The sequence below is a fragment of the Pseudomonas sp. 05N433 genome (genome assembly GCF_056396925.1).
This window is the reverse complement of the sequence record NZ_JBFTML010000009.1, coordinates 97,104-151,958: the sequence shown is the minus strand read 5'-3', so window position 1 is coordinate 151,958 and position 54,855 is coordinate 97,104. Positions and strand designations below refer to the sequence as shown.

General features: G+C 59.2%; 55 protein-coding genes, 1 tRNA gene and 2 pseudogenes (2 of these 58 running past the window's edge). 34 read left to right on the top strand and 24 right to left on the bottom strand.

What is annotated here, in order from left to right; translation table 11 throughout:
• Together AC1DIS_RS06370 and ygfZ are read right to left on the bottom strand one after the other, a co-directional pair.
• Positions 1–693, bottom strand: the 5' portion of a protein-coding gene (locus tag AC1DIS_RS06370; RefSeq protein WP_086944831.1) for an HDOD domain-containing protein. 129 nt of this gene lie to the left of the window's left edge; 693 of the gene's 822 nt are visible here — the first part of the coding sequence; the start codon lies at positions 691–693; its stop codon lies off the left edge, out of view.
• A 35-nt stretch (positions 694–728) separates the two neighbouring features.
• The gene (gene ygfZ, locus AC1DIS_RS06365) at positions 729–1,670 is read right to left on the bottom strand and encodes a CAF17-like 4Fe-4S cluster assembly/insertion protein YgfZ (protein WP_064619736.1); all 942 of its coding nucleotides are present in this window, start codon (positions 1,668–1,670) and stop codon (positions 729–731) included.
• A gap of 148 nt (positions 1,671–1,818) precedes the next feature.
• Between ygfZ and AC1DIS_RS06360 the strand changes: the two genes are divergently transcribed.
• A complete protein-coding gene (locus AC1DIS_RS06360) occupies positions 1,819–2,073 on the top strand; it encodes an FAD assembly factor SdhE (RefSeq protein ID WP_477743389.1) in 255 nt (84 codons plus the stop codon).
• Positions 2,057–2,509 (top strand): protein YgfX, encoded by a 453-nt coding sequence (locus tag AC1DIS_RS06355; RefSeq protein ID WP_018926785.1) that lies wholly within the window; start codon positions 2,057–2,059, stop codon positions 2,507–2,509. The genes AC1DIS_RS06360 and AC1DIS_RS06355 overlap by 17 nt, the downstream gene beginning before the upstream one ends.
• Here the strand turns inward: AC1DIS_RS06355 and nadB are convergent.
• Positions 2,478–4,094 carry an L-aspartate oxidase gene (gene nadB / locus AC1DIS_RS06350; RefSeq protein ID WP_018926784.1) on the bottom strand — a complete coding sequence of 539 codons (1,617 nt, stop codon included), beginning with the start codon at positions 4,092–4,094 and terminating at the stop codon, positions 2,478–2,480. The two genes, AC1DIS_RS06355 and nadB, sit on opposite strands and share 32 nt — an antisense overlap.
• A gap of 557 nt (positions 4,095–4,651) precedes the next feature.
• On the opposite strand from nadB, the gene rpoE reads away from it, so the two are divergent.
• From rpoE to AC1DIS_RS06330, 4 genes are all read left to right on the top strand, one after another.
• A complete protein-coding gene (gene rpoE / locus AC1DIS_RS06345) occupies positions 4,652–5,233 on the top strand; it encodes an RNA polymerase sigma factor RpoE/AlgU (protein WP_003172477.1) in 582 nt (193 codons plus the stop codon).
• Between the two features lie 30 nt (positions 5,234–5,263).
• On the top strand, positions 5,264–5,851 hold the full coding sequence (locus AC1DIS_RS06340) for a sigma-E factor negative regulatory protein (RefSeq protein WP_064619730.1): 588 nt from the start codon (positions 5,264–5,266) through the stop codon (positions 5,849–5,851).
• Positions 5,852–5,859: 8 nt separating this feature from the next.
• Positions 5,860–6,822, top strand: coding sequence for a MucB/RseB C-terminal domain-containing protein (locus AC1DIS_RS06335; protein WP_064619726.1), 963 nt, complete (start codon positions 5,860–5,862; stop codon positions 6,820–6,822).
• 246 nt (positions 6,823–7,068) lie between these two features.
• Positions 7,069–8,499: a DegQ family serine endoprotease gene (locus AC1DIS_RS06330; RefSeq protein ID WP_019647985.1), complete on the top strand. Its 1,431-nt coding sequence runs from the start codon at positions 7,069–7,071 to the stop codon at positions 8,497–8,499.
• A 75-nt stretch (positions 8,500–8,574) separates the two neighbouring features.
• Here the strand turns inward: AC1DIS_RS06330 and AC1DIS_RS06325 are convergent, their stop codons facing one another.
• A complete protein-coding gene (locus AC1DIS_RS06325) occupies positions 8,575–10,008 on the bottom strand; it encodes a M48 family metalloprotease (RefSeq protein ID WP_018926780.1) in 1,434 nt (477 codons plus the stop codon).
• A gap of 97 nt (positions 10,009–10,105) precedes the next feature.
• On the opposite strand from AC1DIS_RS06325, the gene AC1DIS_RS06320 reads away from it, so the two are divergent.
• Entirely contained in the window at positions 10,106–10,345 is a 240-nt protein-coding gene (locus AC1DIS_RS06320) for a sulfurtransferase TusA family protein (RefSeq protein ID WP_007941445.1), read from the top strand.
• 31 nt (positions 10,346–10,376) lie between these two features.
• Positions 10,377–11,318: pseudogene (locus tag AC1DIS_RS06315) on the top strand (AI-2E family transporter); the annotation flags it as partial.
• 65 nt (positions 11,319–11,383) lie between these two features.
• Here AC1DIS_RS06315 and AC1DIS_RS06310 read toward each other — a convergent pair.
• Both AC1DIS_RS06310 and AC1DIS_RS06305 read right to left on the bottom strand, forming a co-directional pair.
• Complete coding sequence (locus AC1DIS_RS06310; protein ID WP_018926778.1) at positions 11,384–11,857, bottom strand: peroxiredoxin; 474 nt, start codon at positions 11,855–11,857, stop codon at positions 11,384–11,386.
• A gap of 10 nt (positions 11,858–11,867) precedes the next feature.
• Positions 11,868–12,428, bottom strand: coding sequence for a glycine cleavage system transcriptional repressor (locus tag AC1DIS_RS06305; RefSeq protein ID WP_007898662.1), 561 nt, complete (start codon positions 12,426–12,428; stop codon positions 11,868–11,870).
• A gap of 326 nt (positions 12,429–12,754) precedes the next feature.
• On the opposite strand from AC1DIS_RS06305, the gene dapA reads away from it, so the two are divergent.
• From dapA to AC1DIS_RS06275, 6 genes are all read left to right on the top strand, one after another.
• Positions 12,755–13,633, top strand: coding sequence for a 4-hydroxy-tetrahydrodipicolinate synthase (gene dapA / locus AC1DIS_RS06300; RefSeq protein WP_007941448.1), 879 nt, complete (start codon positions 12,755–12,757; stop codon positions 13,631–13,633).
• 17 nt (positions 13,634–13,650) lie between these two features.
• A complete protein-coding gene (bamC, locus tag AC1DIS_RS06295) occupies positions 13,651–14,766 on the top strand; it encodes an outer membrane protein assembly factor BamC (protein WP_018926776.1) in 1,116 nt (371 codons plus the stop codon).
• Between the two features lie 4 nt (positions 14,767–14,770).
• Positions 14,771–15,529 carry an MBL fold metallo-hydrolase gene (locus AC1DIS_RS06290; protein ID WP_477743391.1) on the top strand — a complete coding sequence of 253 codons (759 nt, stop codon included), beginning with the start codon at positions 14,771–14,773 and terminating at the stop codon, positions 15,527–15,529.
• 28 nt (positions 15,530–15,557) lie between these two features.
• Entirely contained in the window at positions 15,558–16,271 is a 714-nt protein-coding gene (gene purC, locus AC1DIS_RS06285; protein ID WP_018926775.1) for a phosphoribosylaminoimidazolesuccinocarboxamide synthase, read from the top strand.
• 85 nt (positions 16,272–16,356) lie between these two features.
• A tRNA-Ser gene (locus AC1DIS_RS06280) sits at positions 16,357–16,446 on the top strand.
• A 504-nt stretch (positions 16,447–16,950) separates the two neighbouring features.
• Entirely contained in the window at positions 16,951–17,232 is a 282-nt protein-coding gene (locus tag AC1DIS_RS06275) for a hypothetical protein (protein ID WP_237229566.1), read from the top strand.
• Between the two features lie 510 nt (positions 17,233–17,742).
• Here AC1DIS_RS06275 and AC1DIS_RS06270 read toward each other — a convergent pair.
• Positions 17,743–18,166, bottom strand: a pseudogene (locus AC1DIS_RS06270) (NUDIX hydrolase).
• Between the two features lie 205 nt (positions 18,167–18,371).
• Between AC1DIS_RS06270 and AC1DIS_RS06265 the strand changes: the two are divergent.
• The 4 genes from AC1DIS_RS06265 (at position 18,372) to AC1DIS_RS06250 (ending at position 21,286) form a co-directional block, all read left to right on the top strand.
• Positions 18,372–18,869, top strand: coding sequence for a hypothetical protein (locus AC1DIS_RS06265; RefSeq protein WP_064619715.1), 498 nt, complete (start codon positions 18,372–18,374; stop codon positions 18,867–18,869).
• Positions 18,870–19,583: 714 nt separating this feature from the next.
• A complete protein-coding gene (locus tag AC1DIS_RS06260) occupies positions 19,584–19,775 on the top strand; it encodes a YegP family protein (RefSeq protein ID WP_018926774.1) in 192 nt (63 codons plus the stop codon).
• A 169-nt stretch (positions 19,776–19,944) separates the two neighbouring features.
• Positions 19,945–20,871: a LysR substrate-binding domain-containing protein gene (locus AC1DIS_RS06255; RefSeq protein WP_033064228.1), complete on the top strand. Its 927-nt coding sequence runs from the start codon at positions 19,945–19,947 to the stop codon at positions 20,869–20,871.
• Between the two features lie 52 nt (positions 20,872–20,923).
• On the top strand, positions 20,924–21,286 hold the full coding sequence (locus AC1DIS_RS06250) for a 5-carboxymethyl-2-hydroxymuconate Delta-isomerase (RefSeq protein ID WP_258612575.1): 363 nt from the start codon (positions 20,924–20,926) through the stop codon (positions 21,284–21,286).
• Between the two features lie 3 nt (positions 21,287–21,289).
• On the opposite strand, the gene AC1DIS_RS06245 is transcribed toward AC1DIS_RS06250, so the two are convergent.
• The 3 genes from AC1DIS_RS06245 to AC1DIS_RS06235 all read right to left on the bottom strand — a co-directional run bounded on the left by AC1DIS_RS06245 (position 21,290) and on the right by AC1DIS_RS06235 (position 24,520).
• The gene (locus AC1DIS_RS06245; protein WP_019020897.1) at positions 21,290–22,225 is read right to left on the bottom strand and encodes a LysR family transcriptional regulator; all 936 of its coding nucleotides are present in this window, start codon (positions 22,223–22,225) and stop codon (positions 21,290–21,292) included.
• A 147-nt stretch (positions 22,226–22,372) separates the two neighbouring features.
• Positions 22,373–23,320, bottom strand: coding sequence for a DMT family transporter (locus AC1DIS_RS06240; protein ID WP_477743392.1), 948 nt, complete (start codon positions 23,318–23,320; stop codon positions 22,373–22,375).
• Between the two features lie 15 nt (positions 23,321–23,335).
• Positions 23,336–24,520 (bottom strand): cyanate transporter, encoded by a 1,185-nt coding sequence (locus AC1DIS_RS06235; protein ID WP_477743393.1) that lies wholly within the window; start codon positions 24,518–24,520, stop codon positions 23,336–23,338.
• 414 nt (positions 24,521–24,934) lie between these two features.
• Between AC1DIS_RS06235 and AC1DIS_RS06230 the strand changes: the two genes are divergently transcribed.
• The 6 genes from AC1DIS_RS06230 to AC1DIS_RS06205 all read left to right on the top strand — a co-directional run bounded on the left by AC1DIS_RS06230 (position 24,935) and on the right by AC1DIS_RS06205 (position 31,462).
• On the top strand, positions 24,935–26,317 hold the full coding sequence (locus tag AC1DIS_RS06230) for a glutamine synthetase family protein (protein WP_477743394.1): 1,383 nt from the start codon (positions 24,935–24,937) through the stop codon (positions 26,315–26,317).
• A 166-nt stretch (positions 26,318–26,483) separates the two neighbouring features.
• Positions 26,484–28,133, top strand: coding sequence for a phosphoethanolamine transferase (locus AC1DIS_RS06225; RefSeq protein WP_258612572.1), 1,650 nt, complete (start codon positions 26,484–26,486; stop codon positions 28,131–28,133).
• 73 nt (positions 28,134–28,206) lie between these two features.
• Positions 28,207–28,869, top strand: a complete 663-nt coding sequence (locus tag AC1DIS_RS06220; RefSeq protein ID WP_477743395.1) for a class I SAM-dependent methyltransferase — start codon at positions 28,207–28,209, stop codon at positions 28,867–28,869.
• Between the two features lie 117 nt (positions 28,870–28,986).
• The gene (gene rnd / locus AC1DIS_RS06215; protein WP_477743396.1) at positions 28,987–30,120 is read left to right on the top strand and encodes a ribonuclease D; all 1,134 of its coding nucleotides are present in this window, start codon (positions 28,987–28,989) and stop codon (positions 30,118–30,120) included.
• Positions 30,117–30,410 carry a YcgL domain-containing protein gene (locus AC1DIS_RS06210; RefSeq protein WP_064619695.1) on the top strand — a complete coding sequence of 98 codons (294 nt, stop codon included), beginning with the start codon at positions 30,117–30,119 and terminating at the stop codon, positions 30,408–30,410. The genes rnd and AC1DIS_RS06210 overlap by 4 nt, the downstream gene beginning before the upstream one ends.
• Before the next feature lie 119 nt (positions 30,411–30,529).
• The gene (locus tag AC1DIS_RS06205) at positions 30,530–31,462 is read left to right on the top strand and encodes a D-2-hydroxyacid dehydrogenase (RefSeq protein ID WP_018926763.1); all 933 of its coding nucleotides are present in this window, start codon (positions 30,530–30,532) and stop codon (positions 31,460–31,462) included.
• 91 nt (positions 31,463–31,553) lie between these two features.
• Here AC1DIS_RS06205 and AC1DIS_RS06200 read toward each other — a convergent pair whose 3' ends face one another.
• Entirely contained in the window at positions 31,554–32,147 is a 594-nt protein-coding gene (locus AC1DIS_RS06200) for a nitroreductase family protein (RefSeq protein ID WP_007942200.1), read from the bottom strand.
• A gap of 274 nt (positions 32,148–32,421) precedes the next feature.
• On the opposite strand from AC1DIS_RS06200, the gene AC1DIS_RS06195 reads away from it, so the two are divergent.
• Both AC1DIS_RS06195 and AC1DIS_RS06190 read left to right on the top strand, forming a co-directional pair.
• Positions 32,422–32,871 (top strand): YcgN family cysteine cluster protein, encoded by a 450-nt coding sequence (locus AC1DIS_RS06195; RefSeq protein WP_007942199.1) that lies wholly within the window; start codon positions 32,422–32,424, stop codon positions 32,869–32,871.
• A gap of 159 nt (positions 32,872–33,030) precedes the next feature.
• Complete coding sequence (locus tag AC1DIS_RS06190) at positions 33,031–34,260, top strand: hypothetical protein (RefSeq protein WP_086944844.1); 1,230 nt, start codon at positions 33,031–33,033, stop codon at positions 34,258–34,260.
• Positions 34,261–34,321: 61 nt separating this feature from the next.
• On the opposite strand, the gene AC1DIS_RS06185 is transcribed toward AC1DIS_RS06190, so the two are convergent.
• The 4 genes from AC1DIS_RS06185 to AC1DIS_RS06170 all read right to left on the bottom strand — a co-directional run bounded on the left by AC1DIS_RS06185 (position 34,322) and on the right by AC1DIS_RS06170 (position 36,550).
• Positions 34,322–34,699, bottom strand: a complete 378-nt coding sequence (locus AC1DIS_RS06185; RefSeq protein ID WP_018926761.1) for a YgaP family membrane protein — start codon at positions 34,697–34,699, stop codon at positions 34,322–34,324.
• A gap of 80 nt (positions 34,700–34,779) precedes the next feature.
• On the bottom strand, positions 34,780–35,250 hold the full coding sequence (locus AC1DIS_RS06180) for an RNA methyltransferase (protein WP_007942196.1): 471 nt from the start codon (positions 35,248–35,250) through the stop codon (positions 34,780–34,782).
• Between the two features lie 190 nt (positions 35,251–35,440).
• Complete coding sequence (locus tag AC1DIS_RS06175) at positions 35,441–35,815, bottom strand: YajD family HNH nuclease (protein WP_007942195.1); 375 nt, start codon at positions 35,813–35,815, stop codon at positions 35,441–35,443.
• Positions 35,816–35,863: 48 nt separating this feature from the next.
• Positions 35,864–36,550 carry a spermidine synthase gene (locus AC1DIS_RS06170; RefSeq protein WP_018926760.1) on the bottom strand — a complete coding sequence of 229 codons (687 nt, stop codon included), beginning with the start codon at positions 36,548–36,550 and terminating at the stop codon, positions 35,864–35,866.
• A gap of 95 nt (positions 36,551–36,645) precedes the next feature.
• Here AC1DIS_RS06170 and AC1DIS_RS06165 point away from each other — a divergent pair, with 95 nt between their 5' ends.
• Positions 36,646–36,930 (top strand): hypothetical protein, encoded by a 285-nt coding sequence (locus AC1DIS_RS06165; protein ID WP_477743397.1) that lies wholly within the window; start codon positions 36,646–36,648, stop codon positions 36,928–36,930.
• A gap of 3 nt (positions 36,931–36,933) precedes the next feature.
• On the opposite strand, the gene AC1DIS_RS06160 is transcribed toward AC1DIS_RS06165, so the two are convergent.
• Both AC1DIS_RS06160 and AC1DIS_RS06155 read right to left on the bottom strand, forming a co-directional pair.
• A complete protein-coding gene (locus tag AC1DIS_RS06160; RefSeq protein WP_018926758.1) occupies positions 36,934–37,407 on the bottom strand; it encodes a cyclic nucleotide-binding domain-containing protein in 474 nt (157 codons plus the stop codon).
• A gap of 86 nt (positions 37,408–37,493) precedes the next feature.
• Positions 37,494–39,548 carry a S9 family peptidase gene (locus tag AC1DIS_RS06155; protein WP_064619681.1) on the bottom strand — a complete coding sequence of 685 codons (2,055 nt, stop codon included), beginning with the start codon at positions 39,546–39,548 and terminating at the stop codon, positions 37,494–37,496.
• A 102-nt stretch (positions 39,549–39,650) separates the two neighbouring features.
• On the opposite strand from AC1DIS_RS06155, the gene AC1DIS_RS06150 reads away from it, so the two are divergent.
• Genes AC1DIS_RS06150 through AC1DIS_RS06140 form a run of 3 tightly spaced genes read left to right on the top strand, consistent with a single transcriptional unit; the run spans position 39,651 to position 41,514 of the window.
• Positions 39,651–40,148, top strand: coding sequence for an MFS transporter (locus AC1DIS_RS06150; protein ID WP_477743398.1), 498 nt, complete (start codon positions 39,651–39,653; stop codon positions 40,146–40,148).
• A 32-nt stretch (positions 40,149–40,180) separates the two neighbouring features.
• Complete coding sequence (locus tag AC1DIS_RS06145) at positions 40,181–40,957, top strand: class II glutamine amidotransferase (protein WP_018926755.1); 777 nt, start codon at positions 40,181–40,183, stop codon at positions 40,955–40,957.
• A 14-nt stretch (positions 40,958–40,971) separates the two neighbouring features.
• Positions 40,972–41,514 (top strand): DUF2937 family protein, encoded by a 543-nt coding sequence (locus AC1DIS_RS06140; protein WP_138866160.1) that lies wholly within the window; start codon positions 40,972–40,974, stop codon positions 41,512–41,514.
• Between the two features lie 63 nt (positions 41,515–41,577).
• Here AC1DIS_RS06140 and AC1DIS_RS06135 read toward each other — a convergent pair whose 3' ends face one another.
• The 4 genes from AC1DIS_RS06135 to AC1DIS_RS06120 all read right to left on the bottom strand — a co-directional run bounded on the left by AC1DIS_RS06135 (position 41,578) and on the right by AC1DIS_RS06120 (position 47,865).
• Positions 41,578–43,689, bottom strand: coding sequence for a TonB-dependent receptor (locus AC1DIS_RS06135; protein ID WP_258612571.1), 2,112 nt, complete (start codon positions 43,687–43,689; stop codon positions 41,578–41,580).
• A gap of 13 nt (positions 43,690–43,702) precedes the next feature.
• Complete coding sequence (locus AC1DIS_RS06130; protein WP_064619677.1) at positions 43,703–44,914, bottom strand: MFS transporter; 1,212 nt, start codon at positions 44,912–44,914, stop codon at positions 43,703–43,705.
• A complete protein-coding gene (locus AC1DIS_RS06125; protein WP_111454866.1) occupies positions 44,904–46,826 on the bottom strand; it encodes an IucA/IucC family protein in 1,923 nt (640 codons plus the stop codon). Before AC1DIS_RS06125 ends, AC1DIS_RS06130 begins: the two co-directional genes overlap by 11 nt.
• Before the next feature lie 109 nt (positions 46,827–46,935).
• On the bottom strand, positions 46,936–47,865 hold the full coding sequence (locus AC1DIS_RS06120) for a LysR family transcriptional regulator (protein WP_086944846.1): 930 nt from the start codon (positions 47,863–47,865) through the stop codon (positions 46,936–46,938).
• Positions 47,866–48,025: 160 nt separating this feature from the next.
• Here AC1DIS_RS06120 and AC1DIS_RS06115 point away from each other — a divergent pair, with 160 nt between their 5' ends.
• The 4 genes from AC1DIS_RS06115 to AC1DIS_RS06100 all read left to right on the top strand — a co-directional run bounded on the left by AC1DIS_RS06115 (position 48,026) and on the right by AC1DIS_RS06100 (position 51,758).
• Positions 48,026–49,312, top strand: a complete 1,287-nt coding sequence (locus AC1DIS_RS06115) for an MFS transporter (protein ID WP_086944847.1) — start codon at positions 48,026–48,028, stop codon at positions 49,310–49,312.
• Between the two features lie 78 nt (positions 49,313–49,390).
• Positions 49,391–50,143, top strand: a complete 753-nt coding sequence (locus tag AC1DIS_RS06110) for a 5-oxoprolinase subunit PxpA (protein ID WP_064619663.1) — start codon at positions 49,391–49,393, stop codon at positions 50,141–50,143.
• Positions 50,140–50,844 (top strand): 5-oxoprolinase subunit PxpB, encoded by a 705-nt coding sequence (pxpB, locus tag AC1DIS_RS06105; RefSeq protein WP_028939352.1) that lies wholly within the window; start codon positions 50,140–50,142, stop codon positions 50,842–50,844. Before AC1DIS_RS06110 ends, pxpB begins: the two co-directional genes overlap by 4 nt.
• Positions 50,841–51,758 (top strand): 5-oxoprolinase subunit C family protein, encoded by a 918-nt coding sequence (locus AC1DIS_RS06100; protein WP_138866155.1) that lies wholly within the window; start codon positions 50,841–50,843, stop codon positions 51,756–51,758. The genes pxpB and AC1DIS_RS06100 overlap by 4 nt, the downstream gene beginning before the upstream one ends.
• 51 nt (positions 51,759–51,809) lie before the next feature.
• On the opposite strand, the gene AC1DIS_RS06095 is transcribed toward AC1DIS_RS06100, so the two are convergent.
• From AC1DIS_RS06095 to AC1DIS_RS06085, 3 genes are all read right to left on the bottom strand, one after another.
• The gene (locus AC1DIS_RS06095; protein ID WP_007934103.1) at positions 51,810–52,988 is read right to left on the bottom strand and encodes a vWA domain-containing protein; all 1,179 of its coding nucleotides are present in this window, start codon (positions 52,986–52,988) and stop codon (positions 51,810–51,812) included.
• Between the two features lie 21 nt (positions 52,989–53,009).
• Positions 53,010–53,855, bottom strand: coding sequence for an AAA family ATPase (locus AC1DIS_RS06090; protein ID WP_018926745.1), 846 nt, complete (start codon positions 53,853–53,855; stop codon positions 53,010–53,012).
• Between the two features lie 144 nt (positions 53,856–53,999).
• Positions 54,000–54,855 carry the 3' portion of a DUF748 domain-containing protein gene (locus AC1DIS_RS06085; protein ID WP_111454871.1) on the bottom strand. Its footprint extends 221 nt past the window's final position, so only the last 856 of its 1,077 coding nucleotides appear in the window; its start codon lies off the right edge, out of view; the stop codon is at positions 54,000–54,002.

The window sequence follows — 54,855 nt, the reverse complement described above, 5'->3', positions numbered from 1 at the left end:
GTGGCAATACAGGCTGGCCACTTGCACCAGATCGACATAGTCGACCCGCGCCGATTGCCGCTTGAAATCCAGATACAGCCCCGGCAATTGCACCAGCATTTCCGGAAAATCCCAGACCCTGAGCAATTTATCGCCGAGCAGCGGATGGATGCGTTCGATCACATGGTTGAGGCTGACCGGGTCTGACAGCAATTCATAGTGATCTTCGGCGTAGGTCAGGATCGGCAGCACGCCAATCTGATGCACCAGCCCGCCGAGCGCCGCTTGATCAGGCTTGAGTTGTGTGTAGCTGCGGCACAACGCATAGCTGACGCCGGCGATTTCCAGGCTTTTGCGCCAGACCTCGCGCATTTTCTGTTCCACCACTTCGGAACGGGCATTGAAAATCTGTTCCATCACCAGGCCGATGGCCAGGTTGCTGCTGTAATTGACGCCCAGCCGGGTGATGGCCGTGTGCAAGTCAGTCACTTCCTGGGTCGCGCGCAGCAACGGGCTATTGACCACTTTGATCAGGCGCGCCGACAGCGCGGTGTCACGGCCGATCACTTTGCTCAGGGTGCTGACACTGATTTCCGGGTCTTCGGCGGCCTTGCGAATCTGCAGGGCCACTTCCGGTAATGTTGGCAGAACCAGGTCATCATTATCGATGGCCTCAACCAAATCCTGTTGGACCTTATCCGCCAGCTCACTCATTTCTTTTCTCTAGGGTATTGCGACAAGTGCTGCTGTTAACGCTGGATTTCGCGATCACGATCCAGTTGGTAAGGCAGGTCGAGCAAATGCAGGCCCGGACCTTCGAGTGCGCCAAGGTGCAGGTTGCCATCTTCTGCAGCTTCGGCTTGCAGCACGGCCAGGAGTTCAATGTTTTGCTCGGTGCGAGCAGCGATCACCACTTCACCGATCGAACTGCCGTGAGTCGGGGAGAACAGTGGCGTGCCGGGTTCAGGCAGTTCACTACCTTCCAGTTGCAAGCGATACAGACGACGCTTGAGTTTGCCCAGGTATTGCATGCGCGCAACGATTTCCTGGCCAGTGTAGCAACCCTTCTTGAAGCTCACGCCGCCGACGGCTTGCAGATTGAGCATCTGCGGTATGAACAGCTCGCGGGTGCTTGGCATGACCTGGCCGATCCCAGCGCGGATCTGGCCCAGCAGCCATTGATTCAGTTCGCCTTCGGCCAGCAGGGCGGACAGCTTGCCCTTGATGGTGTCGGCTTGATCGGCGTTCACCCAGAGTTCAGCGCGCTCAGGCGAGACGCGAAGGGCGATCAGGCCGTCATTGCGCACGACGCTGTCGGTGTCGACCGGTAGCGCCAGGCCCAGGCTGGCCAGTGCCGCATCGCCATGCTCAAGGCCAAAACGAACCCAGCCGGCACTTTCGTCGGTCAGTTTCGATTTGGAGAACACCGCGTACTTTTTCAGGTCCGCCAATTGCGGCTCCAGCAGCTCGCTGGCCATCGCCATGAGCACACCGTCGCCTTCCAGCAGAATGCGGAAACTCGACTGCATCCGGCCTTTCTGCGTGCAACGCGCGCCAAGGCTGGCCTGGGTTTCGCTCAGGTAATTGAGGTTGCAAGTCAATTGGCCTTGCAGGAATTTGCTGGCATCCGAGCCGCGTACCGCGAGAACGCCTTCGTGAGACAGGGTGCAGAAAAAAGCAGAATCGGCCATGGGTCATCGCAGGGTAAAGAGTCTGAGGGACATCATAAGGGGGCGCCCTTGAAATGGGTAGTTCACAAAGGATCGTCAGTGCCGACCAAAGCCGACTGTTCGGCTCGCCTCGGGGCTGTATACTTGCGGCCTATTTGAGGAGCGCTCCATGGTCGATAACGTTGAACTGAACCGCCTCTTTTGGCACAGCCGTCGCGGCATGCTGGAGCTTGACGTGCTTCTGGTGCCGTTCGTGAAAGAGGTTTACGCGAATCTGAACGAGTTAGATCGCGCGCTGTATGTCCGCCTGCTGGAGTGCGAGGATCAGGACATGTTCGGCTGGTTCATGGAACGCGCCGAATCGGAAGATCCGGAGCTGCAGCGCATGGTTCGCATGATCCTGGATCGTGTCCAGCCCAAGTAACGCGTTCGAATGCCGCTGGCATGCCTCACGGCAGTTGCTGGCGGCCTATCTTCTCGCCCAGCTGTTCGCGTTGGGTTCGCTGTTTCTTCTCTCGATACCGCTCTGGGCCAACCTGCTCGGCGTAGCGTTGTGCGTGGCTCACAGCATGCGGGTATTGCCGCGACAGATTCTGCTGACACACCCACAGGCTTTTCGCGGCTTGCGTCGCGATGCCGATGGCTGGCAGTTGTGGAGTCAGGCAGAGGGCTGGCAACCGGTGCAGCTAAAACCGGATAGCTTGGCGCTGCCGTTGGTTGTGGTGCTGCGCTTTCGCCTGCGGGGCGAGCGAGGTGTCAGGGCGATATGCGTGCCGCGGGATTCGCAGGCGGCGGATGTGCACCGACGCCTGCGGGTTCGGCTCAAGTTCAGTCGGCGTAGGTGGGCGGCACCAGAATAGTGTCCAGGGCGACCGGCAGCAGGTTCGGGTAGTCGAGGGTGTAATGCAGGCCGCGACTTTCCTTGCGTTCCATGGCCGACCGGATCATCAGGTCTGCTACCTGAGCCAGGTTCCTCAGCTCGATCAGGTCTCGGCTCACTTTATAGTTGCTGTAGAACTCGTCGATTTCGTCCAGCAATAACTGCACTCGGTGCTGGGCTCGTTGCAGGCGCTTGTTGGTGCGCACGATGCCCACATAGTCCCACATGAATCGCCGCAGTTCGTCCCAGTTGTGCGCGATGATCACGTCTTCGTCGGAGTCGGTGACCTGGCTGGCATCCCAGACGGGCAGGGCGGTCGGAATCGACACCTCTGGCAACTGCTCAAGAATGTCCGTCGCCGCCGAACGGGCATAAACGAAACATTCCAGCAGCGAGTTGCTGGCCATGCGGTTGGCGCCATGCAGGCCGGTGAAGCTGGTTTCACCAATCGCATACAGGCCCGGCACGTCGGTGCGGCCCCGCTGATCGACCATCACGCCGCCGCAGGTGTAGTGCGCCGCCGGCACCACCGGAATCGGTTGTTTGGTGATGTCGATCGAGAATTCCAGGCAGCGTTCATAGACCGTCGGGAAGTGCGTCTTGATGAAGTCTTCAGGCTTGTGGCTGATGTCCAGGTAAACGCAGTCGATGCCCAGGCGCTTCATCTCATGGTCGATGGCGCGGGCGACGATGTCCCGTGGTGCCAGTTCGGCCCGTGGATCGAAGCGCTGCATGAAGCGTTCGCCGTTAGGCAGCTTCAAGTGTCCGCCTTCGCCGCGCAGGGCTTCGGTTATCAGGAAACTCTTGGCTTGCGGGTGATAAAGGCAGGTCGGGTGGAACTGGTTGAACTCCAGGTTCGCCACCCGGCAGCCCGAACGCCAGGCCATGGCGATGCCATCACCGCAGGCGCCATCAGGGTTGCTGGTATAGAGGTAGACCTTCGCCGCGCCGCCCGACGCAAGGATCACGAAGCGCGCACCGTAAGTGTCGACTTCACCCGTGCTGCGGTTGAGGACGTAGGCGCCGAGGCAGCGGTCGCCTTCAAGGCCCAGGCGCTTTTCGGTGATCAGATCGATCGCGACCCGCTGTTCCAGCAGCTCGATGTTGGGCCGCTGTATGGCCTGGTCGAGCAGGGTTCTGAAGATCGCCGCACCTGTCGCATCGGCGGCGTGGATGATGCGTCGATGGCTGTGACCGCCTTCGCGGGTCAGGTGAAACTCGAAACCGCCGTCTTCGGTGCCGGACTGTTCGTCACGGGTAAAGGGTACGCCTTGGTCGATCAGCCATTGAATCGCTTCTCTGCTGTGCTCGACGGTAAAGCGCACGGCGTCTTCATGGCACAGGCCACCCCCGGCGTTGAGGGTATCGTCGACGTGGGACTCGACAGTATCGGTGTCATCCAGGACGGCGGCGACACCGCCCTGGGCCCAGAAGGTCGAGCCATTGGCGAGGTCGCCTTTGCTCAATACGGCGATGCGCAAATGACCGGGCAAGGTCAGCGCAAGACTCAAGCCGGCAGCACCGCTGCCAATTACCAGAACATCGTGTTGAAACTGTTGGCTCATTTCAGGATTCCGCTCAAAGCGACCCGGGTCGGGGGTGGCGCAAGACAGCTGGATCGGCGAGTCAGGACAGCCACACAGCCCACTAGTATATAGAGGGGGGGAGCGGCACAATAGCCGGGCCCACATGGCATTGTGAAACTACTGTGACGGAAAAGACTGGACTCTTCGTCGGAAGTTTTTTTGACTGTGTTGGCGACAAGGCGACTGTATCGTGGATTTAACAGTCTTTTTCGTTTCACGGTTGCACAATGTTGGTTTCAGGCGGCTATAAATATGGAACTTTTGCCAAAGGCTCAAGATCAATAGACGGTTGCCTGGAACAAGGGACAGTGTCGGTTTCGGTGCGGGACTTGCGGTTAGGTCCCTGCTGACGAATCCGATGACAAGATTATTCGCGCAGCCTGGGTTTCCCGCGCTGCGCTTTTCGTGCGTGCCAAATCAGAGCCCGCAGGAAACTTGCTTGGAGGGGGAGAACTTTTGCGAAAAGCCCGAGTCTATGTTTGCAAGTCTGGTCGTTCAGTAATGCAAGCCTCCTTCGAGCTTATCGAGGAGTGTTCATGCTAACCCAGGAAGAGGATCAGCAGCTGGTCGAGCGCGTTCAACGCGGCGACAAGCGAGCTTTCGATCTGCTAGTGCTGAAATACCAGCACAAAATTCTCGGGTTGATCGTGCGTTTCGTGCACGACACCCATGAAGCCCAGGATGTCGCACAGGAAGCCTTTATCAAGGCATACCGTGCACTTGGTAATTTTCGCGGAGATAGCGCGTTTTATACGTGGCTTTACCGTATCGCCATCAACACGGCGAAAAACTATCTGGTTTCACGCGGCCGTCGGCCGCCGGATAGCGATGTCAGTTCCGAGGATGCAGAGTTCTACGATGGCGATCATGGCCTCAAGGATCTCGAGTCGCCAGAACGTGCATTGCTGCGGGATGAGATCGAAGGCACCGTCCATCGAACCATTCAGCAACTGCCAGAAGATTTGCGTACGGCTTTAACTTTACGTGAATTCGATGGTCTGAGTTACGAGGACATTGCCAGCGTCATGCAGTGTCCGGTGGGTACCGTGCGCTCCCGGATCTTCCGCGCCCGGGAGGCCATCGATAAAGCCCTGCAGCCGTTGTTGCAGGAAAACTGAGACAGCGGCGACAGCCAAGAGAGGAACGCCATGAGTCGTGAAGCCCTGCAGGAATCGCTGTCCGCAGTGATGGATAACGAAGCGGACGAACTGGAATTGCGTCGGGTGTTGAATGCCTTCGACGATGTTGAAACCCGCGAAACCTGGGCTCGTTACCAGATCGCTCGGGCAGTCATGCACAAGGACCTGCTGCTCCCTCGTCTGGACATCGCTGCGGCAGTTTCTGCTGCGCTGGCTGACGAAGCCGTACCGGCAAAAGCCTCTCGTGGCCCATGGCGCAGCCTGGGTCGTCTGGCAGTCGCTGCTTCGGTGACCATTGCCGTGCTGGCAGGTGTACGTCTGTACAACCAGGACGAGATCGCAGGTGTCGAACTGGCTCAGCATTCTAATCAGCCAAGTCTGACCACTCCTCAGGTCAAGGGTCCCGCTGTATTGGCAGGCTACAATGAGAGTTCGGACGCCACTGGCCCTATGGCCAACGGTGTATTGCAAGGTCAGCCAGGCTGGCACGATCAGCGTCTGCCAGGTTACTTGCGCCAACATGCTCAACAGGCTGCACTGAAAGGTACTGAGAGCGCTCTGCCTTACGCTCGTGCAGCAAGCCTGGAAAACCGTTAAGGAGGATCATGCGCGCCATACCTCTACTTACGCTTCTGCTCAGTGGCTGGTTTATTGTTCCAGCCCATGCCGATGAAGCCCAGGACTGGCTGAAGCGTCTGGGACAGGCGGAGCAAACGCAGAGCTTTCACGGTACTTTCGTCTACGAGCGTAACGGTAGTTTTTCTACCCATAACATCTGGCATCGCGTCCAGGATGGCAAAGTCCAAGAGCGTTTACTTCAGCTCGACGGTTCGGCCCAGGAAGTCGTGCGCATTGATGGGCATACTCAATGCGTCAGCGGCACCCTGATGGCAGGGCTGGGGGACTCACCCAACTCCGCTGCTCGTGCACTCGATCCACAAAAGCTAAAGAATTGGTATGACCTTGCCGTCATCGGCAAGTCGCGCGTGGCCGGGCGTTCGGCGGTGATCGTCTCGTTGACACCTCGCGATCAGCACCGCTATGGTTTTGAACTGCATCTGGACAAGGAAACAGGCTTGCCGTTGAAGTCATTGTTGCTCAATGACAAAGGGCAACTGCTGGAACGGTTCCAGTTCACCCGGCTGGATACTGCCGAGGTGCCTTCCGACAGCGATTTGCAGGCAGGTTCCGAGTGCAAGCCCATTAACCTGGACAGTGACAAGGCGTCCGCCGTCAAGACTGCGCAGGTCTGGCATTCTGACTGGTTGCCGCCAGGTTTCGAACTGACCAGCAGTAACTCTCACAAGGATCCGGATACCAAAGTCCAGGTCAACAGTCTGATGTTCGACGACGGTCTGGCCCGATTCTCGGTGTTCCTTGAGCCATTGAATGGGGCAACAGTCACCGACACCCGTACCCAGCTGGGGCCAACAGTCGCTGTGTCCCGTCGCTTGACCACTCCGCAAGGCGAAATAATGGTGACCGTGGTCGGTGAAATACCGATTGGTACCGCCGAACGGATTGCGCTGTCCATGCGCAACGATGCCGCGGCTACCAACAAGCAGTGAGCTGATCAGTCATGCTCATCAATCGGGGCTGTAGGGTGCGGGAGGTTGGCAATGGCTGCCCCGTCGTTGAGGCCTCGAAATGTTTTGCCGAGCATTTTCATTTGCAAATATCCCGAAAATTTTTTATAGGTCAGAGCCCCTCGGCTCTGGCCTTGTTTGTTGTTCCCGGAACAAAAATACCGGCGTATCGTTTCCGGTGTTCCTTGCTCCATATCGCTTAACCATGCTCGTCGTAACGGGAGCCGTATGTCGATACCACGCTTGAAGTCTTATCTCTCCATTTTTGCCACCGTGCTGGTGCTCGGTCAGGCGGTCACTGCGCAAGCGGCCGACTTGCCTGACTTCACGCAACTGGTCGAGCAGGCCTCGCCCGCGGTGGTGAATATCAGTACTACCCAGAAGTTGCCGGAACGCAAAGTGTCCAGCGAGCAAATGCCTGATCTTGAAGGCTTGCCGCCGATGCTGCGCGAGTTCTTTGAGCGTGGTATGCCGCAGCAGCCACGCTCACCTCGTGGCGATCGCCAGCGCGAAGCGCAGTCCCTGGGATCGGGTTTCATCATTTCGCCTGACGGCTACATCCTGACAAACAACCATGTGATCGCCGATGCCGACGAGATTCTCGTGCGCCTCGCCGATCGCAGTGAGTTGAAAGCCAAGCTGATCGGTACCGATCCGCGTTCCGACGTCGCCTTGCTGAAAATCGAAGGCAAGAACCTGCCGGTTCTGAAGCTCGGCAAATCGCAGGACCTGAAGGCCGGTCAGTGGGTCGTGGCCATCGGCTCGCCGTTCGGCTTTGATCACACAGTGACCCAAGGCATCGTCAGTGCCATTGGTCGCAGCCTGCCGAACGAAAACTATGTTCCGTTCATCCAGACCGACGTGCCGATCAACCCGGGTAACTCCGGTGGTCCGCTGTTCAACCTGGCCGGTGAAGTGGTCGGCATCAACTCGCAGATCTACACCCGTTCCGGCGGCTTCATGGGCGTGTCGTTCGCGATCCCTATCGATGTGGCGATGGACGTTTCCAATCAGCTGAAAAGCGGCGGTAAAGTCAGCCGTGGCTGGTTGGGTGTGGTGATCCAGGAAGTGAGCAAAGATCTGGCCGAGTCGTTCGGTCTTGAGAAACCGGCCGGTGCGCTGGTGGCTCAGATCCAGGATGACGGTCCGGCTGCCAAGGGTGGCCTGCAAGTGGGCGACGTGATCCTGAGCATGAACGGTCAACCGATCGTCATGTCCGCCGATCTGCCGCACTTGGTGGGTGCGCTGAAGGCCGGCTCGAAAGCCAATCTTGAGGTGATCCGCGAAGGCAAACGCAAGAATGTCGAGCTGACCGTCGGCGCTATCCCTGAAGAAGGCAAAGAGCTGGACGCCCAGCCTAAATCTGGCGCGGAGCGCAGCAGCAATCGCCTGGGTGTTTCCGTGGCCGAATTGACCGATGAGCAGAAGAAAGCCTACGACCTTAAAGGTGGTGTGGTAATCAAGGACGTGCAGGACGGTCCTGCTGCCCTGATCGGCTTGCAGCCTGGTGATGTGATCACTCACCTGAACAACCAGGCGATCGGCTCCACGAAGGAGTTCACCGAGATCGCCAAGGCGTTGCCGAAGAACCGCTCGGTGTCGATGCGGGTTCTGCGCCAGGGTCGCGCCAGCTTCATCACCTTCAAACTGGCTGAATAAACCGGTTGTCGGCTGAATAAAAAACCGCCTCGAAAGAGGCGGTTTTTTTGTACCTGAATTTTGACCTCGAAGCGGTCAGCCCATCATGTCCTTGACCATGCGTTCCTGCTCCATCAGCTCGCGTTGCCGTGCGTCGATCCGCGATGACAGCGGGAAGTTGCTGCCCGCCTTGCGTTTGGCGAAGTCCAGTTGCTGGATCGCCTGGCGATAATCGCCGATCAGTGCGAAGTACTCTGCACGAGCTTGATGCAGGCCGATGATGTTGCCCGACAGGCCGCGAGTCTCGGCCACCAGGTACCAGACGTCCGGATCTTCGGGGCGGGTCTTGAGCAGGTTCTCCAGCGCTTTTTCCGCATCGGCTGCTCGATTCTGCTTGAGCAGCAGATCGACACGCACCTGATTCAGTGGGTAGTTGCCCGGATACTGAGTCAGCATCCGGTCAACCCGTGACTGAGCATCGGGCAGACGATTATTGGTGATGTCCAGATCGACCTGCGCCAGGTTGTAGATGATCTCGTTCGGCGACTTGGTCAGCAGCTGCTTGAGGTTCTCGCGAGCTTCATTCAGCTGGCCGCCCTTGATCTGGGCGATTGCCAGGCCATAGCGCGCGACGTCGTTTTTCGGGTTTTCATCGAGTTGGGCGCGGAAGCGCTTGGCACCCAAGCCTGGGGTTTCTTCATAGATCAGCTGCACGCGTGCACGAATCAGCTGATAACGCATGCTGTCTTCGATACCGCCCGGTTTGGCCTGTTCGGCACGGTTGCGGGTGTCGGCGATACGCGATTCGGTCACCGGGTGAGTCAGCAGGAATTCCGGCGGCTTGGCATCGTAGCGGTACTGGCGCATCAGCCGTTCGAACATGGTCGGCATCGAGCGCGGATCGTAACCGGCCTTCTCCAGATTCATGATGCCGATACGGTCGGCTTCCTGTTCGTTCTGGCGCGAGAACCGTCGTTGTTCCTGCATCGCCGCCGCCTGGGTGCCGGCAATGGTTGCGATCCCGGCATCGCCTGCGCCGGCAGCGGCAATCACGATCCCGGCCAGCAATGCAGCCATCATAGGAACTTGCATGCGTTGCGAGGCTTCGACACCACGGGCGAAGTGACGCTGCGACAAGTGGGCCAGTTCGTGGGCCAGGACCGAGGCATATTCGCCTTCGGTCTGGGCGTTGAGGAACAAGCCCCCGTTGACGCCGACGATCCCACCCGGCGCGGCGAAAGCGTTGAGCTGTGGGCTGTTGATCAGGATGAACTCCAGGCGCCGGTCATTGACCTGGCTGGTCTCCACAAGCCGGTAGACGCTGGACTCGACGTAATCCTTGAGTTGCGGATCGTTGAGTTGCGACACCTGGCTGCGCAGCATCGCCAGCCACGCACGGCCCAGTTGGTATTCCTGTTGCGGCGAGACGATGGCAGAACTGGCGTCACCGAGTGACGGCAAGTCGTCGGCGAAGCCCGGTGAGGCGAGCAGGCAAGCGAGCGTCAGCAGGGTAGGGCGCAAAAAAGTCATGCACAAAGCCTTAGTCGACAAAGACGTTACTGTAGCCGGACACTACGCTTGGGACCAGATATTCTAAGCGACTCAACCCCTGCCCCGGAGTGATTCGATGACTGACGCTGTAACCCACGACGCCGAGCTGGACGCCAGCGGTCTGAATTGTCCGCTGCCGTTGCTCAAGGCCAAGATGGAACTCAACCGACTGGCCAGCGGGGCGGTGCTCAAGGTGATTGCCACCGATGCGGGCTCTCAGCGCGATTTTCGCACCTTTGCCCGATTGGCCGGTCATACGCTGCTTCGTGAAGAAGATGAGGCGGGCGTTTACCGCTATTGGTTGAAAAAAGCCTGAAACCTGCGGCGTTCGTTCCTAAGGATTATTGATGTTCAAAGTGTTACGCGACTGGATTCAGCGCTATTTCTCGGATGAAGAGGCCGTGGTGCTGGCGGTGCTGCTGTTTCTGGCATTTACCGCCGTACTCACCCTGGGTGGAATGCTTGCGCCAGTGCTGGCCGGGATGGTGCTGGCGTATCTGATGCAGGGGTTGGTGGTGATCCTCGAGCGCCTGCGTCTGCCGGGGGCCGCGGCGGTGGGGCTGGTCTTCGCGTTGTTCATGGGGGGGCTGCTGGTATTCATCCTCGTCGTGGTGCCATTGCTCTGGCATCAGTTGATCACGCTGTTCAACGAATTGCCCGGCATGCTCGCCAAGTGGCAATCACTGCTATTGCTGCTGCCCGAGCGTTATCCGCATCTGGTGTCGGATGAGCAAGTGCTACAGGCAATCGAAGTGGCGCGGGGCGAGATCGGCAAATTCGGCCAGTGGGCGCTGACGTTCTCGTTGTCGAGCTTGCCGCTGCTGGTGAACATCATGATCTACCTGGTGCTGGTGCCGATCCTGGTGTTCTTCTTCCTCAAGGACCGGGAGATGATCGGCCAGTGGGTGCGTGGTTACCTGCCGCGGGAGCGAGCGCTGATCACTCGAGTCGCCCAGGAAATGAACCGGCAGATTGCCAATTACATTCGTGGCAAGGTCATCGAAATCTTCATTTGTGGGGGCGTGACCTACATCGCTTTCGTGGCGCTGGGGCTCAACTATGCGGCGCTGCTGGCGTTGTTGGTGGGTGTGTCGGTAGTGGTGCCCTATGTCGGGGCGGTGGTGGTGACCGTGCCGGTGCTGCTGATTGCGCTGTTCCAATGGGGGTGGAGCGATCAGTTCATCTATTTGATGGCGGTCTACGGGATCATCCAGACGCTGGACGGTAACGTGCTGGTGCCGCTGCTGTTCTCGGAGGCGGTCAACCTGCACCCGGTGGCGATCATCTGCGGTTCATGCCATCCCTATGGGAGCGGGCTTGCCCGCGAAGGCGTCCGAATAGACGCCAAAAAAAATCAGGCCTTGTTCAGTGCCTGAGCAGCCGCCAAAACCGCATCCACATGCCCCGGCACCTTCACGCCGCGCCATTCCTGACGCAGCACGCCATCCTTGTCGATCAGGAACGTGCTGCGATCAACACCCATATATTCCTTGCCGTAGAGCTTTTTAAGCTTGATCACGTCGAACAGCTGACAGATGGCTTCGTCCTTGTCGCTGATCAGCTCGAAGGGGAACTCCTGCTTGCACTTGAAGTTTTCGTGAGACTTCAGGCTGTCGCGAGATAGGCCGAACACCTCGGTGTTGGCCGCCTTGAACGCCGCGTACTGGTCGCGAAAACCCTGGCCTTCGGTGGTGCAGCCCGGCGTGCTGTCCTTCGGGTAGAAGTAAATCACCACTTGCTTGCCTTTGAGGGCCGCGAGGCTGACGGTCTGCCCGCTGGTGGCGGGTGCTTCGAAGTCGGCAACCGGTTGGTCGATGGCTACGGCCATGAAAGCTTCCTTACATTGGGTTTTGTGGGCGCCACGGTTCAATCAGTGCGTCCAGGTTCATGGCGTCGGCGAAATCCAGGAACTGGTCGCGCAGCCAGCTGATCTGGGTGCCGGCCGGCAAGGTCACGGTAAACGTGGCGTTGAGCATGGTGCCGCCGGTCTGCGGAGCCTGATAGGTGTCGCAGGTCAGATTCTCCAGCTCGACGTTGTGGTCCATGAAGAACTGGCACAGCTCGTTGATGATGTCCGGGCGGTAGGCCGAGCTGACGTAGGCGACGTACGGCAGGGCCTGGGGGCGGTTCTCCAGGGCTGCGCTGCGCACCACGTTGACAGTGAAAGCGTGTCGTTTGGCCAGTACTGGCAGACTGCCTTCGAGGCGCGCCAGGGCGTCCCAGCTGCCGGAGATCTCAAGGATCAGCGCGCTGCATTCGCCATGACGCGTCAGGCGAGAGGTGACCACGGCGCAGCGGTTTTCATGGCTGGCGCGGCACAGGACGTTAGTCAGCTCCATGGGGTTGGCGCCGAGGGCACTGATGACAAGGAATTGTTCGCGAACTGTGGGGGTGGACATGCAGCATTCCTAAAGCGATGAGCGGTCGATACTGTTTATGGGCTTTTTGCCGGGACGAGCCTGCGGATGCGAATTCACAAACCCCCAGCCGAAGGTTGCAACGTGCTCCAGTATGGCAAGAGCGAGGGGTGGCAACGCTGGATCGGGGCTTGTGATGCCGAAAATGGAGGCTGGAAACCGGCGTACGAGCTTATCAGTACCGATCAAAGTCTGAAGGGTAGCGAAAAGCAGCGCCAAGGGGAATGGCGGCAGCGCAGTACTTCGCTTGTACAAGCATCTTGGCGCCAGTACCATTACCGCTCTCTTTTTCCGGCAGGAGCGGTTGCATGATTGCGGGCAGTATGGTGGCACTGGTCACACCCATGGATGCACAGGGTCGTCTCGACTGGGACAGCCTGAGCAAACTGGTGGACTTCCACCTGCAAGAGGGCACCAACGCCATCGTGGCGGTCGGCACTACGGGTGAGTCGGCCACGCTTGACGTGAACGAGCACATCGAAGTGATTCGTCGCGTGGTTGCCCAGGTTGCAGGGCGTATTCCGGTGATCGCCGGTACGGGCGCCAATTCGACGCGTGAAGCGATCGAACTGACGACCAACGCGAAGAACGCTGGCGCCGACGCGTGCCTGCTGGTAACCCCTTATTACAACAAGCCGACGCAAGAAGGCCTGTACCTGCACTTCCGCGCCATCGCCGAAGCGGTCGATATCCCACAGATTCTTTACAATGTGCCGGGTCGTACCGCGTGCGACATGCAGGCCGAGACGGTAATCCGCCTGTCGACCGTGAAGAACATCATCGGCATCAAGGAAGCCACGGGCGACCTGCAGCGCGCCAAGGACATCCTGGCCGGCGTGAGCAGCGACTTCCTGGTCTATTCCGGTGACGATGCGACCGCGGTCGAGCTGATGCTGCTCGGTGGCAAGGGCAACATTTCGGTGACCGCCAACGTTGCGCCGCGCGCCATGAGCGAGCTGTGCGCCGCTGCGATGGCCGGTGATGCCGTCAAAGCCCGGGCGATCCACGAAAAGCTGATGCCACTCAATAAAACCCTGTTTATCGAATCCAACCCTATCCCCGTGAAATGGGCGCTGCATGAAATGGGCCTGATGCCGGACGGTATCCGTCTGCCGCTCACCTGGCTCAGTGCTGCCTGTCACGAACCGCTGCGGCAGGCCATGCGCCAGTCCGGCGTCCTGGTTTAATTGAGGAAGTACTACGCATGAAGCGAATGGCCGGACTTTCCGCACTTGCCTTGATTATCTCCAGCACCAGTGGCTGCGGATGGATCTGGGGCCCGGAAGGTTACTTCCGTGACCGTGGTAGCGATTACCTGGAAGCGCAACAGACTGCACCGATGCAACTGCCACCGAACGTCAGCACCTCCAAGCGTCTGGATCCACTGTTGCCGATCCCGCGCAATGTGGCCGACGATACAGCCAAGGGCGAATATGTCGTGCCTCGTCCGCAGCCGCTGTCGGCGGCGGCTGATATCAGCGCCTACTCCTTGCAGAAGAGCGGCGATTCGCGTTGGATCATGGCGCAGAACCCACCGGCCGAAGTCTGGCCAGTGGCCGTGCAGTTCTTCCAGGACAACGGTTTCCGTCTGGACGAACAGCGCCCGCAAACCGGTGAGTTCACTACCACCTGGCAACATTCCGACGAACTGTCCGCAGCCATGGCCAAGCGCCTGAGCGCGGCCGGTGTCGGCGCCGACAGCGAAACCCGCGTACGGGTGCGTATCGAGCCAGGCGTGCAGCGCAACACCAGTGAAGTCTATGTGGTCAGCGCCGAGCGTCCTGCCGGCAGCACCGCCAACGTCGATTTCACCAATCGTTCGGTCAACACCGGCCTGGACGCAGCATTGGTCGACGACATGCTCGCGAGCATGAGCCGCACTTCGGAGAAGGGCGGTTCGGTCTCCATGCTGGCCTCGCGTGATTTCGATACGCCAAGCCGTGTCAGCCTGACCGAGGATGGCAGCGGCAACCCGGTGCTCAACGTCGGTACCGACCTGGATCGTGCCTGGTCGAGCGTCGGTCGTGCGCTGGAACAGGGCGAATGGCGTGTTGAAGACATCAACCGCAGCCTGGGCCTGTACTACATCAACCTCGCCGAAAAGGCCGAGAAGAAGGATGAGCAGCCAGGTTTCTTCGGCAGCCTGTTCGGCAGCAAGCCGAACAAGGAAGAAGTTGAAGCCCGCGCCGAGCGTTATCAGGTTCGCCTGAGCAAGGTCGGCGAGAACGTACAAGTCACCGTCGAGAAAAACATCAACACCGTGGCGCCAGCAGACGTGGCGCGCAAAGTGTTGACCGTGATTCAGGACAACCTGGGCTGATCGCATGCGTTTTGCCGTTCTCGGCAGCGGTAGCCAAGGGAACGGCACGCTGGTAGCCAGCGATGACACGTATGTGCTGGTGGATTGTGGTTTCTCCTTGCGGGAAACCGAAAAACGCCTGCTGCGCCTTGGGGTAAACCCTGCGCAGTTGAGCGCGATACTTGTGACCCACGAACATGCCGATCACGTGCATGGCGTGGGTTTGCTGTCTCGGCGTTACAATCTGCCTGTCTACCTCAGTCGCGGGACCTTGCGCGGGATGCGCAAACCGATTGAACCCGCAGGCCTTCTGGCTGGCGGCGAGCAACTGCAAATCGGCCATCTGAGCATCGGCGTCATTGCCGTGGCCCATGATGCACAGGAGCCGACGCAGTATGTTTTCAGCGACGGTCAGCGGCGTTTCGGCCTGTTGACCGACCTGGGCTCATACTGCAACAAGGTGCTGGACGGCTATCGGGACCTCGATGCGTTGATGATCGAGGCCAACCATTGCCGTGACATGCTGGCTCGCGGTCACTACCCGTACTTTCTCAAGCAACGGGTGGGCGGTGAATTGGGACATTTGAACAACCATCAGGCGGCATTCCTGGTGGCCGAGTTGGGCTGGCAAGGCCTGCAACACCTGGTCCTGGCCCATCTGAGCAGCAAGAACAACCTGCCGCAGCTGGCCCGGCAATGTTTTGTCGACACCCTCGGGTGCGACCCGGACTGGCTGCAACTAGCCGATCAAGATTCAGGGCTCGACTGGCGACACATCGCCTAGCCCACCTACTTAGCAAGCGGAGCCCATCATGGAAAAACGTGAAGAACTCTACCGCGGCAAAGCCAAATCGGTTTACAAGACCGACGACGCTGACCGCTTGATCCTGCTGTTTCGCAACGACACCTCGGCGTTCGACGGCAAGCGTATCGAGCAGCTCGACCGCAAAGGCATGGTGAACAACAAGTTCAACGCTTTCATCATGCAGAAACTCGAAGCAGCCGGCGTGCCGACTCAATTCGACAAACTGCTGGGTGACAACGAATGCCTGGTGAAAAAACTCGACATGATTCCGGTCGAGTGCGTCGTGCGTAACTACGCCGCCGGCAGCCTGGTCAAGCGCCTGGGTGTTGAAGAGGGTATGAAGCTCAACCCTTACACCTTCGAACTGTTCCTGAAGGACGACGCCAAGGGCGACCCGTTCATCAACGAATCCCACGTAGTGGCATTCGGTTGGGGCACCGCCGAGCAACTGGTTCGCATGAAAGAACTGTCGCTCAAGGTCAACGAAGTCCTGAGCAAACTGTTCGACGACGCCGGCCTGCTGCTGGTCGACTTCAAACTCGAATTTGGCGTGTTCTCCGACGGCTCCATCGTTCTGGGCGACGAATTCAGCCCGGACGGCTGCCGTCTGTGGGACAAGGCCACCAAGAAGAAAATGGACAAGGACCGCTTCCGTCAGGGCCTCGGTGACGTCATCGAAGCCTACGAAGAAGTCGCCAACCGTCTGGGCGTACCGCTTTAATCGACGCAAGCATCTGATAGCACGGAAAAAAATCGCTAAAGGGGGGTTCGCTTCCGGCGATTGTGCTGTTATGATGCGCGCCGTTGGAGAGATGCCAGAGTGGCCGAATGGGACGGATTCGAAATCCGTTGTACCTTCACCGGTACCTAGGGTTCGAATCCCTATCTCTCCGCCATACATAGAAAAGCCCCGTAGATGAAAATCTACGGGGCTTTTTCGTTTCTGGTTTTTTGGTTTAGGGCATTTTTAGGGCAAGAGCGAAGGTTGGTTGGCTCGGTTACATCGCCGATAAAATAGAAGGCCCAAACATGATCCTAAACGGGTCAGCATCAGAGGATTGGGCGCATTTAAGATCGCATAAGCTAGTTGTGGATTACGGGTGGTTTGCCCGTCTCATAAGCAGCCGGAAGACTTTTCGGCTCTCTCTAAGCGCTCACCGCACATTTCATGGATCGCGCGTTTAAGTGCCCTTCTGCTCGCTTGGGGAGGAGGGCTCCGCATCCATACGTCGTGCGATGACATCAAACAAGTCGCAGTCATCACGCAGCGGAATGAAGCAGTGCGAAGTCGCCGCGAGCGACGTGATACTCCGGGCATTCCACCAATCCCAGCAACTCGCTAGAGAAAGTGAGCTACAGTTTGTGTAACCACGAAGTGGCGCTTTCAATTGGAGAGAATCATGCTCGCAAGCATTACCGATGGAGTCTCACCAATGAGAGCATTCATCGCGCTGGTAATGCTGTTGTTGGGCAGCGCGATGGCTTACGCAGCCACATTCGATGGCTATCAATGCCAGGGTGACTGCTCAGGGCATCAGGCTGGGTATAACTGGGCAGAGCAGAATGATATTGATGACGAGAACTCATGCAGCACGCCTTCTCAGTCATTCAACGAAGGTTGTCAGTCGTACGTTGAAGACGGCAGCGGAGTGGCCTCATCGGATGACGACGAAGAGGAATGAGTGACTTGATGACAGCATCGTTGAGCTCTCATTGATCTGAAACGGGAGGTTGTATGAGAAAGGCATTGTTTTTGGCGGCTGTGGTGGCGGCAGTAGCGCTTTCAGGGGATGCTTATGCTCGTGGTAGCAGTTACGGCGGGCATTCTTCGTACAAGTCTAGTTATTCTTACGGAAGTCGTTCTGATCATACCATCAGTGGGTATACGCGAAGTAACGGAACGTATGTCGGACCTTCCCACGCTACAAATCCAGATACCACTAGGAATAATAACTACAGTACGAAAGGGAATGTGAACCCGTACACTGGAAAATACGGCACCAAACCTCGTGATAGTAAGTAGTTGGGCGAGATGGACTCTTGACTATGAGCGCGTCAGGTGACGGCTAACAGCTAAGTTGCTAGCGTAGAGGTGGTGACGCGCCTTAATGATTATGCCGACGCAGCAGGCTAGTGAGATTACCGAACTGCTGCTGCATAAATGGGCGTGCCGTACAGGTGGCAATTGAGTGTCAATTCTCCATTGGCGCTTTAGCGAGACTAAGTCTTATAAATCCCAACGCATCTTTGTAAATCTGATGCCACGCTTCTGAGGGCTCACTCATTAATGGATGCCAAAAAAAAATGAACTCATGTCCTCCATCATCTTCAGTATGATGAACCCAGGTATCAGGCAGGTCTTGCGCAACATGACACTCATGGAATGCCCACATGTGGTCCTGTTATATGCGAGCGCAACGTACCCAAATCTCGTATCACCTTGCCTTGAATCCCGGCTTCTTCGACCAGCTCTCGTGCAGAGGCCACTTCAGTTGACTCTCCGGATTCCACGCTACCTTTGACCAATTGCAGACCTGCCAGCGGATGCTCAAAAGCCAAAATTTCTAGCGTTTCACTTCTCCGTAGCACTACCGGGCAGGCTTTATCTACCGTCATGCCATCTTCTCCTTGGCTTGTAATTTCAGCTGTTGATCAGTTGGAAAGCCTAGGTGATATCAGCTAACAAGAAAACCCAATTGATATGTGGACATCGTTAAGGTGCATTAGCCATCCGCTTTTGAGCCTAGGGTGAACGAGTGATGTGATGGCAAGGTGCCCAGAGAGCAGCTAAGATCAGCCAATCTTTCCTAAGGATATCGACATGAAAGCAGGGATAGCGGCAACGGTTGTACTTATCGGTATTGCCATTTCATCTACTGCCAGCGCTCAATGGGATACAACCATTCAGGACGACATCTTCTCAGGCGACAAGAAAGCAATGCTTCTCGGCAACATCAGTCCGAGCCAAGCGGTTGCATTCGACTGCGATTCGGATGGCCTCTCCCTCGCACTCTTGCAAGAAGAAAAATGGGCTGATGGGCGGACCAGCTCAGAGTGGAAACTTCTCATCAAAGTAGACAAGGGTGAGATCCATCGCTTCACAGTAGAGAGCGCGAAACGCAATAACCAATACACCCAGTACGTCACTCGTGAGAAAGAGGAAATCCTCAAGGTTTTAGCTGATCTTCGTGAGGCGAAGTCAGTGATCCAACTTGGGCTCCAGTCGGAAGAGTTTGACTCTAAATGGTCTGGGACCGTGTCCGTAGGTGGATCTACACGAGAAACGGATAAATTCACACAAGCATGCAAATTGAAGTGAATGGACAACAGCGGCTGTGCGATCCGAGACCGCTTTTCACAACACCAAGAAAACTATCATGAAGGCGGGTATAGCGGCAGCAGTTGCACTGATTGGGACTCTATTAAGTAGTGGTGCCATGGAGTCAGACGGGAACCGGCTACTGCTAGCCTGTAAAGCCGGGATCAAAAGTGGCAATGGGTGGCGAGACCTAAATAGGTAGACGTCAGTCATTCTGCTTCTGATCATTTCTTGGCCAGCGCCAATTTTTTCGATTTACTTCAATTGCGTTCGGTTTTCGGGCTGAGAAAATAAATCTTGCTGTTTTTTGGGTGGTGCTAAAGCACGGCGTTTGTTGGAGGGGGATGTCGTTTAGGTGAGTCTCCATCTCTCCGCCATACATAGAAAGCCCCGTAGATGAAAATCTACGGGGTTTTTTCGTTTACGCAGTTTTTTCCGTCGGGCTATTTTCGCATTCGTCCTGCTTTCCCCCGAGTTTTTGGTGTCGGAAAAATCAGCACAACAGCGTAAGAAAGATATGTCCGTCCACAGGAAAAGTAACTCCACCAAGTCGTTCTGATTACCGTCCCCCGTATTCATTGATCGTTTCGGCAATCAAGGTTTTTCCTTCGAAATATCCCCTGACATTGAAAGACGTTGCCGCAAAAATTCCTCATCTACTCTGGTTTCGCAGGTCTCTGATCTGTCGTAATCAGCCATCGCAAGGAGCGATCAATGTACTTTGAGATTTACAGGCAAACCCGTGGCACCTCACAGACCGGCAAGGGCCAATGGCGCTGGCGTTTGCGAGCGGGGAATCATGAAACGATTGCCAGTGGGGAGGCTTACGTCAACAAGTCTGATTGCGTGCATGCCATCGATTTGATCAAAGGGACTCAAGAGCAGACACCGGTCAAGGAGATATAGGTTCCAGGCGGTGAAGCTGCTCAATCAGAGCAGCTTCGTTTCAGTCGGGCGCTCCTGAGTGGTAAGTGCCCCCGGATTTTATGGATCGGGTCGTTTGCCAACCTGCATAGACGCCGATCGCGACACCTCCCTAAACTGTCATCCAGTCTTGGGGACCGGGGTGCAACGGATGAATCGCAACGAACTACGCAAGGCCGACATCAACCTGATGGTGGTGTTCGAGACATTGATGCTCGAACGCAACGTCACGCGGGTGGCGGAGAAGCTGTTCCTCGGTCAGCCGACCATCAGTGCGGCGCTGAACCGCTTGCGGACGATGTTCAACGATCCGCTGTTCATTCGGGTCGGCCATCGCATGGAGCCGACAGCGCGGGCCGAGGAGATCATTCAGCATCTGTCGCCGGCACTGGATTCGCTGTCGGTGGCCTTGAGCCTGACCCACGATTTCGATCCGCTCAGCAGCACCATGACGTTTCGCATCGGGCTGTCGGACGATGTCGAGTTCGGCCTGTTGCCACCGTTGCTGCGCGCCTTGCGCCAGGAGGCGCCGAAGGTGGTGTTCGTGGTCCAGCATGTTGACTACTGGCGCATTCCCGACTTGCTGGCGTCTGGCGATATCACCGTTGGTATCAGCCAGACGCGCGGTCTGCCGGCCAACGCCAAGCGCAAATTGTTGCGTCATATCCAGCCCAGTATCTTGCGTGCAGATGCGTCGGATACGCCGTTGACCCTCGATGAATATTGCGCGCGGCCGCACGTGCTGGTGTCCCACACCGCCAATGTCAGTGGCTACGCCGATGAATGGCTGGCGGAGATTGGCCGAACACGCCACGTCGTGCTGTCCGTTCCGCAATACAGCTCATTGCCGGCGTTGCTCGCCGGCACCGATCTGATCGCCAGCCTGCCTGACTACACGGCGGAGGCGATGGCCGCGTCAGGCCAACTGTTCAAAGAGCCGTTTCCGTTCAAGACGCCGACCCTGGACCTGTCCATGGTCTGGCTCAGTCATGTCGACAGCGACCCGGCTGAACGCTGGCTGCGCTCGCGCCTGGAGGCGTTCATGAGTGAACGTCCGATCCTTCCGCTGACAGAGTGAGCAGGGCGGTGTTATATCTACGACCTTTCTGCCAATCCTCAGGAACCCCGTCATGCCCCACCTGCACATGGAATACACCGCCAACCTGTCCGAACTGAATGCCGATGTGGCATTGATGCGACTCAACAACGCGCTGGTCGCTTCGGGGCAGTTTGAAGAGTTCGACATCAAGGCCCGTGCGGTGAAGGTCGAGACTTTCAGGGTGGGTACCGCACCGGGCGAGCGGGCGTTCATGCATGTAAAGCTGTCGTTATTGAGCGGTCGCTCGCCGCAGATCAAGAAGCAGTTGTCCGAAAGCCTGCTGGCCGTGGTGCAGGATGTGTGCGAATGGCCGGTCGGGGTTGAGGTTCAACTCTGTGTGGAAATCATCGACATCGATCGAGAGTCCTACACCAAGACTGCCATCGGCCTCTGAGTTTCAGGCCATTTCCTGCTCGGCGCAGGCCTTGATCACTTGCTCGCGCAGCCAGGTGTTGGCGCTGTCCTGGTCGACGCTTTGACTCCACTGCATGTCCAGGGTGAAGCCCGGTAAACCATTGGGCGCTTCGCAGTGATTGAAGATCGCCTCATTGGCCAGCAATTGCTGGATGCGCCGGGGCAAGGTCAGGATGAAGTCGGTGCCGGTGATCATCTTCAGTGCCGCGCTGTAGCTGTTGGAGCGCGCGACAATCTGGCGTTTGTGGGCCTGTTGAGCCAGCCAGCCGTCAACCATGTTGGTGGTGGACGTCCAGGGCGTCGGGAACACATGCCGACGTTCAGTGAACGCTTGCAGGCTCAAGCGCGGCTCCAGCGGCGTGGCGCGTTTGTCGAAGACGCAGACCAGATCGTCCTCCAGTAGTCGTCTGGAGTTGAAGTCGGTGTGGCTTCGATGAAAGTTCGGGCCGAAACAGACCACCAGGTCGAGGCTGCCGTCGCGCAGTTCTTCGGCCGGGATGTCGGTTTCGAACTTGTGCATGTTGACCATCACCGGCAGGTCGGCGAAATCGAAGCTCTTCAACAGGCGCGGCAGGATCAGTTGCTCGAAGTACTCCGGCGCACAGATATTGAAGGTGACTGGTTGCAAGGTCGGATCGAACGTTGGTGTCCCGGCGTGACACAGGTTGATGCTTTCGAGAATCTTCAGCACATGGGCATACATGGTGCTGGCTTTGTAGGTGGGGCGCATACCCGTGCGGGTATTGATGAATAACTCGTCTTCGAAACTGGTGCGCAGTTTTTTCAGGCAGTAACTCACGGTGGACTGGCTGACGCAAAGTGCCTCCGACACACCGGTGACGCTGCTTTGCTCATACACGGCAACAAACACCATGAGGTCTTGCATATCGAGCTTTCTAAGCAAGTTACTGTTCAGCATCCGTTCTGTCTCGCTGTGCTCCTTGCGCTGACCGTGCGCAAACGTGTGCGAATGATCTTAGCGGAACGATAGTACCAAGAGAATGCCTTGTAGGATGTTTCATGGTCAGTTGTGGGACAGATAGTGTTATGAACACGACCTGTGAATTCAATCGCCCGAAACATGGCCAGAGGCCTTCAGCGCTGATTGCTGTGCAGGCATCGCATCGCGGCTGGATATTAACAGCGCCAACATGCCGACGCCCACCAGCAACGCGCCGATGATTTCCAGGGCGCGTGGCGACTGACGTAGCCACAACCAGTGGAACAATGTGATGAACAGGGTGCTCAGGTAGATGTAGGAAATGACTGAGGAAGGGGCGATCACGCCAATGGCTCGATGCAGCAGCCAGAAAGTCGCCAGGGTGGCAAACAGGGCCAGGTAGATCAACCACCAGAGATCGCTCGCGCTCAGCAACGACGCCGAACGCCAGCCGCCGCTGAATCCACAAAACGCCAATAGAAACAGTGCGCCGAACAGCATGTTCCAGAAAGTCATGCCCACCGGGCCGCGCCCCTTGAGGCTGTTGGCCTTGAGCCGTTGACTCAGGGGCGAGTAGAGCGCCATTGCCAGGCAACCGACCGCATACACCGATACCGCGTACAGCGACGGCAGTTCGCCGGGGCCTGCGCCTTTCAATACCAGCAGCATGGCGCCGGCCGCGGCAACCAGCATGGGCAACACGCGCTGTTTCAGGCGGCTGTCGGGTGTCAGGATGGCTTCGAACAGCAGTGTCAGCAACGGCACCAGAGTGAACATCGTCCCGGTGTTCACCGCCGAAGTGTAACGCAGTGCTTCGAACAACGAGCCGAAGTACAGCGCCAGCAGCATGCCGAGCACGGCATGACCGAGCAGGCCGCGGGCGGTCATGGCGGTATCGCCCTTGAACAGCAGCAGGGGTAAAAACACCAGGGCGCAACACAACAAGCGCAACCCGGTCAGCAGAATCGGGTCGATGGCCTGGCTGACCTGGGCTGCCGCGGAAAACGAGACGGCAATCAACAGCGCCCAGAGCAACATGCCGACGTGAGCGGCAGCAAAACCTTTGCGTTTCATGGTGGGGGTTCCGGGTTAATGAATGTGTTTGGCGTAATGCCGCGGATCGAAGCGCAGAACCATCAGAATCATCAGTGCCATGACGCCCATCAGTGACCACCAGGCCCATTCGAAACTGCCCAGTTGATCGCGAATCATCCCGGCGATCAGCGGCGAGAGGCCGGCGATCAGGTAACCGATGCCTTGCACGAAGGCGGTCAACCCACCCGCGCGTTGGGGATTGTCCAGATGATCCAGCGACACGATCAGGCTCATCGGGAACAGCCCGCCGATGCCCAGTCCCAGCAGGCACGGCCACAGCAGGCTCAGGTGTTGCGGGCTCAGAATCAGACCGCAAAAACCGGCCATGATCAGTGCCAGTAACACCACCAGCACCAGGCGCCGGTCACGGCTGCGGTTGGCGATGGCGGGCGTCAGTAGCCCCGACAACACTTCCATGGCCGTCAAAAAGCCCAGTAACAAGCCGGCCTGTTGTTCGCTCCAGCCTTTTTCCACGTAGTACGGTGCCAGCCAGGCCAGGACACAGGTGTAGGACGCCGTGCCCAGGCCGAAGAAGATCGCGAGTAACCAGGCACGGGAACTGCGGAAAAAGGATTCTTTGCGGGACGACTTTTCCCCCAATGTCGGCATTCCCGTGCGTTGAACGCACCAGAACAGCAACGCCGCCAGCGCCAGTGCCGCCCAGATCGCCAACCCCACTCGCCAACTGCCGGTGCGGGTCATCACCAACGGCGCGAATGACGCCGCAATTGCCGCGCCGGCCGTGATCGACGTCACGTAGAGACCCATGCACACGGAAACGTTGTCGCTGAAACGGGACTTGATCAGGGCCGGCATCAGCGCCTGAATCAGCGCAATGCCGACGCCGGCCAGCACGGCGCTCAGGATCAGTTCCGCCGCCGAATCAAGGAATAACCGCGACACCGTGGCCAGGCCGATGATCAGCAGCGACAGCACGACGGTGCGCTGCTCGCCCAAGCGCTGACTGATACCGATACCAAAGAACATTGCCAGTCCCATGGCCATGACTGGCAGCATGGTCAACAGCGAGGCCAGGCTGAAACTCAGCGGGATATCACCGCGAATGGCTGACAGCAACGGGCCGACAGCGGCCATGGACGGACGCAGATTCAGGGCGACAAGAATGATGCTGAACATCAGCCAGGGGGCAGGGCGGGAGGTTGCTCGAACGTTTTCCATAATCGGACCTTCAGGAACAAGGAGCCGATTAGGCGCGCGAGCCCTGGAGGCGGCAAATCAGAAAGTCTGGAGCAGTATTTAGAAATTAAATAACTGTACCGCTCGGCTAATCCCCTTTAGCGAATAATCGATTGTTTAGCCAATCCACACCCAAGGTTCTTCAAATCCCGATTTAACGGCTTAACCGCCCGTGTGACGCTGCTGCTCATCTGTTTATCGCGGTCTTCCCTATGGACGGTTGTCCAGTCGCACTCCCTTCCGAACTGGCCTTCTGGGCGCTGTGGCACTGCCGTCACGCGCGCCCGCCGGATTCCTGCATCTCCCGCTGATTGTTCTGACAGGTCCCGCGCTGTGCGCCGGGATCAAACCGGCGGCGCCTGTGCGTTTGCCTGACGCGGAAAGACGAGGTCTCCCATGAGCTGTGCCACGACATCCTTCGCTACGAAAGAACAAGCCCTGACGTTTCTTGAACAGAACCCGGATATCGAGATGTTCGAGCTGTTCATCCTCGACAATAACGGAGTGCCACGCGGCAAATTACTGCATCGCGATGAGTTGCTGGCGGTGTATGAAAGCGGTCGGCCACTACCGAGTACCATCCTGGGACTGACCATCAATGGCGATGACGTGGAAAACTCCGGTCTGGTCTGGGACGTCGGTGATATCGATTGCCGCGCTTATCCCGTCAGCGGCAGTTTGCAGCGCATGCCGTGGCGATTGATTCCCACGGCGGCGGTGCAGGTCAGCATGCATCCGCAAGAGGGCATGCCCGCGACCATCGCCGACCCACGGCACCTGCTGGCCAAGGTCATCGAAGGCTTGCAGGCCGACGGTTATTACCCGGTGATGGCGGCGGAGCTGGAGTTCTATCTGCTGGATCAGCAGCGCGACGGCAACGGTCGGCCGCAACCGGCGCGGGATGTCGATGGCGGGCGGCCACGCGGGACTCAGGTCTACGGCTTGCGTGAACTGGAACAGATCGAGCCATTTCTGGCCGACCTCTACAGCGCCTGCAAGCTCCAGGGCATTCCGGCGCGCACGGCGATTTCCGAATACGCGCCGGGGCAAGTGGAAATCACCCTCGAACACCGCACCGACGCTTTGCAGGCGATGGACGAAGCCGTGCGCTACAAGCGGCTGGTCAAGGGCGTGGCGCAAAAGCACGGGATGACGGCTTGTTTCATGGCCAAGCCGTTCGATGACCTGGCCGGCACCGGCATGCACATGCATGTCAGCCTGGCGGACAAGGACGGCAATAACCTGTTCGCCAGCGAGGCCCCGGACGGCACGCCGCTGCTCAAACACGCGGTCGGCGGAATGCTCGCCACATTGCTCGATGCATTGCTGTTGTTCTGTCCGAACGCCAACTCGTACCGCCGTTTCCAGACCAACAGCTACGCCCCTCTGGCGGCTACCTGGGGCGTGGACAACCGCACCGTGAGTTTGCGAGTGCCCGGCGGGCCGGCATTCTCCCGGCATATCGAGCACCGTATTTGTGGTGCCGACGCCAACCCGTATCTGGCGGCGGCGGCGATCCTGGCCGGTATTCATCGCGGCATCCGCGAGCAACTTGACCCCGGGGCGCCGGTGGAGGGCAACGGTTACGCCCAGGCCGCGCAATTGTTGCCGACCGACTGGTTGACCACGTTGCGAGCGCTGGAAGGCTCGAATTGGGCCGGGGAAGCATTCGGCAGTGAGTTTCTAGGTGTCTATCTGGCAGTGAAACGCGCCGAATACCGGCAATTCATGGGCGAAGTCGGTGAGCAGGACTGGCGCTGGTATCTGCATCAGGCTTGAAACGGGTCGCCAGTGTTGGAAGTTTTGGCCTAATACCAGAAGCCAACTATTCGTTGGCTTCTTTTTCACGAAATATTGATGGTTGACTGATTAAGATTTGTGGCGTCTCGGTCAATGAAATTTTCACATTTGCCGCGGGCACTTCTTTTCAGGAACAGCCGATCACATGTTGAAGTTCAAAGCCGTGCGCCCCGAATGGGTGACGTTGGTTTCCAGTGCCTTTCTATTGGCAGGGTTCAATTTAGTTCTCTGGCAACACCTCTTCGATATCACCGCAGCAGACGGTCAAGGCATCGTCATGCGTGTCGCGTTCGGGCTGATGATCCTGGCGGCCTTCAACATTGTGCTGACCTTGCTGGCATTCCGACCCGTGATGAAACCCGTGTTGACGCTGATCTTTCTGATCAGTGCCGGTGTGGCGTACTTCATGAGCCAATATGGCGTGCTGATCGACGCCGGTATGTTGCGTAACTTCGCCGAAACCAATGCCACGGAAGTACGCGACTTACTCTCGCTAAAACTGTTTGTTTATATCGTGCTGCTCGGCGTCTTGCCGTCGTGGTTGTTGTGGAAAATCCCGGTTAATTATCGTCGCTGGCACCGTGAGTTATTAAGTAAAGTGCTGGTGAGTGTCGCGTCGGTTGCGGTGATCGGCGGTGTCGCATTGGTCAACTATCAAGGCCTGTCGTCGTTGTTTCGCAATCACCATGAATTGCGTCTGATGGTGGTGCCGAGCAACTACATCGGTGCCTCGTTCGGTTATCTGCGTGAGCAAGTGGTGTCTGCACGGCAACCTTTCGCCAAACTGGGTGAAGATGCCCAGAAAAAACCGGCCTGGCAGGCCCACGACCGTAAATCCCTGACGGTACTGGTGGTGGGCGAAAGTGCCCGGGCCGAGAACTTCGGCATCCTGGGTTATGACCGCGACACCACGCCGAAACTGAGTAAGGAATCCGGCCTGATTGCCTTCACCGATGTGCATTCGTGCGGGACGGAAACGGCGGTGTCGGTGCCCTGCATGTTCTCCAACATGGGTCGCAAGGATTACGACGCCAGCAAGGCGAAGAACCAGGAAGGCCTGCTGGACGTGCTCAAGCGTGCCGGTCTCGAGGTCATCTGGCGCGATAACCAGTCGGGCTGCAAAGGCACCTGCGATCGGGTCACTGTCGATGACGTGAGTGACCTGAAAGACCCTGTGCTGTGCGCCAACAGCGAGTGCCGCGATGAAATTCTCCTGCAAGGCATGCAGCACTTCATCGACACGCTGAATAAAGACACCGTGCTGGTCCTGCACCAAATGGGCAGTCACGGTCCGGAATACTTCAAGCGCTACCCGAAAGAATACGAACACTTCACACCTGTGTGTGAAAGCAATGCGCTGAACAATTGCAGCCGCGAAAGCATCGTTAATGGCTACGACAATACGCTGGTGTATACCGACCACGTGCTGTCGACCCTGATCGATCTGTTGCGCAGCAACCAGGGCAAAGTCGATACCGCGATGCTGTATCTGTCGGACCACGGCGAGTCGCTGGGCGAATACAACCTGTTCCTGCATGGCACGCCTTACATGCTCGCACCGGAACAACAGAAACATGTAGCGATGCTGGCGTGGTTCTCCGACAGCTATCAAAAGTCGTTCTCGGTGGACACCCATTGCCTGCAACTGAGTCGTGAAAAACCCTTGAGCCAGGACAACCTGTTCCATTCGATGCTCGGTCTGCTGGAGGTCAACAGCACGGTCTACAACCCGGGTCTGGATATGTTCGCCGGATGCCGCGGCGCAATGGGCGACGGTGTGCTGGCTAAAAAATGAGCGACTCGAGCTTTTTTTCACGTAACGACCGCTAATCTGCGGCGCCTGGAACATCCAACAAGAGCCATTACACATGTCCGCGCAGCCCCCATCCGCCTTCGAGCTTGAGTTCGCCCGGCGCTACGATCAGGAACACGCCCGCGTCTGTAAACAGCCGCGACCGCGCGGCCTGGCGGGGCGTTTGACGTTCTGGCGCGAAGAGCAATTGGTGCGTAACGCGCTTCAGGTCGCTGGCGAACCGGGATTGATTCTTGATGTGGCCTGCGGGGTCGGGCGTTTCTGGCCAGTTCTGGCCGAGCATGCGAACCGGGTGATTCTCGCGACCGATCCGTCTCAGGACATGCTCGATCACGCCAGCACCCACCATCCGCAGAACCTGCTGAAACGGATCAAGACCTTTCAGAGTTCTGCCTTCACCATCGGCTTGTCGGCGAATGCGGTTGACTGCATTTTTTGCCTGCAACTGTTTCAACGCATCGCCTGTCCCGAGCATCGATTGTCCATGCTGGGCGAGTTCCACCGGGTCAGTCGCGATACCGTGATTGTGGCGGTGCGGGTTGATGGGCGTTTCAAGCTCGAGCGTTCGGACGTGGAGGGCGCACAGGCCCAGCCACAGGCCAGCAAGGCCGAGCTTGAGGCCGAGTTCAGGCAAGCGGGTTTCTGCTTGCTCAGTCATCAGGACTTGGTACCGGGTTGCACGCGGATGCGGCTCTACGTGTTGCGTAAGGACAGCTAGCCTTTCAGACAATTCTTGCTGTCCGGCAGGTATTTTCGCTAAAGCTCTTGTTCAGTGGATGCGCGGAAATCGCCGGGGGCGATATATACTGCGCGCCATTCTTCAAGGGAGAGCCGTGTGGCCATCGATATTCACTGGATTCGCGACAACGATAGCCTCGGTCAGTTTTGCACCGAGTGGCAGCAGCTGCCATTCGTTGCCCTCGACACCGAATTCATGCGGGTCGACACCTTTTACCCGATCGCAGGTCTGCTGCAGGTCGGCGATGGCGTACGCGCTTACCTGATTGACCCACTGACCATCGACAACTGGCAGCCCCTGGCCGCGTTGCTGGAAAACCCGGCCGTGGTCAAGGTCGTGCATGCGTGCAGCGAAGACCTCGAAGTCCTGCTGCGCCTGACCGGCAGTCTGCCGGCGCCGCTGTTCGACACCCAACTGGCCGCTGCTTACCTGAACCTGGGTTTCTCCATGGGCTATTCGCGGCTGGTGCAGGACGTGCTCGGCATCGACCTGCCCAAGGGCGAGACCCGTTCCGACTGGCTGCAACGTCCACTGTCCGAGACTCAGATCAGCTACGCCGCCGAAGATGCCGTGCATCTGGCGGAGGTTTTCGTACAGCTGCGTCCGAAGCTTTCTGACGAAAAATACGCGTGGGTCCTGGAAGACGGTGCCGAGCTGGTCGCCAATCTGCGGCGCGAGGTCGACCCGTACGAGGTCTATCGCGACGCCAAACTGGCCTGGAAGCTGTCCCGCGCCCAACTCGCCGTGTTGCGTGAACTCTGCGCCTGGCGCGAGCGTGAAGCCCGCGCCCGTGATCTGCCGCGCAACCGCATTATCCGTGAACATTCACTGTGGCCGTTGGCACGCACCCAACCGGACAACCTCGGCGCACTGGCGAAAATCGAAGACATGCACCCGCGCACCGTGCGTCAGGACGGCGAATTTCTGCTTGATCTGATCAAGCGCTCTGGCAGTGTGTCGCCTGATCAGTGGCCGCCAGCGGTGCCGGAGCCATTGCCGGTGGAAGCCGCCGCGCTGGTCAAACAGCTGCGTGCCATCGGCCAGGCCGAAGCCGAGCGCCTGAACATCGCGCCGGAGCTGATGCTGCGCAAGAAAACCCTGGAAGCGCTGCTCAAGAGCGGCTTCCCCAATGGTCCTTACCAATTGCCTGATTCGCTGCGTGGCTGGCGCCGCGAATTGATGGGCCAGGCGCTGCTCGACAGCCTGGCCACCGCCGGAGAACAGCCTTGAAACGTATTTGCTCGATTTATCGAAGCTCGAAGAAAAGCGGGATGTACCTCTATGTGCTCAAAAGCGATGCACTGGAGCGCGTGCCTGAACCCCTGATGGCGGCTTTCGGCAAAGCCATCCACGCTTTCGACCTGGTGTTGACCCCCGAGCGCAAGCTGTCGCGCGAAGACATTGCTGTAGTACTGGAGAACCTCGAAAAGCAGGGCTACCACCTGCAAATGCCACCGGCCGAGGATGAATACATCGAACACTTGCCGGAAGAATTGCTGCGCCGCAACGACCCGATGTAATCGGCAGACAGGCTCTATTCAGAGCCTTATGAAACACTGGAATGATTTTGGCGATGGCCGTGACGATGGAGTGATCCTCTGTCGGCGGTCGTCTGCACTGCTTTTGAAAGGTTTGAAACATGCGCGTTCTGATTGCTGAACACGACCACCCTGTGTATGCCCAACTGTTGCGTCAGGCAGCTCCTGATCTGGAAGTATTGACCAGCGGTGACTCCGCCGAACTGGCCCGTCAGGCCGCCGACTGCCAGGTCTGGCTCGGTCAGCCGGACCTGCTGGCGACGCTGTTGCGTCAGGGCCATACGCCTGCATGGCTGCAGTCGACTTGGGCCGGTATCACGCCGCTGCTGGCCGATGGCTTGCCACGGCACTATCGGCTGACTCGCGCGGTAGGGATTTTTGGTCAGGTCATGGCTGAATACGTGCTGACTTACATGCTCGGCCACGAGCGCGAAGTGTTGGCGCGGCTGGTCAGCCAGGTCGAGCGCAAATGGGACAATCGCCAGGGTCAAAGCCTGGCTGGACGAAAGGTGCTGATTGTCGGCACCGGTGATATCGGTCAGACAGTGGCGCAGTTTCTGCTGCCGTTTGGCGTCGAGTTATATGGCATCGCCAGCACTGCCCGGGAGCAGGCGCCCTTTGTCGAAGTCGGCGCGCTGAGCGATTTGCCGCGCCTGGTCGGTGAGGTGGATTACGTGATCAATCTGCTGCCGAATACCCCCAATACGCACGACCTGTATGACGCTGCCCTGTTCAAGCAGTTCAAGGCGACGGGGTTGTTCATCAACGTCGGACGCGGCGTTGCGGTGGTCGATGCGGATCTGGTGGAAGCCTTGAAGGAAGGGCATCTGGCCGGGGCTGTGATCGACGTCTGCCGTCAGGAACCACTGCCGCAACGTCATCCGTTCTGGACCGCGTGGGGCCTGCTGCTGACCGGCCACAGCTCGGCACCGACTTCGCCACCGGCGATGGTGAAGCTGTTTGTCGAGAACCTGCGGGCGTATCAGGCGGGTGAAGCGTTGCGTGGGGAAGTGGATTTCGCGCGCGGGTATTGAGGCGCAGCTGAAAAGGTCGCAGCCTGCGGCAGCTCCTACAGGGCTTTGTGAACACCTGTAGGGAGCTGCCGCAGGCTGCGACCTTTTGTTTTTACAGGGTGAAATTACCTTCAGCCGCCAACTCGCTCAGCGGACGACGCGGGCTTGGCTCTTCACGTGCTTGCAGGTACTCGGCCAGTGTCGCCTTGTCGCCCAGCTTGCCGATCGCCACGGCGGCGTGCAGCGCGTAGCCTTCAGGAATGTTCAGCTCCTTGCGGGTCAGCTCCTGATCGAAACCGGCCATGCCGTGGGTGTGCCAGCCGCTGATGCTCGCTTGCAACGCCAGGTGGCCCCAGGCGGAACCTGTGTCGAAGGTGTGCCACAGCGCCGGGGTTTCTTCGCTGGCGCCAGGTGCCACGAAGGTGGTTTTCGAGATCACGATCACCAGTGCCGAGGCGTGCTGCGCCCAGCTGCGGTTGAACTCGTTCAGCAGGCCCAGGTAACGCTCCCAGTTCGGCGTGTCGCGACGCGCATAGAGAAACCGCCAAGGCTGCGAGTTGTACGCCGATGGTGCCCAGCGGGCGGCTTCGAAGAAGCTCAGCAGGGTCTCTTCGGGAATGGTTTCACCGGTGAAGGCGCGGGGCGACCAGCGATCGGTGAACTGAGGGTGAATGGCGTAATCGGCAACGCGTGGATTAGCACTCATCAAGAGATTCCTTTACGTTTGAAAGTGGGGGTCGTCGAAAAACCGGCGGGTACAGTTGAGCTGAGCGCCAGTTTTTTTGAGCCAGCAGTTCACCTGAATGCAACGCGGTTGAGCGTTAATGGCACTTGGGGAGGGCTCCTTGCGACTGGCAAAGCTACTGGGTGGCGCAAAAACTGACAAGTGCCGTCGTACCGGCAGTCGCCAATGCTTGGCCCGCCGATGCCTTGGCACTAGACTGGCGGCCTTTTCACCACCTGATGTTGATGCTTGAGCCATGGCCGCCAAAGTCGAACCGTTCTGGATACGCAAAACCCTCGATCAACTCGATCAAGAGGAATGGGAATCGCTGTGCGACGGCTGTGGCCTGTGCTGCCTGCAAAAGCTCGAGGATGAAGACGACAACGCCGTCTACTACACGCGTATCGCCTGCAAACTGCTGGACCTCAAAACCTGTCAGTGCACCGATTACCCCAACCGTCGCGACTTTGTCCCCGATTGCATCCAGCTCACGCCGGGCAAGGCCGATGAGTTCAAATGGTTGCCGCCGACCTGCGGTTATCGACTGGTCAGCGAAGGCAAGGACCTGCCGCTCTGGCATCACCTGGTATGCGGTGATCGTGATGCGGTGCATCACGAACGTATTTCCCAGTCCGGGCGCATGCTCGCCGAAGGCAGCGTGGCCGAAGACGATTGGGAAGATCATCTGATTTTTCGCGCGGGTTAATTCCCGATGCCATTTAGTCTGTGGCGAGGGAGCTTGCTCCCGCTTGACCGGGCTGGCGCTCCAGTGCGCAGCACTCACAAAATCGGCGGTGATCACAAGAATTTTGGGCCGCTACGCAGCCCGGCGCGAGCAAGCTCGCTCGCCACAATAGGAGTGTGTATGGCGGTGGGAGTGCTCCGGGCGTTGGCTGTCGGGCTGCTGGCCCTGAGTTCGCCCGTGTGGGCGGCGAAGAAAGTCGATCTGGATTATCACGTACGCCTGTTGCCGCAAAGCGATCAGGCCGAAGTGCGCCTGACCCTGGCCCAAGGCTCGGCGGTGCGCAGTCTGGATTTCGACTTGGGCGATGGCAGTCACTACAGTGATTTCAAGGCCGACGGCCAATGGCAGCTCACACCGGGCACGCAGGTCCGTGGTGTCTGGCGCCCGGCCGCCGACAAGGCCAGCCTGACCTACCGCGTGCGCATCAGCCACGGGCGCAAGAGCGGCAGCTTCGATACACGCATGACGCCAACGTGGGCGCTGATGCGTGGCGATGACCTGGTGCCCGCGGCGAAACTCGATCAGCAGGACGGTATCGAGTTGGTGTCACGCCTGGAATTCGAATTGCCCACCGGTTGGAAAAGCGTCGAAACCGCCTGGCCGCGGATCGGCAAAAACAAGTTCCGCATCGATAACGTCTCGCGCCTGTTCGACCGTCCCACTGGCTGGATGCTCGCCGGTAACCTCGGCAGCCGTCGCACGCGGTTGGGGGAAACCGAAGTCACCGTGGCCTCGCCCCAAGGCCAGGGGATGCGCCGCATGGATGTGCTGACGCTGCTGACGTTCGTGTGGCCGCAAGTGCAGGAAGTTTTTCCGCGTCACCCCAGCAAATTGCTGATCGTCGGCGCCAATGACCCGATGTGGCGTGGCAGCCTGGCCGCGCGGGAATCGATCTATCTCAATAGCCGCCTGCCGCTGGTCAGCGAAAGCGGCACCAGTACCTTGATGCGTGAATTGGCTCAGGTGTTCGGGCGGATCAACGACAGCCAGCGTAGCGGCTGGATCAGCGAAGGGTTTGCCGAGTATTACGCCATCGAACTGGTGCGCCGTGCGGGCGGCATGAGTGATGAGCGGTATGAGAGCCTGCAGAGCAAGTTGGCCAAGGCCAGCCAGAAGGTCACCACCTTGCGCGGGGAGCAGATCAACCCGGCGCAGGTGGCCAAAGCGGTGGTGTTGCTGCAGGAACTGGATCGCGAGATTCGCCTGAAGACCCGCAACAAGCGTTCGCTGGATGATGTATTGCGTGGGGCGATGCGTTTGGAGAGTGTCGATACCAAGGAATTCGTTCAGCTCAGTGAGAGCGTTATTGGCGAGTCTTCCAAGGTGCTTGATACCGGGTTGCTTCAGTAATACCGCCTTCGCGGGCAAGTCGGGTCGCGAAGAGGCCCTGAGCCTCACCGCAAATGCCGGATCAAACCCCGGCTTTCGGCGACTTCAAAGAATCATTCCCGGTCACGGTGGCGGTTTTGGTCGCCGCCTCGGCATTGGCCTTCAACCGACTCAACTCTTCCCCGGCACGCTCAATCCTGGCTCGAGCGTTAACCATGTCCTGACGGCTCTTTTCCAGAAAGCTTTTCGCCGAACTGTGCCCGGTAATACCCCGCGCCATCGCTACGCCGCCAATGGCCACTTGAATCAACCCGAACACACCACCGCGCCGCAGGCCTTTGCCGACCATCACCACGCCGCCGGCCAGGGAACCGATGCGCTCCCAACCCTGGACGTTCTGCGCGGGCTGAGTCTGGAACGGGGTGGATTCGATGCGCTCTACGCGTTTGAGGTCGCTCATGATCTGTCTCCAGGCTTCAAGAATGGATAATTAAGCTGACTGCCGAGGCGGTCGGCTCGTTCCATCGGATGTGCGGTGATTCAGCGGAATTTCGGGCCTGAGCGGGTGTTGTTGCCCTTGGCCATGCGGTCGTACAGCACCACGTTGACCGTGGCCGCCAGGTTCATGCAGCCGGTGGTCGGGATATAGACCACGTCTTCGCACCAGTCGCGGATCTCTTTATCCAGTGAACCGTCTTCGGGGCCGAAGATGTAGAGGGCGCGATCCGGGTGCGTGTATTCCGGCAGCGAGCGGGCGCCGTCGACCAGTTCTACCGCGACCGGTACACAGCCCAACGGCAGGATTTTCTTCAGGTCATCGATGCCGATCAGCGGAATGTCGTAGTGGACTTTCTTGGTGTCGGTGACGAAGTCGGCGGCGCGCTCATAGCGCTTGCCGGTGTAAAACACCGACGCCACGCCATAGCAACCGGCGGCGCGCATCACCGAACCGACGTTCTCCGGTGATTTGGGGTTATACAAACCAATGCAGCTGTACCGTTTGTCTGCCACGAGCGGGGTGCCTTCGGGAAAAAAGCGCGATTATACGGGGATTGGGGGAGGGGTGTTCAGTTTGGAGATGATCGTACCCACGCGCTGCGTCGGAATGCCGCCAGGGACGCTCCGCGTTCCGCTTTCGAATGTGACGCAGAGCGTCACGGGATGCATTCCCACGCAGAGCGTGGGAACGATCAGCAGACCTTCAGTCTTCTTTCTTCATCAGTCCGGCCAACGCCGCAAACGGGTTATGCGTCGCCTTGGCAATCTTTGGCGTACTCAGCGAGCCTTCGTCGAAATACTGCTGATCGGTGTAACGCGAATGCTCGTTGTCATGGCAATACAGGCACAACAGCTCCCAGTTCGAGCCGTCCTGCGGGTTGTTGTCGTGGTTGTGGTCGCGGTGGTGCACGGTCAGTTCGCTCAGGCGTTTGCCGGAGAACTCACGGGCGCAGCGGCCGCACACGTGCGGGTACATCTTCAGGGCCTTGTCGCGGTAACCCATTTCCTTGTCGCGCTGGTTGTCGGCGAGGATGCGGTCCAACTTTGAGGTGTTGGTTGGAGGCGTTGACGAACTCATGGGTCACCTTTGTAAAAGACTAATGACGGTTATGTGTTGAAGTTTAGCCTAGCCCTTGAGCTTCTCGGCAATCCAGATGGTGTGGCGGGTGCCTTTGTTGCCGTGGGCGAAGACCTGCACTTCTTCGGCCTTGAAGCCGGCCTTTTTCAGCTTGTCGGAAAACTGCCGGTCAGCGCTGGCCGACCATACCGCCAGCACGCCCTTGGGTCGCAGGGCCTTGGCGCAGGCGCTCAGGCCACCGGCGGAGTAGAGCCAGCTATTGGCTTTCTGGGTCAGGCCTTCGGGACCGTTGTCGACGTCGAGCATGATTGCGTCGAAACCCTGCGGCTCGGCTTGCAGCACCTTGGCCACGTCTTCCATGCGGATCACCGTACGCGGGTCGAGCAATGGGTTGCCGGCTTTTTCCCCCAACGGCCCACGGTTCCACTCCACCACGCCGGGCACCAGTTCGGCGACCACCACTTCAGCGGTCTTGCCCAAATGCTTGAGCGCCGAGGCGAGGGTGAAGCCCATGCCCAGGCCGCCGATCAATACCCGCGAATTCGGCCGGCCGGCGACCTTGCGGCAGGGGATTTGCGCCAGGGCATCTTCGGAGCCGTGCATGCGGGTGTTCATCAACTGCCCGCCATCGCCGCCCTGAATCTTGATGACGAAGTCCTCGCCGTATTCGAACAGGCACAGGGCACCGCCGTTTTCAGGAATGGGGGTGGTGTCGAGCAGAACGAAACGTTTCATGGGGCTCTCTTGGGGAGAAATGGACAGACGGAAGAAGGCAAACGAACGCGGTTGGGAGTAGCCTGCAATTGACTACAAGGCCAACGGAGCCATTGATGAAGCGCACCATTCTAACGGTCATTGCCCTGGCCGCGCTCTCGATAACTGCAGTGCAGGCCCAGGAGCAGCAAACCATCCCCACCGGCCCCACGCCGATACCCGGTTCGCCCGGCACTGCCACGCCGACGCCGTACCCGCAGATTACCCCGACCACAGTGCCCAAGACCGGCAACGGTGGGCCACCGTTGTTGCCGCCGATCGAAATGCCCAACCCGCCCAAGGACCAGACCTTGCCGGGCCTTGAGCCGAGCACGACGAAAATCAAAACGCCGGGCGGATAGTGTCTAAATCTGCTGCGAGAGCAGTTGCCCGTCGGCCATGCGCAAGCGTTTGGAGAGGGAGACGGCGAGGGCGCGGATGATCTTGGCGGCGATTTTCGGCGCTTCGTTGAGCATCTTTTCCAGGGAGTCCTTGCCCAGGTTGAGCAACTGGCAGTTGCTCGCGGCCACACAACTGGCTGAGCGCCGTTCGCCGTCGAGCACGGCCATTTCGCCGAACGCCCGACCGCTGCGCAAGGTGGCCATGGTCACCGGTTGCCCTTCGCTGTTGGTCTTCTGCACCGCAACCTGGCCGGTGTGGATGATGCACATGAAACTGCCGGCATCGCCCTCATGGAAGATCTCTTCGCCTTCGGCGATGGTGCTGATGCTGAAGTAACCTGAAGCCGCCACGAAGTCGGCCGGCAGCAGTTGATCGAACAGGCCGCAGTCCATCAGCCAGTCGCGAATTTCTTTGTTCAGTAAGGTCGGTTCTGACATGTCGTCACGGTCTTTTTCTTGTGTCTGTTGCTGTTCCAGGCGCGCCCGGCGTCTGGTGTTAAGACCGGGACGCCGGGCCAAGTTCCTCAGGCAATGCCCAAAACCTTCAAAACAAATGCGTATTCGAGGGCTACGTCACGTAATCCCTGGTAGCGACCGCTCATCCCGCCATGCCCGGCGCCCAATTCAGTCTTGAGCAGCAGGGGATTGGTGTCGGTTTTGGTCGCGCGCAATTTCGCCACCCACTTGGCCGCTTCCCAGTACTGCACGCGACTGTCGTTGTAGCCGGCGATCACCAGCGTTGCCGGATAGGCTTGCGCGGTGACGTTTTCATACGGGGCGTAGGCCTTGATCCGATCATAGACGTCTGGCTCTTGCGGGTTGCCCCATTCGTCGTATTCGGTGACGGTCAGCGGCAACTCCGGGTCGAGCATGGTGTTGAGCACGTCGACGAACGGCACTTCGGCTATTGCCGCACCGAACAGCTCCGGCCGCTGATTGAGCACCGCGCCGATCAGCAGGCCACCGGCGCTGCCGCCACTGATTGCCAGCTGCGATGAGGTGGTGAAACCGTTGGCGATCAGGTGTTCGGCGCAGGCGATGAAGTCGCTGAAAGTGTTGTGCTTGTGTTCCTGCTTGCCGGCGCGATACCAGGCTTCACCCAATTCACCGCCGCCGCGAACATGCGCGATGGCAAACGCCATGCCGCGATCCAGCAGGCTCAGGCGGGCGTGGGAGAACCACGGGTCGAGGCTTTCGCCGTAAGCGCCATATCCGTACAGATAAAGTGGCGTCGGTTTACCGAGGAATTCGCGTTTGACCACCAGGCTGATCGGCACTTGTGTACCGTCCGGCGCCGTCGCCCAAAGCCGCTGGCTGACGTACGCGTCGGCGTCGAACGGGCCGAGCACCGGGGTTTCCTTGAGGACTTTCTGCTCGCCGGTGGCCAGGATCAGTTGACGGATTTGCGCCGGACGGTTCAAAGCCTCGTAGCGCAGACGGATTCTGTCGCTGACAAATTCCAGGCTGTTCTGCACATGCAGGCTGTAGGCCGCGTCCGGTAATTGCACGCGATACGGCGCCAGGCCTTGTGGGCGGACTTCAATGATCGGCAGGCCGCCTTCACGCAGGCTCAAGGTCATGGCCTCGGCGTTCAGGCTCATGCCATCGATCATCACCGCGTCGCTGTGGGGGATCAGGTTCTGCCAGTCGGCTTCGGTCGGCGCGACGCCGGTGTCGGCGGCCTGGTACAGGGCGAAGTTGATGCCGTCGCGGTTGGTGCGGATCAACCACGTCCACTCGCCATCGAGTTTGCCGTGGTCGACATCGTACTCATGGTCTTCGACCCGTGGTGCCAGGCAGGTAAAGGCCTGATGGGGCAGCGAGGCGTCGAGCACCCAGACTTCGCTGGTGGTCTTGCTGCCCAGCGACAGCAGCAATTGCCGTTCGGAACTTGAGCGGTAGCAATGCAGGAAGAATCGGCCGTCCGGTTCATGGAACACTTCTTCGGCGGCGGTGCCGTCCAGCCGATAGCGGAACAGTTTGTGCGGGCGATGGGTGTCGTCGAGTTCACCGAAGAACAGCGTCAGGCTGTCATTGGCCCAGGTCATGCTGCCGTCGCAGTCCTGGAATTCCAGTTCGCTGACGCGGCCGCTGGACAACTCCTTCACGAACAGCGTGTAAACCTCCTCGCCACTGGAATCGATGCTGTAGGCCAGGCGCTGGTGGTCCGGGCTGACGCTGAACGCGCCCAGGGAAAAGAAACCGCCCTTGGCCAGCACGTTCGGATCGAGTAGCAGGAGTTCCTGGCTTTCGTCGATGTGCAGGCTGCCATCGGTCGGAAGTGGGCAGCGGTAATGACGGGCGTATTCGTCGCCGGCCGTGGTGCGGGTGTAATACAGGTACGGGCCCCAGGGCGAGGGCAGCGACAGATCGGTTTCGAGAATCCGCCCCTTGATCTCTTCGAACAGGATTTCGCGCAGCCCGGCCTGATCGGCGGTTTGCGCCTCCTGATAGCGGTTTTCAGCTTTCAAGTAATCGAGCACTGCGTCGGTGTCGCGCTCCTGCAGCCAGGCATACGGGTCATCGCCGTCGGCCTTGTGGGCAATGGGCGCGTCGGAAACGTTGGCGGATAGGGGCATGAAGGACTCTCGAACGTTGTACGAAATTGGGGGATCGCAGACGGCGGGGCAGCCTGAAGTGCGAAAAGTCGTTACTATAAGCGCCTCTTTGCCTGCCTTGCCATGGACACCATGACCGAGAACGACTATCTGATCGCTTGGGGCCTCTACGCCTTTGCCGCTTTAGGCTGCCTGTTGGTGTGGATGCGCATCACCCGCTGGATGTGGCGTTGGCTGCGTGAGCCGCTGCGGCTGCTGATGGCAGTGTCGCTGTTCAGCCCGACCATCATTGACCCGGTGAAGGAAAAGGTCGCCCCGGCCATTGCCATTACTGTGCTGGATCTGCTGTTCAAGGTCGGCAACAACGCCTGGCGGGCGATTTCCGACCTGTTCATGTACAGCATGATTGCCTTCGGCCTTTACCTGGTTCTCGTGGCGATCCGTTTCCCCATCGAGCGCGCGTCCAAGGCTCGCAAGGAGCGGGCAGAGGCGGCCAAGGCTGCGGCGCGCACCGACGAACCCGAAGGCGATCAACCGTTCGGCGGTGCCGGCGATGATCGTTACGGTCGGCCACCGGTGCCGAGCAACCCGCAGCGACTGCGGGTCGAGCCGCGTCTGTAACTGTGCCCCTGCATTGAATCGAGAGTCCGAGCATGTGTGAGTTATTGGGCATGAGCGCCAATGTCCCGACCGATATCGTGTTCAGCTTCACCGGGCTGATGCAGCGCGGCGGCCGCACCGGACCGCACCGTGACGGTTGGGGCATCGCTTTCTATGAAGGCCGTGGCCTGCGCCTGTTCCAGGACCCGGCGGCGAGCAGCGAGTCGGAAGTGGCGAACCTGGTGCAGCGCTATCCGATCAAGAGCGAAGTGGTGATCGGCCACATCCGCCAGGCCAATGTCGGCAAGGTCTGCCTGTCCAACACCCATCCGTTTGTGCGCGAGTTGTGGGGCCGCAACTGGTGTTTCGCCCACAATGGCCAGTTGGCCGACTTCAACCCGACCGCCAGTTTCTACCGCCCCGTCGGCGATACCGACAGCGAAGCGGCGTTCTGCGACTTGCTCAACCGGGTACGCGCTGCATTCCCTGAGCCGGTAGAGATCGAAGAACTGCTGCCGGACCTGGTGGCCGCTTGCGCCGAGTACCGCAGCAAAGGCGTGTTCAACTGCTTGCTCAGCGACGGCGACTGGCTGTTCTGCTACTGCTCGACCAAACTGGCGCAAATCACTCGCCGTGCCCCGTTCGGCCCGGCACGCTTGAAGGACGTCGATGTGATCGTCGACTTCCAGGCTGAAACCACGCCCAACGACGTGGTTACAGTGATCGCCACCGAACCCTTGACCGAAAACGAAACCTGGACCCGCTACGAACCGGGCCAATGGAGCCTCTGGCGACGCGGTGAATGCGTCAGCCAGGGCAATACCGAATAAGGATCTCTCCCCCCATGTTGCTCAGTTATCTACGGCTGGTGTTGTTTGCGGCAGGCCTGTTGATCGGCGTCCAGGTGCCTGGGTTCATCAGTGACTATGCCAAGCGGGTCGAAGCGCATCTGATCGAGGCGCAGAGCGGTTTGAGCGGTTTTCAGGGCACTGCCGATCAGTTTTTCAAGGGCGACATGCAGGCGTTGGTGGCCCATTACCGTGCCAGCGAAGACCCGATCTTTCGCAGCGATGCCGACAGCCTGAGCGCCTTGCTCACCCGTCAACTGGCCCTCGACAAGCAATTCCAGGCCATGCAGGGCCCGTGGTACATCCGCTTCCTGCAAGTGGTGCTGGCGGCCGACCCGGATATTCGCAAGGAAACCTGGAACGGCTACAGCTACCAGATCCTGCTGACGCCGGAAGCGATGATCTGGGGCATGAGCGGCGCGTTGCTGCTGTCGTTCGGCATTGAATGCCTGTTCCGACTGATCGACTGGGTGGTGCTGGGCGGCAAGCGCCTGCGCCAGAGCCGGCCGATCGAAGAGCGGGATTTGCGCGGGTTGTAACACTGGAGCCGACTTGCCGGCGATTGCCGCGAGATCGCATCGCTGGCAAGCCGGCTCCTGTTTTTACCAATCGACCGAGTAGCTCATGCTCAGCGTGCGGCCTTCGGCATTGGCGTACGGCGCTCTGGCGTTGGCTTGGGTGAACAGGTTCTGGTACGTGCGATTGGTCAGGTTGTACACGCCGCCTTCAAGACGACCGACCGGCAGTTGCACGGAGCCGAGCAGGTCCACCAGCGTATAACCTTCGATGTCGCGTCCATTGTCGTCCTTGGCGGCGGCATCGTAATTGGCCAAACGCATGCCTTGCAGGCGAAGCGTGTAGTCGTCTTCGGTGTAGCCGACGAACAGTGTGGTCTTGGCGGGTGAGATGCGTGTGGCCGGCAGATCGATCCATTTGCCGTTCTGCTCGGTCTCGCCTTTGGCCCAGGCATAAGTGCCACCCACCGACCAGTGATCGGTCGCGCGGTAGGTCAGGCTGTTTTCGATGCCGCGAACTCGCTCTTTCTGGTTGATCAGGCGCAATACTCGATCATTGGCATCGTAGAACTGGGTCACGTCCGAGGTGTTTTCGTACACGGTGACGTCGGCCTGCCACTGGTCCCAGTTGCCACGCCAGCCCAACTCGTAACTGTCGACCTTGATGGCCTGGGCGTTAAGACTCTGGATGTCGAAGGTGCTGCTGACGTCACGCATGAAGCGCTGGATATCCGGCAGCGAAAACCCCTGGCTGTAATTGGCGAAGACGTCCTGGTTTTCACTCAGGTGGTAGACCGCCCCCAGGTTGTACAGCGTGGCGTCGTATTTGAGGGTGTCACCGGGCAGCGTTGCGCGTATGCCGGTCTGGACGATCTGACCGTAGGCGATGCTGTCGGAGACGTCGCTTTCGATCCATTCACGGCGCACTCCGCCACGCAAGGTCCAGTCTCCGATGTCCCAGGACATCTGTCCGAACAGCGATTTGGTGGTGGTTTCGATGTCCGGGCCCAGCTCGTAGGTGGTGCCGGTCTTGGTGTAGTTCAGGCCATTGAGCGTGTATTGATCACCTCGTTGACGGGAGCGCTCATTGTCATAGTCGGCGCCCCAGACCAGATTGCCCGTGGCGCTTCCGATCGCCGGCAGCGGCGTGTCGATGGCCGCGCGCAGGCCGTAGACGTCCTGCACACTGTTGTTGTTGGAGATCCCGGCTCTGCCTCGCGACAGGTCTGGAAAGAACAGTGCATCGGCGCGGCGCCAGTAGCTTTCCAGTTGCAGGCCCTGACCGTAGAAGTCCTTGTCGGTGTAGTTGAGATTGACCGCCTGGTTATGGGTATAGGGTTGGTCGTCGAGTTTCAGCCCTTTGACGGCCACCGCTTGCTGCGAGTTTTTCGGGTCTTTGGTGTAGCCGGTGTCCTGCTGGTCCTTGTAGTCCTGCAGCGACAGGCTGATTTTCTTGTCGGCATCCAGTTCGTAACCGAAACGACCTTGCAGGTCATAGGTTTCGGTGTCCATGTTGCTGCCCTGGGAGGTGTCCTGGGGGATGCGGTTGCCGTTGCCGTCGAACTGGTCGTTGCGCTGGGTCAGGTCGGCGGACACATACCAGTCCAACGCATCCTTGCGCCCGGTGGCACTCTGGAAAGCTTCGTAGGCGAAGCCTTTTCTATTGAGGTTGTTACCGCTGGTCAGGCCCAGTTTGCTGCTGTAGGCAATGTCCTGGCCCTGATTGCGCTTGGTGATGATGTTGATGATGCCGCCTGAAGCACCGGCCCCGTAAATGCTGCTGGCGCCGGAGATCACTTCGATGCGTTCGATGCTGGCCGGGGCGATGCTGTTGAGCTGGCGGAAGTTGTCACGCGTGGCGTTCTGCGATACGCCGTCGATCAACACCAGCATGTTACGCCCGCGCAGGGTCTGGCCGAAGTTGCTCATCCCGCCGCTCGATGGCGCAATACCCGGGACCAATTGCCCGAGGATGTCGGAGACCCGGCGACCCGCGCCGCTCTGCTCACGGACTTGCTGCTCGTCGATCACCTGGACCGAGCCCGGAATCGAAGCGATGCTCGCTTCGCTGCGAGTCGCGGACACGACGGTGGCTTGCATGTTCAAGGTGCCGGGCTGCTGTTCGGTGTCCTCGGCCCAGGCCTGGGCGCTGAAGGTGCCAAGTAGCGGGATCAGCAGGGAGAGTTTGGTTCGGGTCATGACGTGGTCTTTTTTAGTTGTGATAAGTGTGGGGCGATAAGGTCGAGCGGTCAGGCGTGGCGTTGAACGACCGCACCCAGCGGATGCCGATGGCGGCTATGGCGTAGGTCAGCGCCACCAGCCAGAAACTGTGGGCCAGGCCCACCAGGCCCATGCCGATGCCGCCAAGGACGACACCGAGCAGAGCACCAGCCTTTGCCGCGCTGTTACCGAGGCCGAGCGCGAAGCCCTGCTGGGTGATGGAAACGGTGTTGGCGATCAGGGCATAGGCGACGGGCAGCAGGGCGCCTTGCCAGATGCCCCAGACGAGTCGGCTGACGAGAAAGCCCAGCCATTCATTGGCCAATGCCGTGGCCGCCAGCGTCAGGGCACATAACCAGGCCACGCCTTCGATTACGCGCAAGGTGTAGGCCGGCTGCCAGCGGTCGAACAGGCGTCCCCACAGCGGGGCGGAAATGGCCAGGGTCGCGGCGCTCGCCGCGTAGGTGGCACCGATCAGCCAGCTTGGGGCATGCAGAATGTTCGCGACATATAGGGCGTAGAACGACTGCGGCATCATCTTCGCCGCCTGAATCAACACGATCACCAACAGGATTCCACTGAGCCAGCCTTTGGGCAGGGCCACCGGCTCAACAGGTTTTTTCTTCGCGGTTCGCGCCTTGTCGGCCGGCAGGAAAAAACTCCCCAGTGCGCACAGCAGGCAAATCACCGTCGCGCCATAACACAGCAAGGCAAACCCCGAGACGTCCATCAGCCAGCCACCCAGCACCGGGCCGATCAACGAGCCGACGGCGGTTGCCGATTGCAGGCGGGCCAGGGTGTGACCCCGTCTGGCACCGTCGCAGCAGGCCAAGGCATAGGCTTGCGCGGCCGCGAGAAAACCGGCCAACGCGCCTTGCATCACGCGAATACCCACCAGCAGCCACGGGTCGAGGGTGATGGCCGCCAAGCCTTGGCACAGCGCGAGGGCCAGCAACGCCCGAACAATCATCGGTTTGTGCCCGGTGCGATCCCCCAATCGGCCCCACAGGGGGGTCAGCAGCATGGCCGCCAGCATCGGGCCGGCATAGACCATCGCCGATAACAGCGCGGTGTAGCCGGCGCCTTCGGGCCCGAGCAGATGCTGGATCTGCAAGGGCCAGAACGGGCCGCTCATTTCCATTGCGCCCATGGAGACAAACTGGATGACGATCAGCAGTCGCAAGGCGCGACCGTCAGCGAGCATGGGTGTTGGGTCGCAGCGGGTTACTCAGGCGTCCGACGATGTCGGCATGACTGTCGAGCAAGCGCATGCGCATGAACGATTTGGCGGGCCAATCCTGTTCCAGCAAGGCCTGGCGCTCGCTTTCCCAGCGTGCCGGTTCAACGCGCTCGCGCAAGCTCTCGAAGCACTGTGCAACGTGCGCTGCCAATCGCTCCCACAGGATATTTTCCGGCACATTCCAGTGGCGGGCACAAAGCAACGTCAGCTCACCGAGGTGGCACATGAAGGTGGTGTGCAGGAGTTTGTCGCGGACAAACCCTGCGTCGTCATACAGGGTCATTTTCGGATCGTGCAGCTGGATATCCAGACCCTTGGCGTGCAGGGTTTTGCGATCGATACGAACGTCGCCGAAATCACGCAACAGCAGCCGATTCAGCTGCCCGTCAGCGCCCATCACCATGAAACTGTTTTGCTGGTGCGCTTCGAACGCCACGCCGTACATCAGATAGATGCCCAGCAGACTTGGTACGGCAATCGACAGGTAATCATCGAAGAACGTCAGCATGGCCTCGCTGTCGTCCCGGCCTTGAGCCAGTCTGACCCAATCACGCAGCAACGGTTGTTCGAATTCGTTGACGGCGAACAGGCTGCCGACCGGCACCGCCAACTCGCCTGCTTGCAGCAGGGTCAGCGGGTTGTCGCGATACAGCACGCCAGCATGCCGGGAGCGTTCGTCATCGGCCGGCAGTGGTGCGTAATGCACGCCGATGCGCTCTGGAACGATGTTCAGCAGGCGTTGAATCTGCGGTTCCTGATCGAGGATATCCAATACCAGTTGGCTGATGCGCGGACCCATCCGGGCCGAGCGCGGCGACACGGTGCGCTGCACGCTGGTCAGGCGCAAAGCCACCGGCAGTTTGACCATCGGTGCCGTGCGACTGGCCTGCGGCAGGACCGTGCGGAAGGACATGGTCGGGTGGCCGGTAAACGCCACGATGTCAGTGACGATCAGCAGGTTGTCGGCGATCTCGTTGGCGAATGAATGTGGCAGCTCTTCATGGGCTTGCCATGGGTGCGACGGCAGCGGGAGGTAGTCCTTTGCGTCCAGGCCCAGCTGCTGCAAATGGCGTTGCAATTGCTCGGCGGCTTGTGGGAAGTGACCTTGCCACCAATCCCAGTAGTCCGTGGTGCCAGCCAGCGCTTCAACATGTGCGTACTGGCGGTGCAGGGCGCACAGCACGATCGGAAAACTCGCTTCGAATTCTGGCGAGAAAGCGATGACCTGAGCGGCGCTCAAGCCCAGTTTGGTCTTGTAGTTCGGGTGCCACGGATGGCCGAGAGTCCCCCACTGTTCGAGCAGCGATGTAGGGTTCTGGTGGCAGGGGCTGGCTTTGAGCCAGGCGAGCAGATTGTCATCGTATCCGGTGTCGATCTGCTCTCTCAGGCGCTCGGTCCATCCGTGGTGAAACGCCAGGCACAGGGTGTCGTTGCTGAAGCTGTCATCCAGCTCCCGGGCCAGACGTTCCAGTACCTGCGGGGAGGCTGGCGGATTGAGCTGAGTGCTGAGGTGAGCGAGCAGTTCGCTGGGCAACTGGATTTTGTGCGGCAGTTTGTCGGGGGTGTGCAGGACGATGCTGCCGCGTACGTCCCAGCTGTTCATTCTGCTGCTGGACAAATGCTCGAAGCAAAGGTGCGCGCCATCGCCAAGCGGCAGCCAGCAGCGGCTAGTGTCGTCGTATTCGCAGGTGTCGGGATCAATCAGCTCTTCACGGAACAGCGCCTGGATCAGGCGTTGGAAACAGCGCTGGGCGGCGGGCTCCAGGGCATTGCTCAAATGATCGAGCGTGATGCGGTGGGACTGGAAAGCCTGAGTACCGAGAGCTTCGCTCCAGTGAGCGAGCAATTGCTGCTGTTGTTGCGTGTAATCGCGCATCAGGTCCGACTCCTTCTGGACAATTGATTCTGAAAGCGCGCAAAGAATACCGTTTTGAAAAATTAATGCAAATGATAGTGGTTCATATTTACACTTAGGAAAATGCCTTTCAGGCTCTGGCCTGCGGTTTGCTCAAGACGATGTAGTGCTCGCCCACTTTCTGCGCATAACACTCCACGACTTGCTGACACAGCGCCACGATTTCTTCGACCCACTCCACACCCACCCGCCACGACACCACCACCGGCAAATTCGCTGGTCGCTGATCGATGGCCAGCAAGGTCAACTCTCCCCGGGCCAATTCCTCGGCCACCAGCACGGGCGACAGTGCGCCTATACCGAAACCGTCCCGCAGCAATCGGGTAATCGCCGACACCGAGTTCACGCAGTTCAGCCGTGGCGCCATGACCCCGTTGGCCTGCATCAGGCTCAAGATGTCCTGGTGCGGACGGGAGTTTTTCGAATAGGTGATGATCCGCTCCCGCGCCAGGTCGGCGACACCTGAATACTCACGGTTGTAGATGGAGTTGCTGGCCACGATCCAGCCCATCGGATGACTGGCCAGCTCCAGGCTGCGCACGCTTTCCTGGCGCAGCAGGTCGGTTTGCAGGATCAGATCGAGAAAGCCTTTTTGCAGCTGATCGCAGAGGTTGAGCGCGGTATCGGCCACCAGCTCGATTTCCACCAGCGGATAGTGATCCATCATCTGTGCCACCAAGGGGCTGAGCCAGGTGTGGATCACCGTGTCCATGACGCCGATCCGCACCCGCCCGGCCTTGCTCGAACGCGTTTCGATCGACTGCTTGAGCGACTGCATCGTGTCCATCATCTGCTCGGCATATTCGAGCACTTTCAGGCCTTCGGGGGTCAGGCTCACGCCGCGGGAGTCGCGCAGAAACAGCTTCACCCCAAGCTCGCTTTCGAGCACGGCGATGCGGCTGGAAATCGACGCCTGGGTGGTGAAGAGCTTGTCCGCCGTCAGGCGAAAACTCTTGAGTCGGGCGACCCAGACAAACGTCTCGAGAAACTTCAGGTTCATGGGGTCAGCTCGTGGATAAAGTTTTTCTTATGTCTAGGGCGGGGTTTTATTAGTTGGACGCAGCGGGGCCAACCGCCCAAAAATCAGGCCATCCGGTTCCCACGATAGGCGTCGTCGGGGCTCAGAACAATACCAATAAAATATGCACGGAGATTTTGCCATGAGTGCGCCCGACACCCTCGATATCCCCAAGTCCACGGCTCGCCCGGGACCTTTTGACTGGTACCGCAACATCAACAAGCAGGAGCGTCGCACGTTCTGGAGCTGCAAGATCGGCTATGGCCTGGACGGCATGGACACCCAGATGCTCAGCTTCGTGGTGCCGACCCTGATTGCCATGTGGGGCATCACCACCGGCCAGGCCGGGCTGATCCACACCAGCACCCTGATCGCCTCGGCTATTGGTGGTTGGGTGGCGGGGATTCTCTCCGACCGCATCGGTCGGGTGCGTACCTTGCAACTGACAGTGCTGTGGTTTGCGTTCTTCACTTTCCTCTGCGGCTTCGCCCAGAACTACGAGCAACTGTTGATCAGCCGCACGTTGATGGGCTTCGGTTTCGGTGGTGAATGGACCGCTGGCGCGGTGCTGATGGGCGAAGTAATTCGCGCCAAGGACCGTGGCAAAGCCGTCGGCATGGTGCAATCGGGTTGGGCATTGGGTTGGGGGCTGACAGCCATTCTGTATGCGCTGCTGTTCTCGGTGTTGCCGCCCGAAGACGCCTGGCGTGCGCTGTTCATTCTTGGCATCGTGCCGGCGATTTTCGTGATCTTCGTCCGTCGCCTGGTCAAGGACCCGGAAATCTACCGCGAAGCCAAAGCCAGGCAAGAGCCAGGCAACCCGGCGAAGTTCTACGAGATTTTCGCCCCCGGCATCCTCTTCACCACGATTCGCGCGTCGATACTGACCACCGGCGCACTCGGCGGTTACTACGCGATCACCTCCTGGCTGCCGACGTTTCTGAAGAACGAGCGGGGCTTGAGCGTACTCGGCACGGGCGGTTATCTGGCGATGGTGATCATCGGGTCTTACGTCGGTTATGTAATCAGCGCGTATCTGACTGACATCCTTGGTCGTAAAAAGAACTTCATTCTGTTTGCCGTCGGCTCGTTCACCATTGTTTTGCTGTACACCCAATTGCCGGTCAGCAACGGCGTGATGCTCTGGCTGGGCTTCCCCTTGGGCTTCTTCGCTTCGGGGATTTTCAGCGGCATGGGTTCGTTTCTGACCGAGTTGTTTCCAACGCGGATTCGCGGCTCGGGCCAGGGTTTTTGCTACAACATCGGTCGGGCACTGGCGGCGTTGTTTCCGCTGCTGATCGGCTTGCTCAGTCAGAAGGTGCCATTGAGCGTGGGAATCGGGGCTTTCGCGGCGGTGTCCTACGGGGTGGTGATCCTGGCGGCGCTCAGCTTGCCGGAAACCTGTGGTAAACAACTCGACGCCGAATAACCGAATGTCCGGTAACTGATAATCTGAGGGGCAGATGCCCTTCAGCTAAAAAGACAAAAGCCTACAGGAGTGTTCACCGTGAACCGCCTGCTATTGAACTGCGACATCGGCGAGAGTTTCGGCAACTGGACCATGGGTCTGGACGCCGAGGTCATGCCCTTCATCGACTGCGCCAACATCGCCTGCGGTTTCCATGCCGGCGACCCGAGCATCATGCGCAAGACCGTCAGCCTGGCCCTGAGCAACGGCGTGCAGATCGGCGCGCATCCGGCCTATCAGGATCTGGTCGGTTTCGGCCGCCGCTCCATGGCGTATACCGCCCAGGAACTGCAGGACCTGTTGCACTACCAGATTGGTGCCCTCGACGGCATTTGCCGGGCTCAGGGCGGGCGGGTGAGTTACGTCAAACCCCACGGCGCGATGTACAACGACATGATGGCCAACCCGGCGCAATTGCGCGCGGTGATCCAGGCCGTGGCGGCCTATGACCGGACACTGCCGCTGATGCTGATGGCCACCCGCGACAACAGCGCCGCCCAGCAGTTGGGCGACGAATACGGTGTGACCCTGTGGTTTGAAGCCTTCGCCGATCGCGCTTACGACAGCGCCGGAATGCTGGTCTCGCGGCAACTGCCGGGTGCCGTGCATCACGATCCCGAGAAAATCATCGAACAGGCGCTGATCATTGCCCGCGGTGACAACCTCACGGCCAGCGATGGCAGCGCCTTGCACCTGCAGGCCAATACCTTGTGCGTACACGGCGACAACGCCAGTTCGGTGGCCGCCGTGCGGCGCATTCGCGAGGCCTTGAATCAGCAGAGCGCATCATGAAGCCACGGGTGGAAGTGGTGGCGCTCGATTGCCTGATGGTGCGCCTGTTCGATGAAATTGCCGAGGCCAACATGCCGTGGATGCTGGCTGCCAGTGAGCGTTTGCGAGAAGCATTCGCCAGCCATTTGATCGATCTGGTGCCGTCCTACACGACGCTGATGGTGCATTACGATCTGATGGCATTGAACCCGGCCCAGGCCCGGGAGTTGATCGCTCAAGCCCTGATCGATCTGACGCCCAACGCTCGGGCCAAGGGTAAATGCCATGTGCTGCCGGTCTGGTATGACCCGAGTGTCGGTCCGGAACTTGGCTTGTTATCTCAACGCAGCGGACTAACGGTGCAAGAGGTAATCCGCCGCCATAGCGAACACGAGTATCAAGTGTTCGCGTTGGGCTTCGCGCCGGGGTTCGCGTTCATGGGGTTGGTGGAAGAAGTGTTGGCCGCACCGCGTCTGAGTACCCCGCGCAAAAAAGTCGCCGCCGGCAGTGTCGGCATCGCCGAACGCCAGACGGCGGCTTATCCGGTAGTGTCCCCCGGCGGCTGGAACCTGATCGGTCGCACACCGGCCAAATTGTTCGACCGTGAACGCGACGGCTACAGCTTGATGCAACCGGGCGACACGGTGCGCTTCGAGGCGGTCAGTCATGCCGAGTTCATCAACCTGGGCGGTGACGACACGCCGTTGGAGACCTTGGCATGAGCCGACTGACGATTGAAGCAAGTACACCGCTTTGCCTGTTGCAGGACGCCGGGCGATTTGGTGTGCGGCATCTGGGCGTGACCCAGGGCGGCGGACTGGATTGGCGATCGATGTCGTGGGCCAATTGGCTGTTGGGTAACGGGCTGGATGCGTCGGTGATCGAAATTACCCTCGGCGGGTTCAGTGTGGTGGCCGAGGACGATTGCTTGCTGGCATTGGCTGGTGCCGATCTTGGGGCGCAGATTGATGGCCAGCCCTTGGCGCCGTGGCGCAGTTTCAAACTGGGCAAAGGTCAACGATTGCAATTCACGCAACCGTTGCTTGGCGCTCGGGCGTACCTCGCGGCACCAGGCGGGTTTGATGCGCCGAAGGTGCTGGGCAGCACTGCGACTGTGGTGCGTGAGGAACTCGGCGGCCTCGACGGCATGGGCCGGGCGTTGGCCAAGGGATCGTCGTTGAAGTACTCCACCGAGGCGCCGCTGCTGGTACGGGAACTGCCTCGCGAGCACGTTCCGGATTTCAACCTCGATACGCCGCTGGACCTGGTGCTTGGTGCGCAAATCGGTGAATTCAGCGGGCAGAGTCTGTTTGACGCATTCAACAGCGTCTGGACCCTCGACAGTCGCGCCGATCGCATGGGCATTCGTCTGTTGGGAGCGGCATTGCAGTATCAGGGCAAGCCGATGATTTCCGAAGGCATCCCGCTGGGGGCGGTCCAGGTGCCGCCGGATGGGCAGCCGATTGTGCTGCTCAATGACCGGCAGACCATTGGCGGTTATCCGCGGTTGGGGGCGTTGACACCGTTGGCGTTGGCGCGGCTGGCGCAGTGTCTGCCGGGGGCGACGGTGCGGTTGAAACCGGTGGTGCAGGACGTCGCGCATCGCGAACAAGTCGAGTATTTGCGCCGGTTTTAACTGTGGCAAGGGGGCGTTCCGACAAGCCCCCCTCGCCATAGATGCAATGCTCTACTTGGAAAGAAACCGCATCCCTTCCTCCAACCCCCGCAACGTCAGCGGATACATTTGATCATCGATCAAATCCCGCACGATGTTGGTCGACGAGGTATAGCCCCAGGTGTCTTTCGGGTACGGGTTGATCCAGATGAGCTTCTTGTACTTTTCCTTGAAGCGCTGCATCCACACGTAACCGGCTTCTTCGTTCCAGTGCTCGACGCTGCCGCCGGCCTGGGTGATTTCATAGGGCGCCATGGCGGCGTCGCCGATGAAGATCACTTTGTAGTCGGCGCCGTACTTGTGCAGCAAGTCCTGGGTGGCGGTGCGCTCGGAGGTGCGGCGCATGTTGTTCTTCCACACCGATTCATAAATGAAGTTGTGGAAGTAGAAGTACTCCAGATGCTTGAACTCGGTCTTGCAGGCCGAGAACAGCTCTTCGCAGATCTTCACGTGGGCATCCATCGAGCCGCCGATGTCGAACAGCAGCAGCAACTTGACGGTGTTGCGCCGCTCCGGACGCATCTGGATGTTCAACAACCCGGCATCGCGCGCGGTGTGGTCGATGGTGCCGTCGATGTCCAGTTCTTCCGCCGCGCCCTGACGGGCGAATTTACGCAAGCGACGCAGGGCGACCTTGATGTTGCGCGTGCCCAGTTCCACCGAATCGTCGAGGTTCTTGTACTCGCGCTGATCCCAGACTTTCACCGCTTTGCCCTGACGCTTACCGGCATCGCCGACCCGAATGCCTTCCGGGTTGAAACCGCCGGAACCGAACGGGCTGGTGCCGCCGGTGCCGATCCATTTGTTGCCGCCGGCATGGCGTTCTTTCTGTTCTTCCAGGCGCTTCTTGAACTCTTCGATCAGCTTGTCCAGGCCGCCGAGGGACTGGATCGCGGCCCGCTCTTCGTCGGTCAGGGAGCGTTCGAATTCCTTGCGCAGCCAGTCTTCGGGGATCAACGCCTGAAGGTGATCGTCGAGTTTTTCCAGGCCATTGAAGTAGGCACCGAACGCCCGGTCGAACTTGTCGAAATGCCGTTCGTCCTTCACCAGGATCGCCCGCGACAAGTAATAAAACTCGTCCATGTCGGCGAAGGTCACGCGCTGTTTCAGCGCGTTGATCAGGTCCAGCAGCTCACGCACCGAGACCGGCACCTTGGCTGCGCGCATTTCGTTGAACAGATTGAGCAGCATGGCGATCGCCCTTATTGGTACTTAGCGAGTGCCGCGACGGCTCATGAACGCCAGACGTTCAAGCAATTGCACGTCCTGTTCGTTCTTCACCAGGGCGCCTGCCAGCGGCGGAATGGCCTTGGTCGGATCGCGTTCGCGCAGCACCGCTTCGCCGATGTTGTCGGCCATCAGCAGTTTCAGCCAGTCCACCAGTTCGGAGGTCGAGGGCTTCTTCTTCAGGCCCGGCACCTTGCGCACGTCGAAGAACACGTCCAGCGCTTCGCTGACCAGGTCTTTCTTGATGTCCGGGTAGTGCACGTCGACGATCTTCTGCAGCGTCACCCGATCCGGGAACGCGATGTAATGGAAGAAGCAGCGGCGCAGGAAGGCGTCCGGCAGTTCTTTTTCGTTGTTGGAGGTAATGATGATGATCGGACGTTTCTTGGCCTTGATGGTCTCGTCGATCTCGTAAACGTAGAACTCCATCCTGTCGAGTTCTTGCAGCAAGTCGTTGGGGAACTCGATGTCGGCCTTGTCGATTTCGTCGATCAGCAGAATCACCCGCTCTTCGGACTCGAACGCCTCCCAGAGCTTGCCCTTTTTCAGGTAGTTGCGAACGTCGTGGACCTTGTCCACGCCCAGTTGCGAATCCCGCAGGCGGCTGACCGCGTCGTATTCGTACAGGCCTTGATGCGCCTTGGTGGTGGACTTGATGTGCCAGGTAATCAACTTGGCGCCGAAGGACTCGGCCAGTTGCTCTGCGAGCATGGTCTTGCCGGTGCCTGGCTCACCCTTGACCAGCAGTGGCCGCTCCAGGGTGATAGCGGCGTTGACCGCCAGCTTCAGGTCATCGGTGGCGACGTAGGCCTGGGTGCCTTCGAACTTCATCTGCTAATCCTCGAACGGTAACGCCGACCTGAGCGAGGCAGGGCGGGGCGCAATAAATGGTCAGGCTCGACTATAACGCGCAGCCCGGTCGACTGTGAACGCAGACGGGTTATTCAGTCTCTGAATGGGGCGTCACTTCGTGACTCATCCCGCATCCGGTTTGGGTCGTTCGTACTGGGCATTGAACGCCTGGATGAAACCGTTGCGTAAAATCTGCAAAAACGCCTCGAACGCGCTGATATTCCGCTGATGCACGTTGCCCTTGAGTTCGACGCGAGTGGCGAATTGGTTTTTCGCCTGGTTCTTCAATACATTCTGGGTGCCGCCGACGAGCGCTTCCCAAATGGAGCGGAAAATCCCTTTGTCTTTGTTCTCCACGTCCTGTTGCCAATTGAACACTTCGACGTCCCGCAACAGTGGCTTGATGTAGCCGGTGAGTTGACCCTTATTGGCTTTGGCCTCGATGACCAGGTCGCCATGGCCGGCATTGAAGTCGAACTTGCCGTAGGCCGACGCGAAGTCGTTCAGGCGTTTGAGTTCAAGGTCCCTGGCGCGCAGGCGGAACTCGAAGTCTTCGAAATTGCTCAGCGGATCGAAGGTTGCCGTTGTTTCCAGCGGTGCATTCCCCGGTAACAGCGCCTTGCCATCGAAACGGGCATCGCGTTTGCCTTTGGTGTCGACTACGTTGGTCAGGTTGTAAATGTTGGCATTGACCTGAGTAGCGCTCAGGTTCACGGGTGGTTTTGAATTGAAGTTGTGAAAGGTGACCCGGCCATCGTTGATCCGCACTTCGTTCAGGGTAATCGGCAGCAATTTTTCCAACTGTGCCCGCCAGTCGGTGCCCTGACCGGTCTGGGAGTTTTTCTTGTTGGCGCCGCCATCGACGAAGTTCACCTCGGGTTTGTCGAACTGCGCCTTGGCCACCACGGCGTGGTCGTACCAAAGTGAGTGCCAGCTGACGGAGAGGTCGATCAATGGCGCGTTGACGAATGGCACCGGG

Excerpts from the sequence above, each read along its gene's own strand:
- ygfZ (WP_064619736.1), bottom strand. The coding sequence starts at position 1,670 with ATGGCCGATTCTGCTTTTTTCTGCACCCTGTCTCACGAAGGCGTTCTC.
- AC1DIS_RS06360 (WP_477743389.1), top strand. The coding sequence starts at position 1,819 with ATGGTCGATAACGTTGAACTGAACCGCCTCTTTTGGCACAGCCGTCGC.
- nadB (WP_018926784.1), bottom strand. The coding sequence starts at position 4,094 with ATGAGCCAACAGTTTCAACACGATGTTCTGGTAATTGGCAGCGGTGCT.
- rpoE (WP_003172477.1), top strand. The coding sequence starts at position 4,652 with ATGCTAACCCAGGAAGAGGATCAGCAGCTGGTCGAGCGCGTTCAACGC.
- AC1DIS_RS06340 (WP_064619730.1), top strand. The coding sequence starts at position 5,264 with ATGAGTCGTGAAGCCCTGCAGGAATCGCTGTCCGCAGTGATGGATAAC.
- AC1DIS_RS06335 (WP_064619726.1), top strand. The coding sequence starts at position 5,860 with ATGCGCGCCATACCTCTACTTACGCTTCTGCTCAGTGGCTGGTTTATT.
- AC1DIS_RS06330 (WP_019647985.1), top strand. The coding sequence starts at position 7,069 with ATGTCGATACCACGCTTGAAGTCTTATCTCTCCATTTTTGCCACCGTG.
- AC1DIS_RS06325 (WP_018926780.1), bottom strand. The coding sequence starts at position 10,008 with ATGACTTTTTTGCGCCCTACCCTGCTGACGCTCGCTTGCCTGCTCGCC.
- AC1DIS_RS06320 (WP_007941445.1), top strand. The coding sequence starts at position 10,106 with ATGACTGACGCTGTAACCCACGACGCCGAGCTGGACGCCAGCGGTCTG.
- AC1DIS_RS06310 (WP_018926778.1), bottom strand. The coding sequence starts at position 11,857 with ATGGCCGTAGCCATCGACCAACCGGTTGCCGACTTCGAAGCACCCGCC.
- AC1DIS_RS06305 (WP_007898662.1), bottom strand. The coding sequence starts at position 12,428 with ATGTCCACCCCCACAGTTCGCGAACAATTCCTTGTCATCAGTGCCCTC.
- dapA (WP_007941448.1), top strand. The coding sequence starts at position 12,755 with ATGATTGCGGGCAGTATGGTGGCACTGGTCACACCCATGGATGCACAG.
- bamC (WP_018926776.1), top strand. The coding sequence starts at position 13,651 with ATGAAGCGAATGGCCGGACTTTCCGCACTTGCCTTGATTATCTCCAGC.
- AC1DIS_RS06290 (WP_477743391.1), top strand. The coding sequence starts at position 14,771 with ATGCGTTTTGCCGTTCTCGGCAGCGGTAGCCAAGGGAACGGCACGCTG.
- purC (WP_018926775.1), top strand. The coding sequence starts at position 15,558 with ATGGAAAAACGTGAAGAACTCTACCGCGGCAAAGCCAAATCGGTTTAC.
- AC1DIS_RS06275 (WP_237229566.1), top strand. The coding sequence starts at position 16,951 with ATGCTCGCAAGCATTACCGATGGAGTCTCACCAATGAGAGCATTCATC.
- AC1DIS_RS06265 (WP_064619715.1), top strand. The coding sequence starts at position 18,372 with ATGAAAGCAGGGATAGCGGCAACGGTTGTACTTATCGGTATTGCCATT.
- AC1DIS_RS06260 (WP_018926774.1), top strand. The coding sequence starts at position 19,584 with ATGTACTTTGAGATTTACAGGCAAACCCGTGGCACCTCACAGACCGGC.
- AC1DIS_RS06255 (WP_033064228.1), top strand. The coding sequence starts at position 19,945 with ATGAATCGCAACGAACTACGCAAGGCCGACATCAACCTGATGGTGGTG.
- AC1DIS_RS06250 (WP_258612575.1), top strand. The coding sequence starts at position 20,924 with ATGCCCCACCTGCACATGGAATACACCGCCAACCTGTCCGAACTGAAT.
- AC1DIS_RS06245 (WP_019020897.1), bottom strand. The coding sequence starts at position 22,225 with ATGCTGAACAGTAACTTGCTTAGAAAGCTCGATATGCAAGACCTCATG.
- AC1DIS_RS06240 (WP_477743392.1), bottom strand. The coding sequence starts at position 23,320 with ATGAAACGCAAAGGTTTTGCTGCCGCTCACGTCGGCATGTTGCTCTGG.
- AC1DIS_RS06235 (WP_477743393.1), bottom strand. The coding sequence starts at position 24,520 with ATGGAAAACGTTCGAGCAACCTCCCGCCCTGCCCCCTGGCTGATGTTC.
- AC1DIS_RS06230 (WP_477743394.1), top strand. The coding sequence starts at position 24,935 with ATGAGCTGTGCCACGACATCCTTCGCTACGAAAGAACAAGCCCTGACG.
- AC1DIS_RS06225 (WP_258612572.1), top strand. The coding sequence starts at position 26,484 with ATGTTGAAGTTCAAAGCCGTGCGCCCCGAATGGGTGACGTTGGTTTCC.
- AC1DIS_RS06220 (WP_477743395.1), top strand. The coding sequence starts at position 28,207 with ATGTCCGCGCAGCCCCCATCCGCCTTCGAGCTTGAGTTCGCCCGGCGC.
- AC1DIS_RS06205 (WP_018926763.1), top strand. The coding sequence starts at position 30,530 with ATGCGCGTTCTGATTGCTGAACACGACCACCCTGTGTATGCCCAACTG.
- AC1DIS_RS06200 (WP_007942200.1), bottom strand. The coding sequence starts at position 32,147 with ATGAGTGCTAATCCACGCGTTGCCGATTACGCCATTCACCCTCAGTTC.
- AC1DIS_RS06195 (WP_007942199.1), top strand. The coding sequence starts at position 32,422 with ATGGCCGCCAAAGTCGAACCGTTCTGGATACGCAAAACCCTCGATCAA.
- AC1DIS_RS06190 (WP_086944844.1), top strand. The coding sequence starts at position 33,031 with ATGGCGGTGGGAGTGCTCCGGGCGTTGGCTGTCGGGCTGCTGGCCCTG.
- AC1DIS_RS06185 (WP_018926761.1), bottom strand. The coding sequence starts at position 34,699 with ATGAGCGACCTCAAACGCGTAGAGCGCATCGAATCCACCCCGTTCCAG.
- AC1DIS_RS06175 (WP_007942195.1), bottom strand. The coding sequence starts at position 35,815 with ATGAGTTCGTCAACGCCTCCAACCAACACCTCAAAGTTGGACCGCATC.
- AC1DIS_RS06170 (WP_018926760.1), bottom strand. The coding sequence starts at position 36,550 with ATGAAACGTTTCGTTCTGCTCGACACCACCCCCATTCCTGAAAACGGC.
- AC1DIS_RS06165 (WP_477743397.1), top strand. The coding sequence starts at position 36,646 with ATGAAGCGCACCATTCTAACGGTCATTGCCCTGGCCGCGCTCTCGATA.
- AC1DIS_RS06160 (WP_018926758.1), bottom strand. The coding sequence starts at position 37,407 with ATGTCAGAACCGACCTTACTGAACAAAGAAATTCGCGACTGGCTGATG.
- AC1DIS_RS06155 (WP_064619681.1), bottom strand. The coding sequence starts at position 39,548 with ATGCCCCTATCCGCCAACGTTTCCGACGCGCCCATTGCCCACAAGGCC.
- AC1DIS_RS06150 (WP_477743398.1), top strand. The coding sequence starts at position 39,651 with ATGGACACCATGACCGAGAACGACTATCTGATCGCTTGGGGCCTCTAC.
- AC1DIS_RS06145 (WP_018926755.1), top strand. The coding sequence starts at position 40,181 with ATGTGTGAGTTATTGGGCATGAGCGCCAATGTCCCGACCGATATCGTG.
- AC1DIS_RS06140 (WP_138866160.1), top strand. The coding sequence starts at position 40,972 with ATGTTGCTCAGTTATCTACGGCTGGTGTTGTTTGCGGCAGGCCTGTTG.
- AC1DIS_RS06135 (WP_258612571.1), bottom strand. The coding sequence starts at position 43,689 with ATGACCCGAACCAAACTCTCCCTGCTGATCCCGCTACTTGGCACCTTC.
- AC1DIS_RS06130 (WP_064619677.1), bottom strand. The coding sequence starts at position 44,914 with ATGCTCGCTGACGGTCGCGCCTTGCGACTGCTGATCGTCATCCAGTTT.
- AC1DIS_RS06125 (WP_111454866.1), bottom strand. The coding sequence starts at position 46,826 with ATGCGCGATTACACGCAACAACAGCAGCAATTGCTCGCTCACTGGAGC.
- AC1DIS_RS06120 (WP_086944846.1), bottom strand. The coding sequence starts at position 47,865 with ATGAACCTGAAGTTTCTCGAGACGTTTGTCTGGGTCGCCCGACTCAAG.
- AC1DIS_RS06115 (WP_086944847.1), top strand. The coding sequence starts at position 48,026 with ATGAGTGCGCCCGACACCCTCGATATCCCCAAGTCCACGGCTCGCCCG.
- pxpB (WP_028939352.1), top strand. The coding sequence starts at position 50,140 with ATGAAGCCACGGGTGGAAGTGGTGGCGCTCGATTGCCTGATGGTGCGC.
- AC1DIS_RS06100 (WP_138866155.1), top strand. The coding sequence starts at position 50,841 with ATGAGCCGACTGACGATTGAAGCAAGTACACCGCTTTGCCTGTTGCAG.
- AC1DIS_RS06095 (WP_007934103.1), bottom strand. The coding sequence starts at position 52,988 with ATGCTGCTCAATCTGTTCAACGAAATGCGCGCAGCCAAGGTGCCGGTC.
- AC1DIS_RS06090 (WP_018926745.1), bottom strand. The coding sequence starts at position 53,855 with ATGAAGTTCGAAGGCACCCAGGCCTACGTCGCCACCGATGACCTGAAG.